The sequence below is a fragment of the Vibrio sp. Isolate34 genome, assembly GCF_022397915.1.
In the GTDB taxonomy this organism is placed as follows: Bacteria; Pseudomonadota; Gammaproteobacteria; order Enterobacterales; family Vibrionaceae; genus Vibrio.
Window position 1 is genome coordinate 173,015 of record NZ_JAKEUO010000005.1, and the last position, 57,671, is coordinate 230,685.

Below are 57,671 nucleotides of genomic sequence, written 5' to 3' on the forward strand. Positions count from 1 at the left end.
GTGTGGGTTAGCCACTGGTTCACCAAGCTCTACCAGCATCCCGTGGCTAATGTCATCTTTCACAAACAAGCGGTGAGTGACCAATACACCAAGTGACCGAATCGCACCTTGCACAGCTTGAATCGAAACATCGAACGTCAAGTTACTGTGGAAGGTAGGCATAGGGATTTGGTAATGATCACACCACACTTGCCAGTCATGCTTTCGCCTAGGGTTAAAGACACCAATGGTCGGGTTTTGTTTCACGAGTTGTTCAACGCTTAATCCCATTTGGTTTTTCAATAGTGCAGGGCTGCAGACTAGAACTAGATCATCATCGCCGAGCTTTTCGCTGTAATACTGATCCCATTCGTTCGGTTTGCCGTGCACAAGGGCAATATCCACGCCTTCCTGCTCGATATCAAAAGGGCCAGTTAAGGTGGAAATACGAATATCGAGTGAGGGAGCAAACGCTTGGAAGTCGGGGACTCGGGGAATCCACCAGTGCATCGCGAGTGAGTTCACCATGTTAAGTGTAATACGGTGATCGTTAGGTGCTTTTGCCAGTTCTTCAGTGGCTTCAATTACTTGTTCGAGTGCTGGCGCGATCTTTCGATAATATCGCTTACCTGCGGCATTTAGCACAACACGGCGACCTACACGTTGAAACAACGGCTTGTTGACCAGTTGTTCCAGTGACTTGATAGCTTGGCTTACTGCAGAGTGGCTGACATACAACACCCGAGCAGCGTCGGTCATGCTGCCAGTTTCAGCCACAGCAATGAAAGCATAAACGGATTTAAGCGGAACGAGTTTCTTCATTGGTAAGTTTTCCTTACAGTTATGGTTAATATTACTCGCTATTTTTCATCACGTCACGTCTCTAAAATAGGTGTCATAGGAGGTGATAATTATGTCTGATATTACCAAGGCAACGACTTTCATGCTGTTGTCGACGTTCAGTTTGTCTTTAAGTGGTTTAATGGCCAAGTATCTATCTGAAGCGATGCCCATTTCGTTGTTGAATTTTGTGCGTTTTTTCTTACCCAGTCTGTTTTTATTCTTATTCTTGATGTTTTACAACGTGACCAAACCATCGGGAGAGATGTGGAAGCCTTTGGTGATGCGTGCAATCTTTATGGTGGCGTGTCAGTGGTGTTTCCTCACGTCACTGCAAACCTTAACTTTGGTTGAAGGTGTGGTGTTATTCAGTACAGGGCCTTTGTTTATTCCGTTGTTAGAAAAATTAATATTCGGAACTAAGATTCATACAACGACCATCGTTTGTTTGGCGATAACCTTTGTTGGCGTTGTATTGATGGCTGGGGATTGGTCGCAGTTTGAATATGGATCAGAGTTTTTTAGACCGGCGCTGTTGCTGGGTTTAATGGCGGGCATGTTCAATTCAGGCTCACAAGTCAGCTTATATCGAGCATCCAAGACAAGCCTTTCACCAGCAGAGCTTAACGCGTGGACGTTTTTAGTCGCCGCAATCATAGTGATTCCTATGGTTGTGTTTACTTCAGTCTCAGCGGCTCCTGAGGTAATTGAAAGCACAGGCAGTTTATCGGTGTTGTTGTCTTTTGATGACTTACGTTGGATAGGGCTGGGTGCACTTGGGTTGGCGCTATTCACCATTAATACGCAGATTTTCCGTGCGAAAGCGTACAAGTTGGCAGACAGTGGATCTCAATTGGCTCCGTTAATCTTCACTAACATGCTGTTTAGCGCATTATGGCAGGGCTTGTTCTTTGATGACGTGTTTTCTACTCAACAGATGATTGGCATTAACCTCATTGTGGTTGCGAGCATTAGCAATACGTTATTGGCCAAAAGACACAGCAGAGCGAAAGCCAAGCAGGCACCGCGAGCTGCAATGACGGTAGCGAACGCTACAGCGTTGGATTCTGCCGCGAAAAGTTAAACATTGAGTTTATGACCTAAAAGCTAGAACTTAGAACCTATAACTTAAAATCTAGAACAACGAACGTATGTACTCTTTCACTCGTTCAATGTGCTGGTTCTTATCAATCTCACAGCGTTGGTTAGCTTCAAGGAATCGCTCAGCGTATTTGTCATAGATTTTGTTTTCTAAGAACAGTAGATACAGTTTTGGATCGATATGACCGCTGGTGGCCATGTCGGTCATGATGTTGAGTGATTCACTGAGCAGCTTGCCTTTTTTGTATGGGCGATCACTGGACGTGAGCGCTTCAAACACATCAGCAATCGCCATCGCTCTAGACGGCAGAGGCAGTTGGTCTTCGTTCAAGCCTCTTGGGTAGCCTTTACCATCAATGCGTTCGTGATGCCCGCTCGCGATATCTGGGATGTTTTTGAGGTAAGAAGGGTAAGGGAGTTTGTTGAGCATGGTGAAGGTTTGAATAATATGGTCGTTGATCATAAAGCGCTCTTCATCGTTTAACGTGCCACGACGTACTTTCAAATTGTGCAGTTCACCTTGATTGTATTTGACCTCTCCCGGCTTGAGCACAAACGCTTCTTGCCACAAATCTGCAGGGTTAAAGCCATTGTCCCAAGGTATTTTGTGCTCGGGTTTGTCAGCAAGTAGAGGCTCCATGATTGGCAAAGTCTGTTCTGTATTTTCTGGCTTAGTTTGACCTTTCTCTGTCGCGTCTTTTTGTGTGCGGAATCTCTCTTTTTCAGACCAAGATAAACCGAGTTGGTCGTCCAGTGTGCGCTTCCATTGGCGTTGAGCGATTTGGTCTAAGCGTTCGAGTTGCTCTTCTGTCATCGATTCTCCACCCAGGTTGCACTGTGCAACGAAGGCAAACTCTTCATCCAGCTCAGACAGGCTTTGTTCGAGTATTTTCAGTTGTTCCTCTTGAAGTCCACCGTTGGCCATCGCTTTCCAGTAGTCGGTTTCCGCTTGTTGTTTTAGCAACTCAAATCGCATGCGAACTTCGTGGATTCGGTCATAAATCGTTTCTAATTTTGTCGCTTTATCTACCACATATTCTGGTGTGGTGACCTTACCGCAATCGTGCAGCCACGCGGCTAACATCAACTCTTCCCATTGCTTACTATCGAGTGAAAACTGAGGGTAGTAACGGTCATCATCAATGGTCGCTTGGGTTAACCACTTGGTGAGCTCAGGCACTCTTTGACAATGTCCGCCAGTGTATGGAGACTTGGTATCTATCGCAGAGGCTATCAACTCAATAAACGCGTTGAGCATGTCTTTCTGTTGCTGCATTTGATCTATGTTGTCTTTAGCGATTTCGGCAAAGCTCAGCAGCTCGCGTAAAAATGCGTGCTTGTCTTCCTGCATCTTAGTAATCGGCCTTTCATAGCCTATCGCCACAATGCCCACCAACAGCTTTTCGCGGTTTAACAGCGGGAACAGATACAGGTCGGAATTGAAGATTGAATCCTGATAATAGTTGAGTACGTTATCTTCTCGATTAAGGTGGATCGTCTCTCCAGATTTGAGCTGACACAGCAGCCATGGGGTGTGGTTGATGAAGTCATTAATGTCGGCTTTAAAAGGTAAAATGGCAAGGTTAGCTGCCGTATCAAACACATCCTTTTCTTCGGATTGGGTAAACAACACGATGGTTTCTGCTTTGGTGATCAAGTAGCTTTGATGCGCAATATTCTTGGCTAAAATCGAAAACTCCTGATTACCCGCGGTGTCCCGAAGTAGTGCTATCAGATCATGAAGCGTGTGCTCCATTAGCTCAATCGAGTGGGTGAGGTTAGCCACTTCTTTGATCATACTCTTGGGATAATGGGTGCGTCTGAAATCAAACCGAGCGATGTTATCCGTCAGTTGCATCAAAGTATTCAGTGGTTTAGATAAGCGATTGGCAACCAGCCACACGATGCCGAAACAGATAAATAACATCCCAATCGCAACGGCGACTTGCTTGTCACGCATTGAGATAAGATCAGAAAGCAGTTCATTGTGTGGTGTCGCTTCGGCTAAATATAGAGTCACATTCTGTGTCAGTTTTACAGGTGTTAAGGTTAATGCCCATGTGTTTAGGTTGTACTCAACGTTCTTCAGGTTGAGATTAAACTTCTCTTCATCTGAGATTAGCGGCCCTAAAACAGAGGATTTCAATGCCTCTATCTGTTCTCGTTTTGGCACATTAAAGAAGCTTTGATCTTGTTCACTTCCTGACACTTTTCCTACGGCTTGACCATTACTGCTATCTTTACTTTCGGGACGTAGTTTTAAGTTAGATATCGATAAATCAAGTTGATGCTGACCGAGAAGATTAAAGTGTTGATCGAACAGTGCCAGTCGAGTTTGTGGGGAATAAGCGAGTTTACTGATTTGAGAAGAGAGTGATTTTAAGGTGAAGTCGGCACCTACCACATGCTTGCCATCTGCCGAGCGCCTAGAAAGCGTAATACCGTTAGTTTGCAGGAAATAGAACAGATAGGGTTCAGAGAGTTGTATAGAGCCGTCTGGTTTTGCATTACGAAACCAAGGTCGAGTGGTTGGATTGAACTTGCTCTCGGCTTGCATGGTGCTGATCACTTGGTGCGCACCGTCTAAAAAAGTGATGAAGTTTTCACCGTCTAGATTGGTACTGCTGACCATCATGGTCGCTTTGGCCGGAGCATTATTGTCGGCTCTTTGTTTGTTGGTGCTTAATGGACGAAAAATTCTGAATTCACCATCCTCGGAACCATAGAACAGTGCGACCAAGTTAGTATTTTGTTTGAAGATGATATCAACCGAAGCCAACCAAGACTCCTTTTCAACCGAAGAAGTTTGTTGAGCCACAAACGGGCTAACCGCCATTACGTTTAAGGTGGTGATGACAGGAGCAATGGCTTGTTTAAACACCGATTCCAACTTATCACGATGTTCATTACTGACCTCGCGAACTGTGCTTAACAACAACTCTTGAGAATGCCGATAGCTTATTGATATCAATACCGCACCGACAAAGGTTGTCAAAATTAAGAAAAGGCTGGTGATGTGGATACTCAGCGGATATCGTCTTCGTCTCATCAAACACTCCGACTTGTGAACTGGTTTAAGTATTGACGAACTTGAGTAGGTTGCAAAAAATTGGCTCAATTACCGGGTTTGCATGGAATACGTGCAGGAGAGGCAGTCTATCCGTTCTATCGTGCAAAGCAAACGAGTAACAATAAAGCCTCACGTTTTGGTGCTAATTGTCACTTTCAACTGATAAACTGATTAAATTGTTGCCACGAGGCACTCCTTTTCAGAAAGCGGTTCCAGGGATACCTTTTTGAAAAACGTTTAGAGACCAAGCTAGAGGGCATTGTTTCATGGAACTCAAAGTAGATACTCATACCCACACATACGCAAGTGGTCATGCTTACAGCACGCTTATCGAGAATGCTAAGTCGGCAAAACAAAATGGATTAGACATGTTTTGCACTACTGACCATTCAGAGTCGATGCCGGGCGCGCCACACTATTGGTTCTTCAGCAACCAGCGTGTGCTTCCTCGTTTTATCGAAGACGTTGCGATTATCCGCGGCGTGGAATCAAACATCATGAACACACAGGGTGAAATCGATATTCATCCGAGCGTGGATAAGAACCTAGATTGGGTGATTGCCAGCTTCCACGAGCCAGTATTTCGTCCATCGGATGTCGCCACTCATACAGAAGCGTTGCTGAATGTGATTAAGGGCGGTCGAGTCGATGCACTTGGCCACTTAGGCAATCCAAATTTTGATTTCGATTTCGAAGCTGTGATTGAATGCGCAGTTAAACATAACGTCGCAATCGAGATTAATAACACCACACTCAAAGGCAATAGCCGAGTGGGTAGTGTTGACCGCTGTTTTGAGATCGCGAGAATCGCGAAAGCGAAAGGGGCGTTCATTACTACCGGAAGTGATGCGCATTTCTGCCAAGACGTGGGCGGGCTGAATCTTGTGTCTTCACTACTTGATGAGGTAGGCGTTGATTCGAGTAAGGTGATTACCCATTCGCGAAAGCAATTCCTGTCATTTTTGGCGCTGCGTGGTCGCAATGACATCCCAGAATACTCAGTTCTTGCTTAAGAGAATGTCGGTGGGTTTGCATTTCGACACAATCAATTTTTGTGCCTGTCAGATTTTTGTATACACTAGCCGAAAATAATAAAGTCGAAGTGTCACAATCATGATGGCGCTATCTTCAAAGTCACAGTTTCACTTGGAGAAACAATGAAAACTCGCTCAATCATTTTATCTGGTTTAATCGCTGCTGCAGTAATGTCTGGCAACGCATTTGCTAACGTTGACCTCAAGAAAAACATGCAAGAAATGAAGCTTGCGTTTAAACAAGCGGCAGAAGCTCAAAACATCGAAGAGATGCAGAAACCTATCGTTCGTTTAGATACGTTAGTGGCAGAACTGAAAACGGGTGTTTACCCAGTAGAAAAAGAAGACAACTTCATGGAAGGCTTCAAAAAAATCAGTGCTTCAATTGATAGCATTGAACAGAAGCTAGACCAAGGTGACTTTGAAGCGGCACAGCAAGAGCTGCGCACGATTGACGGCCTTCGCGAAGAGTACCACGAGAAGCGTAACCCAAGCATTTGGAGCAAGATCTTCGGTTAATTCGCTTGTTCATTAGAGTGACCAGATAACAAAGTTCAACTTCTAAAACGCCGTATATATTTCCTTTTTCAGGAAAATATATGCGGCGTTTTTTATTGTCTTTTTTCTAATCAGTTTGATGCACTGAGGTGCGTAATATTTTATTAGCACTTCTGTTGTAACCAGTTTTTAACCAAATAGAGTGTGCGTTAGCTTCAATTTTTTAACCTGATGTTAATCTTTACGTTTACCTATATAGCAAGTGCCTCATAATAAGAGAAATTTATAAAGATTTGGAATAATGCGCCGAACTTCGTTCAATCTCTCCATGTTACTTGCTACAGCGTTAAGTTGGGCTTTAGTGACACTAATGCCTGTTATCAATGCTCATGGTAACAGTGCGGGAGTGTGGGCGTCGTTGTGTACGGTCAACGGTTTTGAACTGGTTCAAATTGAAGAAGGCGAACCGAATACTCATAAAGGTAAGCCGTGTCCGTTTAGCCATTTTTCCACATTTCACCAAGATGAACTTCCAACTACACTACTGACAACTCGACTGAGTTTTATTGTCTCAGACAGCTACGCTTTTTTGGCTCTAAGCGAACGCTACACGAGGCAAGCCCCGCGCGGCCCTCCCTTTGTTACTGCTTAAACCTAACCCATTAAAATAATTAAAAAATAAAGTATTAAGTAAAGTTAAACATGCCTTAGTGACTTTCTGATTTTTCAGAAGGTACGTTTGCGCGTGTCAAAGGAAATAATAATGTTGAGAAATGAATCTCAAACTACTGTGAAGGCACAAACGACTCCGCAGTCTACAAGCAGTGTAAAAACCGGTTCGAAAACTAATGTAAAAAGCAAAGAGCGCAATAAAACCCTCTACTTTTTGACCTGGCGCTGGCATTTCTATGCTGGGCTGTTCGTTATTCCATTTATGTTGATGCTGAGTATTACTGGTTTGGTGATGCTGTTTGATGACGAGATCGAACTCGCTTTTCATCAAAATGCGATCGAAATTGCAGCATCGGGCGAATCAGTCAAGGTTTCACAGCAGTTAGCCGCGGTACAGAATCAATACCCACAGGGTTCGGTGACACAGTTCGTACAAAGCAAAGCGCCTGACTTGGCGAGCCGATTTTCAGTATCACTTGAAGATGGCACATCGGTTTTCGCGACAGTGAATCAATACACTGGTGAAGTCGTCGGTGAAGTGCCACGCAGTGAAAGCCTATACGAACTCGCGAACGATATTCATGGCACGTTATTGATTGGCGATTGGGGCGATTACCTTATTGAAGTGGCAATCAGCTTATCGATTCTACTTCTTATCAGCGGTATCTACTTATGGCTACCGAGAGACAACGCAAGTCGTGCTGGTTTTCTTAAGCTGAGAATGTCATCTGGGCCACGTGTACTGATGCGTGATTTACATGCGAACATAGGTGGCACGTTATCTCTGATCCTGCTGTTGTTTATTCTCTCAGGATTGGCGTGGACGGGATTCTGGGGCGGAAAGTTGGTTCAAGCATGGAGCACTTTCCCTGCTCAAATGTGGGATGATATTCCATTGTCTGATAAGACGCATGCATCGCTTAACCATGGAGCGGAAGAAGAACTTCCATGGAACTTAGAACAAACGCTACTACCGTTGTCTCAAGATAAGCCTGCAGAGCATGTACATCACGTGGAAGAGGCATCTGAACCTCATGATCATTCTAAGATGGGCGAAGACCACTCTCAACATGTGATGTCAGCAAGCAGCTTTGGTATTGATGATGTGATCGAAAAAGCCCGCTCTCTTGGTTTCACGCAATACAAGGTGAACTTCCCACGCTCAGAAACGGGTGTCTACACAGTGACAGCCAATACCATGGGTGGTGACATCATCGATCCAACCCAAGATCGCACCACGCACCTAGATCAATATTCAGGTCGTATTCTGGGTGAGGTGACTTGGCAGGATTATAACTTGATCGCTAAGGCGCTGGCGGTCGGTATTTCTCTGCACCAAGGTGACATCAGTATCATCAATAAACTTTTAAACGCTCTGTTCTGTTTTGCCTTTATTGTTGTGTCGGTCACAGGCGGGGTTATGTGGTGGATGCGTAGACCTTCAGGCCAACGCAAGCTTGGATCGCCACCTAAGTTTGGTGATGCAGGCTTATGGAAAGCAGGCTTGGTGACCGTGGTGGTTATTTCAGTAGTGTTTCCACTAGCGGGAGCAACGATTGTGACTGCGATGCTATTGGACTGGTTACTGTTCTCACGTATTGAACGGTTCAAAACGGCATTAAGTTAATTGAATCAAAAACGGACCTTCTTTGTATGAGAGGGTCAGTTTCATGATTAAGATCATATGTTCAACTTTTATTTTTAATAAAAAATTGTAACTTAACGAAAAAATTAGTTCTAACTGATAGACGATGATAATTAATACCGTTCTCGCTGTGGTCCATCAGGAGTTGCGACAATGTTTGTGACATTATGCATTAACACATAAGAAACTGTCTTGAATTTTAAACGGTTTATTTTCTATTTAATGAAGTTAATTGATAAATTAATCTAAACCAAGGTCTCGTTTCATGTGTTCACTCAAATCAGACGTGTTTCGAACATTGATTTTATCCTTGTTGTGACGGAAATTTATTTCATCACCAAATAACGTAACAAAAACTTTTGTATAAAATTTTATAATGTTATTTATCAAGTTGTATGATTTTTTTGAAATTTGTTTTTCTTTTTTCATGGTATGTACCGTATATAGTTTATGGATTTAAATTTAGAAATATTTCTATTAATTGAATATTGTTTCTAATGCCACTTCCCCCCTTCGACTAAATGTAGTTATACTAAGGAGACATTTTAAATACAACGTGACCCAGAGTTGCAAATAGGTAACAATCATGGAATTGATGAACAATGAACTAATCTGCTTTGCAGCAGTTTGTAAGCACCTTTCCTTGACGGAGGCTTCCAAGGAACTGGGAAAGTCGAAGGCTCAAGTCAGTCGCCAACTAGCAGCCTTAGAAAAGCAAATTGGAGTGACACTCGTTCACAGAACAACAAGAAAACTCGTTCTGACTGATCACGGAGAAAGTATCAAAGAGCTTGCCATCGAAGCTTTAGATAATTTACAAGCGTTGAATTATAGAGCGAAATCACTTAGTGATTGTATTAGTGGAAAATTTAAAATAACAATGCCTAACTCAGTCGCCTCTTCTATTTTTGGTGAAATTCTTAAAGGCCTTAAAGAACGATACCCAGCCGTGAACTTTGAAGTATCATCAAATAATAATGTTGAAAATTTATTGGAAAGCAATATCGATATTGCAATTAGATTAAATAATGTTGTTGATGAAACATTGATTGCACATGAAGTTGGAAATTATAATGATATTGTAATCTCGCAACTTGATAATACTCAAAATAACACGTTATTAATTTATAAAAGACACTCTAATAAAGAGGAGATAAAGAAGAGGTATAGTGATGTAATTGAAGTTGATAATACATCTATTCTAATGAACTTTGTTTCTAAAGGCGTAGGCGTGGGTGTGATTCCGAATTATCTTATGAAAGGAAGCCAAATAAATAAGAACATTCATATTACACAGGTTTTTGACACAGAAAGATCCATGTATATTGCCTACCCTTACCAAAATCCACTGCCGAGAAAATTGGTCGAAATTTCAGCATTTATTAGAATGGAACTGGATAGGATTTTGAATTAATAATCCTTTTAGTTAGTCTGACATTGTGATCAGCAGATCTCTATCAATATTACTTTAGTTCCCCCCGAATTCAACTGCGAAGTGCGACACTCTCCAATATCAAGCAACCAATGCCATTTCTTTAAAGACAATCGCTGGTTGCTTGAAGTCTAAACATTTTTTCGGACGATAATTTATCCGTGATACAGCGAATTCAATATCGCTGTCTGTTACCGTTGTTAAGTCGGTTCCTTTCTTCACATACTGCCTTAAAAGCCCATTAGCATTCTCATTGGCTCCACGCTCCCAAGAGCTATAAGGATGGGCAAAGTACACATCCGCCTCCAACGCCTTTGCGATGGTTTCATGACCTGCAAACTCTCTTCCGTTATCAGCCGTTATGGTATGCACATGCTCCTTATAAGGCATGAGCAGCTCTATGGTTGCTTTGGTGACATCATCCGCTGACTTGGATGGCACTTTCTTTACCACGTAAAATCGTGTTTTACGCTCTAAAATAGTCACCATAGCTCCAGTGCCGTGCTTGCCTAATACGGTGTCGATTTCCCAATCACCCAATCGCTCCTTACTGTCAACGATGCTTGACCTATCATCGATAGATACAGCATTCTTGATCGCTGGCGCTTTCTCTTTTTTACCGCGACGATACCGCTTATGACCTTGCCTCAAGTGGCGATATAACTTGCCTCCTAAGCGTTTATCCTGCGCAACAAATCGGTAGATCCACTCATGGCTGACAGCGGCACCGACTCTAGTTAATACACTGGAAATCTGCTCTGGACTCCAGTCCGACTCTAAAAGGAGGCGGATAAAATCAACACGCTCCTGAGGTATTCTGTATTTACGTGCTGATGAGCGTTTTTTGATTGAGAGTGCCTGAGCTTCGCTTGGGCAATAATGACTGTCTTTGCTGCCGCGTTTAAGCTCCCGATATACCGTAGAGCGATGGCACTGAACGGTTTTAGCTATTTCAGAAACCGAAATTCCCCGTTCTAAAAGAGCAGAAATCTGGTATCTTTTGCCCTCGGTCAACTGCTGATAATTCATGGGTAGTACTGCTTGTTTCTTTGGCGAGAAGAGCGTACCACTTTCAGCAGTTGGCTTCCTCTTCTACACCTTTCCATGAATGTCGCACTTATTATCTGAAATTGGGCCTGGCTAACTTATCACCTAAGTGCTCCATCGCGTAATCAATGAATACACGCAGGCGAGCAGGCATGTACTTGGTTTGAGCAAACTGCATTGCGATAGCGCCATGGTAGTTACTCTTAATTGTCCAATCTTCTAATACTTGCATCACAGAGCCTTCAGCCAATGCATCTTGAATAACAAAGTCGTGGAAAATACCTACGCCAAGGCCTTCTTTCACACCTTTGAGTCGCATTTGAGAGTGGTTTACCGCGTAACGGCCACTGACAGATACCGTGTGGAATTCATCGTCTTTCAAGAAGTCCCAAATGTGGTCTTTATCTGTTTCTGCAAGGTATAGGCAGTCGTGCTGAGAAAGGTCAGTTGGGTGGCTAGGAACTCCTTTGGCCTTCAGATAGTCAGGGCTCGCACATAACACGAGGTTTGTCTTTCCAAGCTCTTTCAAAACCAAGCTTTCATCGGGCTTATCGGTAAGGCGAAACGCAATGTCGATGCCTTGACGCAATATATCGATGTCGCCATCAGCAGCCCTTAACTTAAGTTGGATCTCGGGATACTGGTTTAAGAATGGCACAACGAAAGGCTGTAGAACTGAGTTCAAGAAAGCTTCTGGTGCCGCCACCGTTATAGAGCCCGCAGGTTCAGTGTGATCAGAGGTAGACAGTTCAACCGCTTGCTGCGCGGCATTAATCATGACCACGCTTTGGTCATAAACCAGTTGGCCTGCTTGTGTGATGATCAAAGTACGAGTCGTGCGTTCAAACAGCTTCACTGAGAGCGCTTTTTCTAAGCGTGTGATCAGTTTACTCAACGCTGAGGGTGTCACCCCTAGATGCTTTGCTGCAGCGGTAAAGCTCCCTTCATTAACCACTAAGATGAACGAGGCGAGATCAGGAAGTAGGGCGATGAGCTTAGGATTAATCATAAGTATCCAGTTAAACAAGTTTCAACGATGAGCGTAATGGCAATTGTGAGTGATTACGTGTGATTTGTGAATCAATTTCATCAATTAAACGGCTGGATTTTCTGAGATAAACCTAAATTCATCACTATATCGTTCTGAGATGAAAAATTGATATTTGATATGACAGCGAAATTAGACCGAAATGGAGGGCGATTTGACGTTAAAAAGAACAGGTAAGACGCGTTAATGTGCCCTGTGTCACTGGGATGAACTATTATTCGTGCCTGTGATTCATTAATGTTTTTCCAACTAAAGGGATAATCGGAACGGGGATGTTCAACTAGAATATAGGCATAAGTTTTACAGTGTAAATGATCGTGTTGAGATCGTTTACATCCCTACATAAAGCGGCGCGCGATGCTGCTAAATAATAACTAGGAAGGAATGAGACAATGTCTTCTGCATTTTACCAACAGATTCAAACTCAAATCGAAGAAGTTAAAGAAGAAGGTCTTTACAAGTCTGAGCGCATTATTACTTCTGCACAAAAAGCAGCGGTTTCTATCTCGACTGGTGAAGAAGTACTAAACTTCTGTGCAAACAACTACTTAGGTCTTGCTAACCACCCAGAGCTTATCGAAGCTGCAAAAGATGGTATGGATCAGCACGGTTTTGGTATGGCTTCAGTACGTTTCATCTGTGGTACTCAAGATTCTCACAAAGAACTAGAGCAAAAGCTTTCTACGTTCCTAGGTAAAGAAGACACTATCCTTTACACATCTTGTTTTGATGCAAACGCTGGTTTGTTCGAAACAATTCTAGGTAAAGAAGACGCAATCATCTCTGACGCACTAAACCACGCATCTATCATCGATGGCGTTCGTCTGTGTAAAGCAATGCGTTTCCGTTACTCGAACAACAACATGGAAGAGCTAGAGCAGCAACTTATCGCAGCTAAAGAAGCGGGCGCTCGTCACACACTAATCGTAACTGACGGTGTGTTCTCAATGGACGGCGTAGTGGCTAACCTTCCTGCTATCTGTGACCTTGCAGACAAGTACGACGCACTAGTAATGGTTGATGACTCTCACGCAGTGGGCTTCATGGGCGAAAACGGCGCAGGTACTCACGAGTTCCACAACGTTGTTGACCGTATCGACATCATCACTGGTACTCTTGGTAAAGCAATGGGTGGCGCTTCAGGCGGTTACACTTCTGGTAAGAAAGAAGTGATCGACTGGCTACGTCAGCGTTCTCGTCCATACCTATTCTCGAACTCTGTTGCACCTGCAATCGTATCTGCGTCTATCCGCGTTCTAGATCTTCTAGCTGAATCTGGCGACCTACGTACTCAACTATGGGAAAACTCTGCTCACTTCCGTACTCGCATGGAAGAAGCTGGCTTCACTATGGGCGGCGCCGACCATGCAATCATCCCAATCATGCTTGGTGATGCAAAAGTAGCGGCTGAATTCGCAGAGCGCGCTCTAGAGAAAGGTATCTACGTTGTAGGTTTCTCTTTCCCTGTAGTACCAAAAGGTCAAGCTCGTATCCGTACGCAAATGTCTGCAGCACATTCTCGTGAGCAACTAGACCGCGCAATCGATGCGTTCATCCAAGTTGGTAAAGACATGGGCATCATCTAATTTTAAAGGGGTGCCACGAGCATCCTTTAATTAGATAGAACACCACCCAGTCGAACATATAGATTTTTGATTCTCGCCTTACAGTTAGGCGAGATGAACTAGGTAACATTATGAAAATTAAAGCACTTTCTAAACTTAAGCCTGAAGAAGGCATTTGGATGACCGAGGTTGAAAAACCTGAAATGGGTCATAATGATCTTCTTATCCGTATTAAGAAAACCGCAATCTGTGGTACAGACGTACACATCTACAACTGGGATGAGTGGTCACAAAACACAATCCCAGTGCCTATGGTTGTAGGTCACGAATACGTGGGTGAAGTTGTTGGCATTGGCCAAGAAGTTCGTGGTTTTGAAATCGGCGACCGTGTATCTGGCGAAGGTCACATCACATGTGGTCACTGTCGTAACTGTCGTGGTGGCCGTACTCACCTTTGTCGTAACACAACAGGCGTTGGTGTTAACCGCACTGGTGCGTTCTCTGAGTTCCTTGTGATCCCTGCGTTCAACGCATTTAAGATCCCTGCAGAAATCTCTGACGATCTAGCATCAATCTTTGACCCATTTGGTAACGCAGTACACACAGCGCTTTCTTTCGACCTAGTAGGCGAAGACGTGCTAATCACTGGTGCTGGCCCAATCGGTATCATGGCTGCAGCGGTTGCTAAGCACGTTGGTGCTCGTCACGTTGTAATTACTGACGTAAACGAATACCGCCTAGATCTTGCTAAGAAAATGGGTGTGACTCGCGCAGTAAACGTGATGGAAGAGAAGCTTGAAGACGTAATGTCTGACCTTGGCATGACGGAAGGCTTCGATGTAGGCCTAGAAATGTCTGGTAACCCATCTGCGTTCAACAGCATGCTGACTAACATGAACCACGGCGGTAAGATCTCTCTACTAGGTATTCCACCATCAGACATGGCAGTAGACTGGAACCAAGTTATCTTTAAAGGCTTGGTTATCAAAGGTATCTACGGTCGTGAGATGTTCGAAACTTGGTACAAGATGGCTTCTTTGATCCAATCAGGCCTAGATCTAACACCAATTATCACTCACCACTACAAAGTGGACGACTTCCAGAAAGGCTTCGACATGATGCGTTCTGGTATGTCAGGTAAAGTAATCCTAGATTGGGAATAAGCTTTAGCTGAATAATAAAAACGCTCCGAAAGGGGCGTTTTTTGTATTTGCGAATCGATTAATTCTCGATGTCGCTGAATGGCCATTTTGTCTCTCGTTAGTCTTTAAAATACGCGCAATACACTGCGTTTAATTTTTAAAGAGGGCTTCAATAGCTTGTAAACCACTTGCACTGATAATAACTGGAATATTATTAACGCCGAATTTTGTGGCCGCGAATACCACTATCTCGAAAGGCAATAGCGACCAAGCAGCAGAAAAGGCAGCAAAGGAACTTGCAAACCCCAATACGGCTTACGCGAGCCTTAACTTAAAGCTCCAATACTCTGGTGGTTATGAAGGAGGAGGGGACATCTTCGCCACAGTGTTACAACCAACTCTCCCTTTCCCTATGGATAATGGCGACAAAGTCATCTTCCGTCCCGCTATCTCTTATATTCAGAATGATTTCAACGTGGATACGCCGACAAGTTCCCAATATATGGATCAGTCAGGAGTGAGCGATATTTCTTTTGATCTAGCCTACGCGCCCAAAATGGAAGGCGGGACTATTGCTGCTTTTGGTTTGTTTGCTTCTTTACCAACGGGCAGCAGCGAGCTCACGGCAGATCTATTCGCTGTTGGCCCTGAGTTTATGTACGGCAAAGTGAGTGCTGAACGCGTTGTCGGTGTGTTCCCAAGCCATCTTTATGGCGTATCGGGCAAAGGGGCGGATCACTCTGATACTCGTATTAACAAGACGTCTACGCAGTTATTTTGGGTGGAGTTATTGGTAGGTGGGTGGACGGTAGGTTCAGCACCGACACTCTCCTACGATTGGAATAAAGATCAGGCGGAGATTCCGCTGAATATTAGCGTAAGTAAAACAACGGTGTTCAAAGGTCGTCCTTGGAAGTTTGGTATTGAAGCCAATTACTATATCAAGAAAGACGAAAAGACACGCCCGGACTTCATGCTGAGCTTTAATATCAGCCCAGTAGTGGAAAATAAACTGGCGTCTTTGTTTGATTAATCTCAGTGTGGAAGAGTAGAAATGAAAAAGGCTGAACGGTGGTCGTTTAGCCTTTTGTGTTACTGCATTGAAGCGCTTCTATTAACCCGCAGCAGCCTGCATGATGAGGCCACAGATGTAAGCTCCGTATGTACCTAGAGCGTAACCCAATACTGCCATTAGGATACCTACTGGTGCCAATGCTGGGTGGAATGCCGCCGCTACGATAGGAGCCGATGCCGCGCCACCTACGTTAGCTTGGCTACCTACTGCCATGAAGAACAGTGGAGCACGGATTAGTTTCGCCATCGCAATCATAAGTAGAGCGTGGATAGTTAGCCATGTGATACCAATGAAGAAGTAACCTGGGTTGTCCAAGATAGCGGTAACGTCCATTTGCATACCGATAGTCGCGACTAGGATGTAGATGAACGCAGAACCTACTTTAGACGCGCCACTGTGCTCAAGGCTGCGTGTCGATTTAAAGCATGAAGCGATGAGAGCGAACGTCGTTACCATAACGATTAACCAGAAGAAGCCTGATGTCAGGCTGTATTTCGCAAGTTCTGGAGCGTTGGTTGAGATCCAAGGTGCGATAAGGTCACTGAATAAGTGAGCGAGGCCAGTTAAGCCGAAGGCAATCGCAGTGATCTTCATTAGATCGGTTGTTGTCGTTGGACGAGCGTTCTCTTCTTGGTATTTAGATACCGTCTCTTTTAGCTCTTCGATTGATGAAGTGTCGGCTTTAAGCCAAGCATCAATCTTCTTCTGACGACCCGCCATGATAAGCAACACGGCCATCCAAATGTTTGCACAGATAACGTCTACCGTAATCATTGCTGAGAACAGTTGGTCATCAACCTCAAACACTTCTTTCATTGCCGCTTGGTTAGCACCGCCACCGATCCAAGAACCAGCAACAGTCGTTAGGCCGCGCCATACGTCGCCCGAAACAAGGTCTGGGTTAACTTGATCGATAATCAGAATCGCTAATGGGCCACCAATGATAATACCAGCTGTACCCGTTAAGAACATGATGACGGCTTTAGAGCCAAGACCAAAGATCTTACGAAGGTCTGCTGAGATGATCAGAAGAACCAATGCACTTGGAAGTAGGTAACGGCTTGCTACGAAATACAGTTTAGAGTTTGACGCATCGATGATGCCGAAGCTGTTCAATAGCGAAGGAACAAAGTAACAGAGCAATAGACCCGGAACGAACGAGTAGAATTTTTTCAGTGCGCTATTTTGGCTACTTTCCGTGATAAATACACCGCCAAGAATAACAGCTAACATGCCCATTATTACAGCATCATTAGTAATCATTATTATATCTCCTTTAAGGTGAGCGCAAAGGTCTCACTTTTTTGATTGCAGGACTATACCGACAACTTCAATTCGTTACAAATTGTAACGAGAGACATATTTTGAAACATTTATGTTAATTCAAATGATCTGAATTTGTGAGTTTAACGGTTAATTTATTGGTTTTGCGAATGTTTCTGCTAGGGCTGGCAAGCTTGGTTTTAATATATGCAATACTGTTCAAACCCCTAAAACTGGTGAATATAATTTTAGTCAAGAATTGCATGACTAAAATGACTGCATATATAGCCATGTTTAAGGTGTGGTTTATGCAAGGTGGGAATGTTTCAAAAATGTAAAAAATGAATCCATTTTTGTAAGGTGGACTGAGATTAAAAATTGTAACTGGATCACATAAATCATGTGGTTCATCTGGTTTAGAGCCAGTGCTTGGGCTTCATTACGCAATTTGATTGCCTATAAATAAAGAAAAAGCGGCTCAAGGGCCGCTTATCAGTGGTTAGTTAGAGTTCTTGATTAGGATTCTTCTTCCTCAAAGCCATCCGCATAGCCTTTCGGTGGTGGTGTCCAACCACGTTCAGAGCGAGAATGTTTGTCTGAACGGTCTTTTTTCATGTCTTCTTTCATCGCTTCTTCTAGATCAATAAAGATCTGCCTAAAGTTGTTGTCATAACGAGGGTTGTCTTGAGCTTCTGACCAAGCACGATATAGGTTTTCAGATTTACGACTTTCAACACGTTGATAAGTCGACTTTTGTTGTTCAACAAAGAAAGGGTGATGACCTAAGGCACGTAAGGCTTCAGATCCCATTTCGAGGGCTGAGTGGTATGTTTCTAATTCCACAAAATCGGCGCCGGCTTCTCTTAAGCGGTAACTATGGCCACGGTCGAACGCACGCGCTAGGACTTTCACTTTAGGGTAAGTGTGTTTAACGTACTTCACTAACTCGACGCTCGAGTCTTGGTTGTCGATAGCCACAACAAGCATAGCCGCTTCGTCAATACCTGCGGTATGCAATAGGTCGTGACGAGTTGCATCACCAAAGTAAGATTTGATGTTAATAGAGCGCAGAACGTCTACTTGGTTAGCTTGATGATCCAGAACCACAGTTTTGACATCATTCGATACCAGTAAGCGGTTAACGATCTGACCGAATCGACCAATACCCGCAATGATAACCGTGCCTTTCTCTTCGATGGTGTCTTCTTCGCGGTCGTTAGATTTTTGCTCATAACGAGGCAGAATCACTTTATCGAATAGGATAAATAGGCCAGGAGTTAAGAACATCGACAGAGCAACCACTAGCGACAGTGTTTGAACAAGGTCGGCAGGTAATACGTGGTTTTGTGCCGAGAAGCTCAATAACACGAATCCGAATTCACCGGCTTGTGCCAAGCTCAAAGTAAATAACCAACGGTCACTGTTTTTGATCTTAAAGATCAGCGCCAATGTAAATAGCACTAGTGCTTTAAGCGCCATGACACCAATAGTTAACCCGATGATGAGTGCGAAGTCGTTGAATAGAACACCAAAGTCGATGCCTGCACCAACCGTAATAAAGAACAAGCCTAGCAATAACCCTTTGAATGGGTCGATGTTCGATTCAAGCTCGTGTCTGAACTCACTGTTTGCTAGAACAACACCCGCAAGGAAAGTGCCAAGCGCTGGAGACAGACCTACAAGGCTCATTAATGCTGCAATACCGATAACAAGCATTAGTGCGGTCGCCGTGAAGATTTCACGGAGGCCAGAGCTCGCAACAAAGCGGAACAGTGGGCGGCTTAGGAAGTGCCCGCCGACCACCACGATGGCGATTGAAGCGGTAATAACAAGACCGTATGCCCAGCTAGGAAGGCCTGCTACCAAACTTAGCTCATCGTGGTGCGCTGCGGTTTCTGCTGCACTCTCAGCCAAGGCGACCAGTTCAGGAAGCGCAAGTAAAGGAATGAACGCCAACATTGGAATAACGGCAATATCTTGGAACAGCAGAACCGAGAAAGCGTTCTTGCCGCCTTCTGTCTTAGATAGCCCTTTTTCATTGAACGTTTGCAGAACAATCGCTGTCGATGAAAGCGCGAAGATCAAACCGATAGTTAAAGCAATCGTCCAAGGTTGACCAAAGAACTGTGCAATGCCCATCACAATCGCAGTAGTACCACCAACTTGCAGCCCCCCCAATCCCACTAGGCGGTTTCTCATTGCCCAAAGCATCTTAGGTTCAAGCTCAAGGCCCACTACGAACAGCATCATCACCACACCAAATTCAGCAAAGTGTTGAATGGTTGTGGTCTCTTCACCCACTAAGCCAATGATTGGGCCAATTACAACACCGGCGATTAAGTAACCCAGTACAGAACCGAGCCCGAGACGCTTAGCAATAGGCACTGCGATGACAGCAGCAACTAAGTAGATAAATGCTTGTAGAAAATATCCCGTCATTATTTAACCTCTGCCATTAGTTCTTCTACGTAGTGGTTTAGCTTTTCTGCTTTGCTGGCTTTTTTGATATTAATGTCGCCAGCAACCAGTGCCTCTAACAGCACTTTATAGCTATTGACGTGCTCTTGAATGCGGTTTTCTTCCAAAGCGGTACGTGAACCAAACAGAGCAAATGGTGCGAGGTAGGTCATCCCACATAAAGACGCGGTTTGTTCTATTGGGTGAAGCAGTTCTCGAATAGTGAAATGGTTGTAGCCATCACTTTGATAGGCGTCTTTTTTACCACCGGCAGTGATGCTGCATAACAAGTTTTTACCCTGTAGCTCATTGCCATCAGTGCCGTAAGCGAAACCATATTCAAGAACCAGATCTTGCCACTCTTTTAGAATTGCCGGTGTTGAGTACCAATATAGTGGGAACTGAAAAATGATGATGTCATGGTCCAACAGGCGTTTCTGTTCACGATCGATGTTGATTTTGAAGGTCGGATACTCAGCATAGAGATCGACACAGGTTACCCCATCAATGCGCTTGGCTTGCTCAAATAAGGGTTTGTTCGCTTCAGAGCGATGCTGAGAAGGGTGGGCGAATAGCACCAAGACTCGATTTTTCGACATATAGCCCTCTTTGTCCATTAACGAATAATGCTTATTGGAATTATAGATATACAATAATAGATGAATGATTGAAGAACAATGAATTAGCCCATACTTATCTACTTAGATGTACGTTTTTAGGAGTGTCGTATTTGCTATCTGAAACCGGGTATAAAACACTCGTCAGTTTGGGTATTTATGGCGCATCCAGACTATGACTAAGTAAAACTAATTATTCGCGAATAATAACAGCGAACGGGTGCATTTTATGTCACCGTTGACATCTAACGTAAATAATTCAATCACCCTACATAGAACGACAATGAATAAAGGAAAAGATATGAGCACGGACTTGCGTCAACAATGTAATTTGTTGCTATCTGGTCACTTTGAACCGACTCCGGCACAAACATTTGCTCAGATGGCTGAATGGTGTGAAACGAACAATGTGCGTCATGACAGCTATGGCGACGGTGAATTCATCGAAGGCTTTGAAGCCAAAGTTGCAGAGCTGCTGGGCTATGAAGCGGCTGTGTTTGTTATTACTGGCACAATGAACCAACCGACGGCGTTAGAGATTGCGTGCCAAGAGAAAAGAAACCCTCTCGTTGCGATGCATGAATCGAGTCATATTATGCGGCATGAACGCCAAGGGTATCAGCTCCAAAACCGCTTCAACGTGCTTCCGGTTGGTAATGTATTTCGCACTTGGAATGTCGACGACTTAAAGGCTTGGCCTGATGAGATTGCCGCGGCATTGTATGAACTACCGATGCGAGAGATTGGTGGTCAGCTGCCTGAGTGGGAAGAGCTTGAAGCAATTAAGCAGTACTGCCAAGAGCAGTCTATTCATCTTCATATGGATGGTGCTCGTTTATGGGAGTGTGGCGCCTATTACCAAAAGCCTTACAGCGAGATTGCGAAGGGTTTCGATACGGCTTATGTTTCGCTCTACAAAGGGCTAAATGGCCTGGGTGGTTCACTGTTATTAGGTGATAAAGACTTCGTAGCGAAAGCGTCGGCATGGATGAAGCGACAAGGCGGTAATGTGTACCATCGAACGCCTTATGTGGTTTCGGCGGCCATGCAGTTTGACCAAAGACTCGAACTAATGCCGGCTTTGTATGAGCGTACTAAGCAGCTTTACCAAATCTTATTGGACTACCCTCAATTCAAAGTGAACCCGCAGCAACCGCAAGTAAACATGCTTCATCTTTATTTACCTGTGAGCTATAAAGAGGGCATCATAGCGCGAGACAATATCGCCAAGAAGCATAAGGTTTGGATAGGAAACCCAGCAATCAGCGAGCTACCGAATCAATGTAAGATTGAGTGGTATGTGGGTGATAACTTATTGAACTTACCTGATCATGAGCTGATCGACATCTTGGATTTTATTAGCGAAGAGCTGATTTAATTAACGAAGAGCTGGTTTGATTACAGAAGCATTGAATTGATCGCAGCAGAAGTGAGTTAATCGAGGTGAATACAGGGCATGTTCCCTGTATTCATTTAAATAGTAACGACGGTATGCGTGTTACATATATTGGTTGATGTACACGTCGACTAAAAACATGAATACAGGCACGGTGCTGAGAAGTCCGAAGAAGACGATTGGCACCCAGTTTTGCATTTTCTTTTTAGGTTGCTCAGTGTTGTTCATAAATTCGGCCTTAAATTCGTTGTTGAGTCTGTTTAGCTTTGTTGTACTAAATAATCTGAGAGCATGGTATCAAATAAACTCGATGAGCCCTATGCGGATTTGGCGTTTCGTGGTGTGCATCAAACACATAAAATCTCGTTGATTCATAAGCGGTTCATAAAGGCTCAATAATAATGAACCTATCAGAACAAGTATTGCCTTACTCGGCATATGAAAAAACAGCATTCAAAGATTTGGAGAATACAGAATGAAAACAATAGGAAACATCATTTGGTTTCTGTTCGGTGGCGTATTTATGGGACTGGCTTGGTGGTTCTTCGGGCTGATCGCGTTCCTTACCATCGTAGGTATTCCATGGGGACGAGCGTGTTTTGTCATGGGTGATTTCTCATTCTTCCCATTCGGCCAAGAAGCAATTTCTCGTGATGAATTGACTAACGAAATGGACATCGGCACCAGCCCGCTAGGCGTGATTGGTAACGTGATTTGGTTCTTATTTGCAGGTATCTGGCTTGCGATTGGTCACATCATGTCAGCTGTAGCGTGTTTTATTACCATCATCGGTATTCCATTTGCGATTCAGCACCTTAAGTTAGCGCTCATCTCATTAGCGCCAATCGGAAAAACAGTTGTTGATAAGCGTGAAGCAGAAGCGGCACGAGTAAGAAATTACAAAGGTTAAGATGTCAGTTTAAGTCTTGATTGAACAGATAAAAGAAAACGGGCTCAGAAGATGAGCCCGTTTGTATTGATTGGTTTCTAGAACCTAGATTACATTGCCGCTTCGAAGATCGCTGAGATTTCTTCATGAGTCGCTTGTTTAGGGTTAGTGAAACCACAAGCGTCTTTTAGTGCGTTGTCAGACAGAGTCGGGATGTCTTCAAGCTTAGCACCAAGCTGCGCGATGCCTGTTGGGATGTTCACGTCGTTTGCTAGTTGAACAATCGCGTTGATAGCCGCTTCTGCGCCTTGCTCTGGTGTCATGCCTTCAATATTCACGCCCATTGCTTTTGCAACATCACATAGACGCTCAGGGCAAACTTGCGCGTTGTAGCGTTGAACGTGCGGCAGAAGGATAGCGTTACATACACCGTGTGGAAGGTCGTAGAAACCACCCAGTTGGTGCGCCATTGCGTGAACATAGCCAAGAGAAGCGTTGTTGAATGCCATGCCTGCCATGAACTGTGCGTAAGCCATTTGCTCACGAGCTTCAATGTCTTCACCGTGCGATACTGCTGTTCTTAGGTGCGCTTGCACTAGTTCAATCGCCTTAATCGCAACTGCATCTGTGATTGGCGTAGCTGCGATAGAAACGTAAGCTTCGATTGCGTGTGTTAGCGCGTCCATACCCGTTGCTGCAGTCAGTGATGCAGGTTTAGCAAGCATCAACTCAGGATCGTTCACAGAGATTAGAGGTGTTGTGTGCTTATCAACGATAGCCATCTTAATGTGACGCTCTTCATCAGTGATGATGCAGAAACGTGTCATTTCAGATGCTGTACCTGCTGTTGTGTTGATAGCAATAAGAGGCATCATTGGTTTTTCAGACTGATCGACACCTTCGTAGTCTGCAATTTTGCCACCGTTAGAAGCAACTAGTGCGATACCTTTTGCACAGTCGTGTGGAGAACCACCACCTAGAGAAACAACGAAATCACAATCGTTGTCAGTCAGCAATTCAAGGCCATCGTTAACGTTAGTGATGGTTGGGTTTGGTTGAGTGCCATCGAATACAACTGCGTCTACGCCGCGCTGGCTAAGAAGGTCTTGTACCTGCTTAACTACGCCAATTTGGTTAAGGATCTTATCTGTCACGATCAGACCTTTTTTAAAGCCTTGAGACTGAATGCTATCAGCAGCATCCTTCAGACAGCCAGTACCCATGAAGTTGATTGTAGGGATGTAAAATGCAGTAGACATTGGAAAACTCCGTTAATTATGATTTTTAATTTCCTACATGGTGTCGGCAATCAACTGGTCGACCATTGATCTGGAACAACTTTGATTCCGAACTACCACTTTGTGGCTATGCGTTGTGATAGGGCTCATATAGCAATCGTTTTTATGGTAATCAGTTATGTTTATTGTCAGTAATGGGTAGTAAGTAAGTGATTGATTTAAGTGCAGAATGGCGCTCTATAACCATGAAAAATAACGGCTATTCAGTCAAATTTGCTTCAGTTCATCTTTTTCCGATATATCCATTGAGTCATCGCTGCATGTAACTTGAGGCTTATCGGAATCTAAAGAATCAGAGGTGTCTTGTGTTTCTTCATCATAATATTTAACAAGAAATGGGGTGAGCATGACGGATGACGGTAAGAAGTGCTTCATAATACCTCCCGGTACTTAAATGTATTTCTTGTATGGTATTGGTTTAATATGTGGCAAAATTTGCGATACATCATGACTTGTTGCTTGTTTTCTATAAATTCTTAGAACTATATTCAGGCTCACAAAAATGGTAGTAGAATGCACACTTAACCGTTGAGGTTAGGAAAGAACAAAATATAAATACGGCTCAACAGCGCGAATAACAGGACAGAATATGAAGTACGATTGGATATTCTTTGATGCGGATGAAACCTTGTTCCACTTTGATGCTTTTCAAGGAATGAAGCTGATGTTCTCCCGTTTTGGTGTGGACTTTAGTGAACAGGATTATTCAGTTTACCAAGAGGTGAATTTACCACTTTGGGTAGACTACCAAGATGGCCGCATTACAGCAGAACAACTAAAGCACGCGCGTTTTGAAAGCTGGGCAACAAAGTTAGAGACAACCACAGCAGAATTAAACAGTGCATTTTTGACCGCAATGGCGGATATCTGTTCTCTGCTCCCAGGTGCAAAAGAGTTGATGGAGTCTTTAAAAGGCAAAGTTAACATGGGCATCATCACCAATGGTTTCACCGAGCTGCAATCTATCCGTTTAGAACGCACTGGAATGACAGATTACTTTGATCATGTGATCATTTCTGAAGAAGTGGGTGTTGCTAAACCAGACGCTGAGATCTTTGAACATGCACATAAGCTTGTTGGCTTACCAGCAAAACAACGCGTATTGATGGTCGGAGATAACCCGCATTCAGATATTCTAGGCGGCTTGGATTTTGGTATTGAGACGTGTTGGTTGAATAGCCAAGAGAAAGCGGCACCAGCGGGAATTAACCCTCATTATCAGGTTAAGTCTTTAGCTGACCTGCAAACTCTGTTATTGGCATAATTGTTTTTAGATTTTTGAGTGAATGATTGATAGCCGAGTGCAGTTATGTGCTCGGCTACTTATTTTTACCTACTGCAAGTTATCGATAGTGGTGCTAAAGCCTATCTTTGCTTTAAGCTCGCTTTGATTACACCATTACAATAAAGAAAAGGAAGAGGCGTGCTGAAATCTCATCGCCATAGTTGCTACGGCATTGCTGCCATTTTACTTTGGAGCTGCTTAATCGCGCTATCTCGTAGCGTATCAGAACAACTGGGCCCAATCGGTGGCGCTGCCAGCCTTTATACAGTGAGTTCGCTGTTGTTGGTCTGTGTTATGGGGTTACCTAAGTTGTCGCGCTTCTCTAAGTCGTATCTGTTGATTGGTGGTGCTCTGTTCGTTTGTTATGAGATCTTCTTGGCTTTGGCTTTAGGAATGGCAAACAACCGACATCAAGCCTTGGAAATGGCCGTCATCAACTACTTATGGCCAGCATTGACGGTGTTGTTCGCAGTCCTGCTCAGCGACAAAAAGATTAACTGGTTGGTTTACCCAAGTATCTTCTTAGCCTTCTTTGGCGTGGCTTGGAGTATCAGCGGCGATCAGGGGCTTTCTGTTGACCAAATTGCTGCCAATATTGCTACTAACCCTAAAACCTATTCAATGGCGTTTTTCGGCGCGATTATTTGGGCGGTCTACTGTAATTACACTCAGAAAGTGGCGAAAGGGCAGAATGCGATCGTGTTGTTCTTTATCGCGACGGCAATCACCTTGTGGATCAAATACGCATTGAGTAACGAAACCGGCATGGTGATGACAACCAGCGCCGCGATTGACTTAGTGTTGGCAGGTGTGTGTATGGGCGCAGGCTACGCGCTTTGGAATACAGCGATACTTGGCGGCAATATGGTCTTCTTGGCGACCATGTCGTATTTCACGCCTATTTTTGCGACCTTACTGTCTTCTATGATTTTGGGTTTGTCATTGAGCATGACGTTTTGGCAGGGTGTTTGTATGGTGACGATTGGCTCTCTAGCTTGTTGGTGGGTAACCAGAGACAAAAAGCCGACGGTTACGGCGTCGGCTTCTAAAAAGGTTCAATCAGAGTCTTAGTTAGTAAGAGGTTTTCTTGACTCTTAACTCGCGATATTGAGATTCAATTGAAGCTCATAAGGCATCTTCGATAAGCGTCGTTTAAGTTGGCGGCGCGTACGTTCAATATCATCAACCGCAATCGCATCTTGGTCATTGGTATGAATATCAACGTTGATTCTTAGCTCAGGGCCAACCTTAGTCACGCCCATTAGTTCCAAATCTTGATCCGCTTCTTTGTCTACCGCGACCACGTTTTTATCTACCGCATCACAAATGTCTTTGGTTGCCGACATCATCAGCAGTTCACGCATCGCTTCGCGTAACATGTCGAATGGCACTTTGATGAAGTAGAAAGACATCAGCAACATCATCATTGGATCGGCATATACTGAGTATGACACAAGAGGTGAGAATGTCATTGCCCACGCAACAACGAAACCAGCCGTTACCGCGACACTCAATAGTGTATCCATCTGCCACTGTTTAGATTCCGCTTGAATCAAACCCGAAGAGATACGTTTGCTCTTGTTAGCGATGTACCACCAAGCGTAACCACAACCCAATACGTTGAAAATACCAAACAGAGTTGCGATAGAAGCATCGACCTCACGACCACCTGTCATCAAGGCACCAATCGCAGAGTAAAGCGAATAACCAACCACAAGTAGAATCACAACGGCTTTAATCGCAATCACAATCGGTTCGATGATAGCTCGACCGAACGGGAACTCTCTATCTGAAGGACGGTTAATGTATTTTGAAGCAGCTAGTGACAATAAAGTTAACAGTAAGCTGATAAGAGAATAGACACCGTCAAATACTATGACCAGAGAGCCAACGATAAGACCCAACACCAATCCGCCAATCGCGAAGCCTGATGCTAAAAGGGCTGAGAACAATAGTACTCGATTTTCGTTTTGGCTTTTCCTGTCACACATAATATTTTCCAGATGTTTTTGATAACTTCATTGTTCTAATAATGAGCTAACTTTACAAACCTTATCTGATGATATTGATGTGTACTATTTAAGTGGTTCATTTAAATCATTGTAATTCAGTGGCTTAAGTTAAATTTGAGGTGTCAATAAAGTTGACGATGACTGTTTTCTAGGGGATTTGTGCAACTGAGAATAGATGGTTTATGATTAATGAAATATATCAGTCATCAGTGTCGTATAGCTTCGTGAGCTCAATGTTTACATAAACTTAAGCATATCGATAAAGGCAACGTTAGCGTTCGAATACGTTGCGTAAATGGTTCAGTCTTAGATCGCAAAAGGCGGCACAGGCAATAGCTCGCGCCGATCTTAAATTGGGAAGCTAAAATTAGAAATCGAACAAGTAGTCGCTGAGCTGATCCGCGAGCCAGTTCATACCTGGGTGTTCTGCCATACCTGCTGCGGTAAACATGCAGTAGTCTTCTTGGGTAAGGCCGTATGTGTGTTTGATCACCGCTAACTCTTGTTCACGTAGCAAGTGACGAATCAGTGGCTCTGGCATTACGCCCCAGGCTTCTTCACGTAAAATTGTATCCAGCATAAAATCAAAGCTAGAGAAGCCGATGTAACGACGCGAAAAGGGTTCAAGCTCTGGGTTATCCTTTTCATTGAGATAAACCATGGTCGCTTGCATCGAATTTCTTAATACCTCATCAGAAACACGTCGCATCGCACTCAGGTCATGTCCTTTCTTACACACCGACATCATTCGAATCTTGCCAAGTGGGTTGTAGATAATCCGTGGGTCATCGACACGTTCATAATCGACACCAAAAGCGAAATCCACTTGTTGGGTTTCAACCAAGTTGGCTAAGTCGCCACTCGAAGCAAGAACAAAGTTGAATGAGGTCGAAGGGTACTTGTTATTGAGGGCGTGCGATAAATCCTGCCACATATCATCGGGTAATGAGTCGTCACGGGCAATCCATATCTCGGCGTTGAACTCGCCAGATACATGCAAGCACGTTTGTTTAATGCGTGCTGCCGTCACTAACATGCCTTCACAATCTTTGTAGATGGCTTTGCCAGCTTCAGACAGTTCGACGTGATTTCCGCTACGCACGAACAGTTCTACATCTAACTCTTTCTCCAAGGCTTTAATCGACATACTTAGCTTGGTTCGGTTGCATTCGAGCTGGCGTGCAGCTTCAGAGACTGATCCTAAATCAGCAACAGAACAAAAGGCTTGGACTTGAGAAAGGTTCATTTCATTTCCATATTGAGCGGGTGTCGGTGCATATTATCTGAATATTGTGCTGACTATCTTAGAAATAGTCCATCTTTGCATGATAACTCTATGACGAATTGACTAATTTGGTTTACTCTGGGGAAGTTCCGAACCTACAAGAAGTAAAGATGGAGGCCATGATGGCGAAACAATGGGACGAGTACGCCGTTGATTGGGATAAAGATCCCGCGACCGCAGTATTCGCACAGTCCGTATTTGACCAGTTGACACAGCTCGTTGATCTGAACGGAACCCGTGTCCTTGATTTTGGTTGTGGTACAGGACTACTCAGCCAGAAAATATCTCCTTTAGCAAAAGAGATCATCGCACTCGACATCTCCGAAGGGATGATTGAAGAGTTAGATAAGAAAGAGCTACCAAACGTTGAACCGGTTGTTGATATTTTATCGCGCGGACTAGCAGCGCAGCATCCAGCATTCAGAAACCAGTTTGATCTAGTGGTTGCTTCTTCGGTGTGTGGTTTTATCCCGAACCTACAAGACACAGTCAGTCTGATTTACACATTGCTTGAAAACGACGGCACGTTTGTCCACTGGGATTGGTGCCTAGAAAACGACAGTAAAGATTATGGCGTAAGCCAGCAGCGCTCGCAGAATGTGTTGAGTGCGGCAGGTTTCTCTGTTGTTGAAGTGTCGACACCGTTCTCGGTTGATACACCACAAGGTGAGTTAAAAGTACTGATGGGTGTTGGACGCAAACAAGTGCTTCCTCATCTGTAATTGCTTCCCTTATTTGTAAAGAGTATTGCTTTTAGCCAACTCTGACAGAGCAAACCTAAATAACGAAACCCACATCAACGGCCTTAAAGCCAGTTATGTGGGTTTTTCTATTTTTACGGCTTGGTGTTTTAAACGGACTATTCCTATTCCTAGAGCTAGTGTCTTGATGACGGCTAATTCCAAATACAAAATTTCCATTTTGGAAAAATAGTCTTGCATACATTTCATTAGTGGAAATGTAACGGTGAGAGATAAAATAAGCCCATAACAATTTTAAGGGTTTAACCATGAGCCACCAATCTGCTTCTCCACAACTTTCAGAGCAACAACAACGCTTTAGCAATATCATTTCAGATGCCAATCTGTCGCCAAAACAGAAATCGAGCTATCTTGCTTTAGAAGCTGAAGCGAGCCTGCCGTATATGCCGGTAAGCAATGAAGTAGAGCAAGCCTTACAACAAGGTGTGCTATGTGACATGTTTGAAGGTCACGCCCCATTTAAGCCGCGCTATGTGCTTCCCGATTATTCTAAATACTTACATCAAGGCTCAAAGTATTTAGAGCTTAGCGCGGCAACTAATTTCGACGAAGCATTGAACATGCTGACCATCCTTTATCACCACGTTCCGTCAGTGACTTCCATTCCGGTTTACCTAGGTCAACTGGACGATGTGTTGATACCTTTCGTTGGCGACTTAACGGAAGAGCAGGTTTATCAAAAGCTTAAGCTGTTCTGGATTATGTTGGACCGCACGTTGCCAGATGCCTTCATGCATGTGAATATCGGCCCTACCGACAACATCATCTGCCGTACTATTTTACGTGTCGATGCTGAGCTCAAGCAGATCGCACCTAACTTAACTTTTATGTACGACCCTGCAGTGACGCCGGATGATCTGTTGCGTCATGCAGCGAGCAACATTTGCGAATGCAGCAAGCCACACATCGCCAACTATCCTGCACATGCCGCAGCGTATGGTGATAAGCGTTTTGGTATCGTGAGTTGCTACAACTCGCTACCTTTAGCGGGAGGTTCAAACACGTTAGTTCGCATGAACCTGAAGCAAGTGGCGTTGAAGTCTGATGACAGTGCCGATTTCTTACAACAAATGCTACCAAACTACAGCGGTATCATGATCGAGCTAATGAACGCGCGTAGCCGTTTCTTGCATGAAGAGTCTAATTTCTTCGAAGGCTTTTTAACCAAAGAAGGTTTGATTGAAGAAGACCGTTTTGCGCCAATGTTTGGTATTTACGGTATGGCTGAAGCAGTCAACATCTTGATGGAAAAAGAGGGCAAAGTAGGGCGTTATGGTCATGACGAACAAGCAAACCAACTTGGGCATCGTATCTCAGAAAAACTGGCTGAGATCGTTGAAAACTCTGAAGTGAAGTATGGGGTGGAAGGCAAGGCTCTATTACACGCTCAAGGTGGTATCAGCTTAGATGAAGATGTAACGCCAGGCGTGCGTATTCCTTATGGTACGGAGCCGGATCCTGTCTCTTACGTTCGCGCAACTGCGGGTCACCATAAGTTCTATACCTCAGGTATCAGCGACATTTTGACCATCGACGAAACAGTGAAGTCTAACCCTGAAGCGATGTTTAACTTGTGCAAAGGCGCAATCCAAGCGGGTTACCGTGAGTTTACTGCCAACGTGGCATCGAACGATTTGGTTCGTGTGACGGGTTACATGATTAAGCTTTCAGACATTGCTAAATATGACGAGCAAGGTTCGCGTACTAACACGACTTTCTTGGGAGCCGAGGCTGCGAAGAACACGGGCATTTTAGAACGTAAACCACGCGTCGCGAGCTTAGATATGTCGCCAACGTACGAATAGCGTTGCAATCGAATCACATTAATTATGAAAATTTCTGATCTAACAACTCAAATGGCTAGGGTTAATAACAATAAGACAGAAAAACAAGCGAAGGTCAGCCGTGTGCTGACCTTTTCTTGTGTTGATGGACCGGGAAATCGCCTAGTGCTGTTCCTACAGGGGTGCAATTTCGATTGTATAACCTGTCACAACCCACACACCATTAATCACTGTAACCATTGCGGAGACTGCGTCAGCGGGTGTCCAAGCGGTGCGTTGAGCACCGTTGATGGCAAAGTGAAGTGGGATCCGGTGGCTTGCACCCACTGCGATCAGTGCATAGACATCTGTAATCATAAATCGAGCCCAAAAATCACATCGATGACGGTCTTGGAGGTACTTGAACTCGTTAGGCATAACCAATTCTTCTTGAGCGGTATTACCGTCTCGGGTGGCGAAGCGACCATGCAACTGCCGTTTATCATTGATTTATTTAAAGCGATTAAAAGCGAGCCGCAGCTAGCACATTTAACGTGTTTTATTGACAGCAATGGTTCGTTGTCGCAACAAGGGTGGGAGCGAGTATTGCCTTACCTTGATGGTGCGATGATCGACCTTAAATCTTGGCAATCAGAAACACACCAATGGTTGGTCGGCAGAGGAAACCATCGTGTGTTTGAAACCATCAATTACTTGGCGCGACAAGGTAAGTTGCATGAAGTTCGGTTGCTGCATATTCCGGACAAAAGTGACCTTGAGGACGAGATAGAGCAAGTTGGCTACTACTTAAATGGATTGCCAAGTGATGTCCGGATTCGGCTCAATGCGTTTCAACATCACGGCGTGATCGACGAAGCGCTAGAATGGCCTAAGTGTACAGAGCAACAAATGCAGAGCTTTCACGACAAACTCTACGCGATAGTTCAAAGACCGATGCAAACGCCAGAGGTTTATACCTAGCTTCTAAATTGTTTAGATGCTCAGTCAGGCTTCAAAGAACGTTAAGTCTTTAAAAGGATTAAGCTTCTAAGAACAAGTCACATAGCCATTTGATGGCTTGGTCATTCATGTTTGGTTTGTTCCATACTAGGCTGTACGCCACTTTACCGTAATCGAAGGGAAGTGGCTTACTCACCAAACCTTGTGCTTGTTTTGCATGCTCAGCCCATTGCTTTGAACAGGTGAACAAGAAAGGCGTGTGATGACAAAGTACGGCTGCAGCACCAAAGTCCGCTACAGATATCGCCATTTCTCGCGGTTGGTGGCATTGAACTAAGTTTTGCTCAAAGTAAGGTTGAGACAGTTCGTTATCTAAAATACCAATGTGCTTGTAATCTAAATAGCCCTCGACCGTCAGTTCTTGTTGAGCGAGCGGGTGGTGGGCACCCATCAAACACACCATCTCATCGGGCAGAATCGTTTCCCAAACCAGCTCTTTGTTATCGGTTGGCGGCTGAGAGATATCATGGGGCAACAAGATCAGATTCACTTTACCACTAAGCAAAGCATCGAAGCCAAGTTGCTGTTTCGAATAGATATTGAGTTTCGCTTTAGGCGCTAGTTCAGTGGTGATTTTGCTGATCTTTGAGGCGAACACTTCAAAGGTGCTTTCACGCATAGAGAGCGAAAAGCTGCCTTGATACTCCTCTGGAGTAAAACTCTTCTGATGAAGGAGTCCATTCATACTAGAAAGAATGGCATGAACGGTTGGAGCTATCTTTAAGGCGAAAGGTGTTGGGATTAGCTTGGTGCCGTCTCGATAGAAGAGTTCATCGTTAAGGATGTCACGCAATTGCGAGAGTGTTTTACTTACACTCGAAGGGCTCACACAAAGTTGCTCAGACGTTTGAGTCACACTGTGGGTGTTCAGCATAATATGCAGCGCAGTGAGGTGCTTAAGACTCACTCTCGATAAGTGTAAGTAATCCATGTGTAACTCACGTATTCAGATTGGCTTGTGATTTTGCATGAACGACAAAACCGAACAAGCCAAATTGGATAAAGGTTATTTACGAGCCAGCTTATGGTGAGCTCGTGAAAAGTGGCCTGCGCAAAATGCACCTACGATGGAAAGCTCACCGGCTAAACACAGTGCAGCACAGACTTCGGCTAAGGCTTGTGATTTACCGTTACCGTGCAGTCCTAACAAATCGAGACATGCTTTTTGGCTTGGCAACCCAGTACCACCACCGACAGTTCCCAACATCAAGTTAGGTAGGGTCACGCTCGCGTATAAGCCGCCTTCTTTGTTCAGTTCCATGCGAGTCATACCAATCGCAGACTCAGCCACACACGCCGCGTCTTGGCCGCAAGCAATGTAAAGTGCAGCAAGTGCATTTGCGTAGTGGGCATTGATACCAATCGTGCCACTCAAAGCGCCGCCCACAGTGGTCATTTGACCAAACTGAACCATCTTCTCTGGCGTGGTATGTAGATACTTAGCAACAAGCTCAGCAGGAATGTTTACTTCGGCAGTGACCTTTTTACCACGAACACTGCGTAAGGTTTGGGTATTAGCTTTTTTGTCGCCCGATAAGTTGCCATCAAGGAAAGCATGGTCAGGCTTAACTGGTGTGTTTTCGATGATGTATTCAAACACGGCATTGGTCGCGATGGTCACCATATTCTGACCAGAAGCGTCTCCAGTTAGAAATTCAAACACCAAGTAGACATGGTTGCCTTCGATGTTGATATTGATGTCGGTAAGCTTGCCGTGTGATGTGGTTGATTCAGCTAAGGTTTTAAATTGCTCATATTGGGTGACAGCCCAAGCCACAAACTGTCCTGCTTCTACTAAACCTTGGAATGCAAAACCGGGAGTACGTGTTACGCCTTCATTGAGCAACATCGCACTTGCGCCACCACAAGCTGTAATCAGCTTTGAACCACGGTTGTAAGACGCGACAAGCGCTGCCTCAGTAGTTGCGAGTGGTACCAAGTAATCTCCCTCAGCAAACAGGCCATTGACTCTTAGCGGTCCAGAGACACCAACAGGCACTTTCACTGTTCCAATGAAGTGTTCGATGTTTTTCTCATAAGCTTGAATCTGACTTTCAGTATGGGAGTCGAGTAGCTCTTTTTGCGATTCTGCGTTATCGAGAGCAGCCCAACGGCGTGTGAGATTTTTTTCTGTCAGATAGGGGCTAGGTGTCAGCTTGTTTACTGGTTTTTCAAAGTGAGGTTGAAGCTTTTTTTCTAATTCGTCTGCGGAGATGTCGCCTCCTAAAATAGAAACATAGTCACGGCGATGCAGATTTAGTTTTGGCATAAATAGTATGAAGTAAAGTTTGTGCAGCAAATTGGTTTGCGCTGATTCTACCGAGTAATAAACCAGAAACAAGCGTCAGATATAATGAGTTACAGTTTGTGTGCTTATTGCGTCAAAAAGCGTCCAAAGTGGTTGAATCAAGTCGATTTAGAACATTGAAAATAAGTGCGAACGATAAGTATCGCTTAGATGTGGATGTCTAGAAGACTACCGATCGCTTCGTTTTGACGATCAACCACACTCGCACCCACACGGTTATAACTGGCACTTTGGGTTAGTTTCAATAGTGAATCGGTTGAGGATGAAACAGGTTCTGGGTCTTTGTCTTTAAACGAAATGGATTGTTCAGGCTCTACTTGGTTGAAGCTGAGATCACTGCCTTTGAAAGCATCATCGGATTCAGGAGTGTGTTGTGAGGCTTGATTGAGTTCGAGCGCGGCTTCTTCAGCCATGTTGTTTGACTGCTGAATAATGGCGTAACCAGATTGAATACCAGATATCGACATAGCAGAACCTTTAATTGACGTGTTGAATAAGTCTAGGTGGACGATATTTTGAGCGCAATGGTGAAGGGGTAAAATTTACAGTGAAACAGTGTACTTAAGCTAAAATAGTGACGTCTGTCTATTAACTGAACAGATCGTTCAATGCATTTAGCTCCTCATCAGTAAGAAGAGTTTGTTGTTCCGTTTCAAGATTACCGTCAATCTCGCCCTGCAACGCTTTTAATTGCTGTGGGCTAAGAAGCTGAATCTGTTGTTTGAATGCTTCAAATTGTTGTGTATTCATAATGTGACCTTGCTTCAAATCCATATGCTCAATTGAGCATAGACTACTGGTGCAGGAAATCAAACAAGATTAAGTGAATATCAAACGAAATTTGTAATTTCCTAGAACTAAGACAACTATAAATTCCTCTGGTCGTTTTTTGTCCGAGAAATGTTAGGTAAAGTTAAGGCTTGGTCAATCAAAGTCAGAAAATTCCTACAATGTAAAAATCGTCTTAACCCTTATGTGGTAAGCGTAGGTAAGCAGTTGCTCTACTCAATTAAAGGTATTGGTAGAGCAACATATAACTGTAACAAATGTTCAAAAGGTGTACAATTAATGCTATCTTTTTGTTTTTACAGTATTTTGTTTGTCAATTAAGAATCCGCTTTATCGAGCGGTTTATCAATCTTCACCTTGACCGCAAACTTGGTCGCTAGGGTATGCAGTTCTGGAAGCATTCGATAAATTAAATGAAGCTGTTGTAAGACCATTCTGACAGAGCTTTCATCTTCTTCTCGCCACTCACTTAGACGTTTATCAAGTTCAGGGTCGTATACATTTTTAACCTCACACTGTTCACGATGTGAATAGAGTTGGTCATTCAGAGCATCAAGGTGCTCGTGTATCACACGGTGTGCATCGAGAACGAGCTTGTGTGTAGATTCGTCGTCAATACGCGTTCTGTGTGCGCCCAGTGCTGAAATATAGCTGAGTAGGGCGTGATTCAGCGTCAGAAAGCGAAAGCTCTCATCTTCAGAAGTACGATATTTGCCCGGCTCAACCAACATGCTACTGATAGCACCAGTCAGATTCGCATCGTTATTGTGTGCGCTGCGGCGGGCGATACGGTAATTCAGCGTGTCTTTCTTACCTACACGATATTGGCCAATGATCTGCGCAAGGTAGTTCTTGTTGGAATCAAGAGCATCAGCCATTACTTTATGCAGTCGTTTTGATTGCCAGTCAGGCAACACATAAACGACCGCCAATACAGCGAGGGCACAGCCGATGAAGGTATCTGCCAGTCTTGGCAGCACCACGGCGTAGCCTTCTCCAAGTTGGTTAAAGCAGAACAGTACCAACAGGGTGATAAAGCCAGTTGCGAATCCGTAGTTGTTGATACGGAAAGCGAAGAACATCACGCCACTGATCACAATGAACACCAACTGGCTCTCTTGAGAAGGGAAGAAGGTCAGTAGCGGAACGCCAATTAATAAGCCTGCAACGGTGCCAATGACACGCGCAGTCAGCTTTTGGCGAGTAGCGCTGTAGTTTGGCTGACACACAAATAGCGTTGTCAGTAGAATCCAGTAGCCGCGTTCAATATCAAAACCTTGAATAATGCCGTAACCGAAAGTTAGCGTAATGGCCATACGAATCGCGTGACGAAACAGCATCGAATCTGTATGCAGGTTGGCTTTTATCTTTTGCCACATCGCAGTCAAGGTGTGCGGATTGGTATCGTCTAAGACATCTTCTTCTAACTTCTCTGCATCTGGGTTACTGATGTTCGATAGCTGCTTTTCGACCGTAGCAAGGTTATTGAATAGATAATCCAATTGGCTCAGCAATGGCTTCCATTCTGGTTTGTTTTGCTGATGTAGATGATTAAGTGAAGACATCAGTTCATCAAGCGCCAATACCGATTTATCGCCATGTTGGTATTCTGCGCCAATCTTTAGTGAGCTCGCCACTTCTTTACACGCGGTTGCTTGTGCTTCCAGCAGATACTTAAAACGAAACAGTACATCAGAGCGCTCAAAGTGTTTGGCTAGTTCTTGATAACGGTAGTGGGTTGAACTCACACGCTCGTGAATATCTTGTGCGATGAAGTAAGTATTTAAGAATCGATCACTGGGTCCGTCAATGTGTCCGCGTTTAGAGCGATTAAGCAGGGTTGCTTTACACATATTGAGTGCATTGACGGTACTCGCATTTAATTTGGCTTCAATAATGCGGTGCGGCTGAGGGATAAGATCAGATACTGGGTAGAACAGTTCTGCCTTAGATCCCATGTAGGTGCCAATCTGATCAAACACGTTAGCAAGGTTTTGCTGCACAGGTTGCATTGGCCACACAATCTGCCAGATCATCGACATGAAGTAGTACCATGCCGCGCCTGTTAAGAGCAATAACGGTTGGAACCATAAGTTGATGCTCTCATGAGCGCCGAGCATGGTGTAGATAGCAACCAGCAGAGAACCAAAGGCGATACTGGCGTATTTAGGCCCAATGGCGCCGAGCATAATGAACGAGAATGTGGATGCGAAAAGACCTAGCGAGAATAACCAAGGTGTGTCGAACAGCAGTTCTATAGAAAAGGCGGCGATCGCAAAACAGATAAAGGTCAGGGTGAGCGCTTTCAAGCGTCCCGTGAAGCTGTCATCACTTTCTGCTAGTGCAGCGGCGATGACACCTAAGATCAATGGAGTGATGAGTGTGTTTTGCCCATAATACCAAGCAGGAACGACAACACCGAGCAGAGTGATGAGAATTAATACGCTGTAATTTATGGTTTTATTCGCCCAATAGAGGCGTAATTTGGCTGAAAAGTCCACAGTCGCTCACTTGACACACTAAAAACCATAATCCTAACAGAAATCAAGCACAAGAATTTGATACTTATCCATAATTGCCCGTAGGTGGTCATGAAAGCGTCGATAAGATATGAGATATTATTAATTCTCATTGCATCATGATATAAATTCAATATTCCTAATTAAGAGCACACTCCAATGCAGCTAAGCGCTAACAAGACTGCACAGTTTTTTATTCAAAATGAATATCATCAGGTTGAACTTGATGGTTCACGTCTGCTGTTATCTTCAGTGGGCAGTGAGGAACGCATCCCGTTTACTATTTGGAGTGGCAAGATAGCGATAAAGCGCGGATTGTTTTGGGGATCGTTACAGTTTTTTGCTAACCAACAAGACGGTAAACAGCGCAGTTGGTTAGTTCAAGGTTTGCCATGGGATCAATGTCGTCAGTTTGCACGTACATCGGTTGCAGCTTATCAAAAATGGCACGACACACAGTGTGAACAATTGGCTGAGCACGTTCCTAAATGGGAAGCCGAATTAACACGTCTGGAGCAGCTTCCAGCCTTCTTACCTCATTCTAAAGTCAACACTTGGGTCGACATGGTCAACGCTGGTTTAGAAAGCATGACAATGACTTTAGACGAAGCCGCACAGCGCATGCCAAACCGTATTGCGCGAATGCAGCCTTGGCTATCTGAAACCGAGATCAAGCAAGCAGAACGAAACCAGCAATGGCTAGAGACAGAAAGGAAGAACTGGGAAGTGTTGTTTGCTCAGTGTGAGTCGTCTCCTTTGAACTTGTCGCAGCAATACGCAGTTTTGATGAACGATAACCATAACCTGATTCTTGCAGGTGCTGGCTCGGGTAAAACCAGTGTGTTGACTGCTCGCGTCGCTTATCTATTGCAAAGTCATCAGGCGCAAGCTGAAGAGCTTCTACTGCTCGCATTTGGGCGTGAAGCCGCGGAAGAGATGAAGCAGCGTTTGGATAGCAAAATCGGCTTATCCGCCGAGAAGGTACAAGTGAGCACTTTCCACCAGTTAGGTTTGAAGATCCTGAATCAGGTTGAAACCGAGCGTGTTGTGATTTCTCCATTAGCCTTGGATGATAATCAGCGCCAAGCTTGGTGTATTGATTGGTTGAAGAAGCACTGGATGACACCGACCAACTTCAAGCGTTGGCAAAAGCACTTGTCTAAATGGCCAATTGCCTATCTAACGGGTGATGATGAACTTGGGAGCCATGTTTCAAACCTCAAATTGATTGGCTGGCTCGAGAAGCAACTTGAACAGCTGAATGCGTCAGGCCTAACTAAAAAAGAAGTACAACAGCAGCTTATTGATCACCGAGATTACACGCGCCTTAACAGTGAACTCTCCCTGTGTTGGCCTTGTGTGACGGCATGGCAGAAAGCACTGAAAGAAGAGAACCATATCGACTTCTCGACCATGATAAGCCGCGCGACCCAATACGTCGAAAAGGGTAAGTTTATCTCGCCTTGGAAGTTCATCATGATCGATGAGTATCAAGATATCTCACCTGATCGTCTTGCTTTGGTTGAAGCGCTGTGTAATCAGTCGAAAGCTCAGCACCAAGCTTCTATTTTTGCAGTGGGTGATGACTGGCAGTCAATCTACCAATTTGCAGGCGCCGATGTGGATCTCACGACTGGATTTAAAGACCGTTTCGAGAGTTCGACGATTCACCACCTAGATACCACTTATCGATTTAACAATCAGTTAGGTGCGGTTGCCAATCGCTTCGTACAAGAAAACCCGATTCAATTGCCGAAAGAATTGAACAGCTTCAAACAACAGAAGCAGAAGTCGGTGTACAGTGCGCCAAGTAAAGAAGTTGAGAAGATCCTCGACCAATTGAATCGTCAATCTAAGGGCAAAACTAATAAGTCTGTCCTGTTGCTTGGTCGTAATCATTACCACAAACCAGAGTTGTTGGAAGACTGGAAGAAGATCTTTACCTCCATAGACATCAGCTTCATGACTTGTCACGCCAGTAAGGGTAAAGAAGCCGATTTCGTCATTATCCTTTGTGTCGATGAAGGGCAGTTCCCAGCGAAGAAAAAACAGCTGCATATTGATGGTGCGTTAACAGAATCGTCAGACGTGTTCCCTTATGCTGAAGAGCGTCGCCTTTTCTACGTGGCAATGACTCGTGCGAAAGAGAAAGTATGGATCACGCATAGCGGAGATGGGTCTGGTTTCGTTCAAGAGCTGCATGGTTCGGATTACCCGGTAGTTCGTAAAAAGTGATGCCATTTGAGGTGATCGTCTAAGATTAGATTTTAAGCCACTTTGACTTGTCTCATTAGGTTGAAGTTCGAAAGTAAAAGGAAGCAGATATGGAACATGGCTCAATCAACTATATTGAATTTGCAGCGCGCGACATCGCGACAACCAAGGCGTTTTTCAGCCAAGTGTTTGCTTGGAAATTTGAAGATCATGGGCCTGAATATTCTGCTTTTGAAGGTAAAGGCTTAATGGGCGGGTTTTACTCGGCGGATCTGGTGTCTAATGCAGACAAAGGTGCAGCGTTGATGGTTTTCTATAGCGAAGACCTTGAGCAGACCGAACGTGACGTGATTGAGGCTGGTGGGGAAGTAAACCGCGAGATATTCAGTTTTCCTGGTGGTCGACGCTTCCACTTTCGAGAGCCAAGTGGCAACGAGATGGCGGTGTGGAGTGATAAGTAGTTATCTCTTTGAAGTTCTTAAATTTCGGACAAATAAAGAGACCATCACTATGCTGTAATGTTGATCAATTAAGTGACAATAATCGGTTGAACGATACATCAAGGATGTCAAAATCCGAGTGTTATTTTAACACTCGGATTTTTTTATGTTTATCATATCAGTCTCGTCAGCGATTTGACTCTGATGTTATCAAAACGGTCTTCAATCGTCAGTTTGATGTCACTCGAAGATCTAACTTAAATTTCTAACAAACAATTGTCATTTTCATGTTGAGTGGTACGAAAAGCCATCTACACTATGGTTATAACTGTTTGATTTTTATATGAGGCATCAATGAGTCGTAAACCAATAGTGTTAGTAGTAGATGACACGCCAAGTAACTTGGATGTGTTAACTGCAATACTCAAAGATACCTACCAAGTAAAGGTAGCCATTAACGGTACCATTGGCATCAAGATAGCGAAGATGGTGCCACAGCCTGACTTAATTCTCCTCGATATTATGATGCCTGATATCGATGGCTATGAGGTATGCAGTCAGCTAAAATCTCAGCCTAATACCGCGCATATCCCGATTATATTTGTGACCGCCAAAATTGACCCTGAAGCCGAAGTGAAAGGGCTGTCTTTAGGCGCTGTTGATTATTTAACGAAACCTATTACCCCTGAAATTGCTCTACAGCGTGTGAAGACCCATATTGCGTTGTATGACCAACAACGCGCCTTGTTCAGCCAAGTTAAAGAGAAAACCCAAGAGATCAATCTTGGCAAGCTAGAGACTTTGAATATCTTGGGTAGGGCAGCTGAATTCAAAGACAATGAAACGGGCATGCACGTTATGCGCATGAGTCATTATTGCGAAATATTAGCCAAAGCTTTAGGCATGACAGACGAAGACGCGGAAACCTTGCGTGATGCTGCTCCGATGCATGACATTGGCAAGATTGGTATTCCTGATAACGTGTTACTTAAGCCAGGTCAGTTGGATGCAGACGAATGGGCGACTATGCAGAAACATGTTGAGTTCGGTGTCGAGATACTTGGCAAGCAGGGTGATTCCAAATTAATGCAAATGGCCATTCAAGTTGCGCAATATCACCATGAAAAGTGGGACGGCAGTGGTTACCCAAACCAGATAGCAGGTGAAGATATTCCTTTAGTTGGGCGTATCGCTGCGGTTGCGGATGTATTTGATGCTCTGACCGCAGAAAGACCCTACAAAAAGGCGTGGAGTGTCGATGAAGCGTTGAGTTTGTTTGAAGATCAGAAAGGCAAACACTTTGATCCGAGAATCGTAGAATTGTTGTTTGAAAACTTACCTCAAATTTTAGCCATTAAAGAAAAATTCAAAGATGATTAATCTCTTCACTAAATGTTGTGCATTCGTGTTGGAGTTAAAAAACAGAGTCGTCCTATTCACGATGTGGTTATTGGCGGGGCTATGCTTCAACGCGAGTGTCAGCGCCGCCGAAGTGACAGACGCGCAGTTAAACCGCTGGCTCGACAATAAACCCACGGTTACTTTTATCGCCCTTACCAATCATTATCCCTATTCATTTCTTGACGATAACGGACAGGTTTCTGGAATTATCAAGGATTGGACACTCGATCTTGAAGAGAGATTCGGGGTCAATGCTCGTTTCATCAGTGTTAATTCACGTGTAGAAGCGAAAGCCGCACTGCTCGATGGGCGAGGTGATGTGTTCCCTTTTCAGCAGTTTGACCTGAGTGGGGATAAGCGTGTTCTAGTGAGTGAGCCCTATGTGCCTTATCAAGTCGCGATAATCGTTCCGGCCGATAGCACAATTGATACCAACCTAGATCAAACCCCTAAGCGTCGCATCGCCATGGTTAATGAAGATATTGACTTAGAGCGTGCTGGCGTTCAATTGACCTCTATTGAGCGTGTTGATTTTGATAGTGTTATTGATGCTGTGCGTGCGCTAGGTGAAGGTGATGTTGAAGGCGTTGTCGGGGAACCTATCACCATCATGGATCTTGCGAATAAGATAGGAGTTGATGATTTAACGGTCAATTATCTGCTTGATCATTGGAAGTGGTTTGAAGCATCGATAGTGGTCCGAGCTGGTGAAAAGGAGCTGCTGGCATTAGTTAACAAGCAGATTGAAAGCATCGATGTTAATGATAAAAACCGGATTTTATCAAAGTGGTTAGACACCTCCCCTTATCGAGTGCCACTTAAGGGGGTATTTGGTTTTAGCAATCCTCCTTATATGTATCCCGATAGTACTGCGGTAGGTCTGGAGCATGAAATTATTCAACGAGCCCTTAATGATATGGGTTACAAGTTAGATGACGTTGTCACCCTTCCACCTAGCGCAGCGCGAAAAGCCATTGATAGCAATAACGCAATAGCTTTTGTGTCTGGCGTTCAATTTGGTGATCCCGATACTCACTTCTTGAGTGACAATGTACTCGACATTGAGTTTATCCCCGTTTCACTGACTCGACGAAAGCTCAACCTCCAATCTCAGAGTAATCTTTCATTAGGGGCGCTACTATTTGATGAAACTTCGCGAATCAAAAATTCTATTGAGGCTCTGAAGGGTAAGGTAGACATTGAACGTGTCGAGGATTACGAAGGGCTTGAATCGGCATTTTCACAGTTAAGAGCGCAAAATGTTGATTTGTTGATGGTAGAAAGACGAGTGCTTGAATGGTTTATCACCAATACTCGTTTTATTGAAATGGCAGAGCTCACGCTGCATGATGAGTATAAGATTGCGTATTCGAACTATGTCGATTTTAGGAGTGAAGAAATCAGAGACAGCTTTAACGCTGCGATAAAAAAGCTCAAGCAAGCGGATGACGGCTTAAGTGAAATCATAGAGTTACAGGTCCAGAATGACTTTAGCCAAATCCTTAAAAAAGCGAATGTGATCGCACAAATATCCGCATATTTTATCGTTAATGACCGTTTTGAAGAGTTGCCTAGGTTGTTTGAAACTTTCGATACCGCCAGCTCGTTTCAGGTGATCACCGCTCAAGCGGATAGTGATAGTCGTCCTATCAAATCTTGGAACATCGGCAACTTAGTGGATGATTACGGGGAGAAGAAGAATACTTCCCACTTTTCGTCGGTAACCAAAGTGGCCAATTACCGAACCAAGGGCGGAAGCACGAATGCTGGCTCTATGACTTTTTATTTTGATACTAAGACGCTAGAGCGGAATCATGTTTACTTCCCATCTGTTGAGCAATTCGATTCATTTGGTGATGCGGCAAAACGTTATATCGCTGATGTTTATCAAGTAAATAATTTGACTGGAGAGATCTTAGATCTCAGTCAAGAAGAGAGAGAGTGGATTAAAAACAATCCGGATGTACGGATAGGCATCGATCCAAACTCTCTTCCTTATGAGGCGGTATCAAATACTGGTGAATACATCGGTATGATTGATGATTATCTAACACTCATTGAGCAAAAAACAGGACTAAGTATCCTGCATGTAGATGTTGCCAATTGGTCTGAAACACGCCGTTTGGTTGACCACCATGAAGTCGAGTTAGTTTCTGCGGCTAAAGAGAATCTGTCGTTAAGCGATAATGTCAAAGCTGCAAAGAGTTTGTTCTCGAGCCGTTTAGCGCTAGCGTCGAGGCGAGATGTTAGTAGCTTAGTGTTGGAAGAAGCGACGGGGTGGAAAATAGGTATTCTGAAAAATGCAGCCAACACCGATGCGATTGTAGATAAATACCCGAATGTTGATTGGGTGCTGGTCGACTCCACCGCCACAGGACTTACCATGCTGGATGATAAGAGCCTGGATGGCATGATTGATACCGTCGATGTACTCAATTATCTTATTGATTCATATGGTCACCGAGAGGTGGGGATTATCGGGCGATTGGACTTTTTCCTTTCTCCGACCTTACATGTGACCAAGTCAGAACCTTTGCTTTATTCAATTTTGGATAAGGCAATTGCCAACATTTCCGCAGAAGAACATCAGAAGATCTCAGCAAAGTGGGCGGCACCTAAAGCGATAGAAAGGGTCGACTACAAGTTGGTTTACACCATTTCGGTTTTCTCGCTGGTTATCCTTCTGCTTATTATTTTCTGGAACCGTAAATTAGCGAAGCAGATCAGTATTGCTAATGAAGCGACTGAAGCCCTCAAAAAGGCGCAGAACCAGCTCTACAATATGCTCAATAGCTCTCCGATTGCGGCTTGTGTGGTGTTTGAGGAAAAGGTTCGTTACGCCAATGATACAGCGAAGCGCCTATTTGGTTTTGAAAATCAGCCACTTTCGTCTATCGACGTGGTGGCTATTCACGATTCTTTGGCCGTTCGTGATGAAGTGCATCAAGAGCTTGCTCTCAATGGCAAGGTTGAGAATAGAGAGTTGGTACTCAAGCGATCGGATGGCACTCGATTTGTCGCCTTGGTGAGTTACTATTTGTTCGAATTGGATGGTGAGTTAGCTACGCTATTTTGGGCATTCGATATTTCTGAAATGAAGCATCTTAACGAGCAACTGGAAGAAGAGAAAGAGAGGGCGGATCTTGCGAGCCAAGCGAAATCGGAATTCTTAGCCAATATGAGCCATGAGATAAGAACACCAATGAACGCAATTATTGGTTTGTCTTATCTAGCGATTGGCGAAATATCTAACCCAGTAGCTCGAAATTATATCGAAAAAGTACACCGTTCTGGCCATTCGTTACTCAGTATTATCAATGACATCCTTGATTTTTCAAAGATAGAAGCAGGGCAACTTGTTATTGATAACATCCCGTTTGATCCTGTGACGACCTTTAGAGATGTGATTGAGTTGATGGAGTCTAAAGCGGCTGAGAAGCAACTCAATTTGTCGATGGTCATCGGCCCAGAGTTAGACACACCATTGCAAGGCGATCCATTGAGGCTGTTCCAGGTCATACTCAACCTTGTTGGTAATGCGATTAAGTTTACGGAAAAAGGCAGCGTAGCCTTAACTGTGGAGCATGTTGACTCTAATGATGACAGCCTGACCATGAAGGTGATGGTGGCCGATACTGGCATAGGAGTTTCTGATGAAAATCTACACAAGCTCTTTGAAGCATTTAGCCAAGCGGATAGTACAACTACGCGTAGGTTCGGTGGCACAGGGTTAGGACTCAATATTAGCCAGAAGTTGGTTCATGCGATGGGAAGCAAGATAACGGTTGAGAGTGTGCTAGGACAAGGCAGTGAGTTTTCTTTCGAATTGACATTACCAAGAGCGACTCATGAAGAGTTAGCGAAGTTTAAATCCCAAGAGCTGCAATTGGATTATCAGATAGAGTTCAAAGGTCAAAGGGTATTGCTCGTTGAAGATAATGAGTTGAATCAAGATCTAGCTTTGGCATTCTTCACTCGCTCTAAACTGAATGCTGACTTGGCTAAGAATGGTAAAGAGGCGGTAGAGTTAGCTCAAATCAATGATTACGAAATGATTTTTATGGATCTTCAAATGCCTATTATGGATGGCTTTGAAGCGACAAGATTGATTCGTGAGTTTAATAAAGAAGTGCCTATTATTGCGATGTCGGCCAATGTGTTTGCCGATGCGAAACAGCGAGCGAGGAAAGCGGGTGTAACCGACTTCTTGGATAAGCCAATTGTTATTGATAAAGCGATGTCTTTGATTACGAGGTACATTGTTCCTGAGGTGCTAGTAGAAGGTCGAGCGCCATCTGACTCGTCTTCACATATGAAACAGACTGTTGATTCTAATGAGAGTGCGGTATTAAGCTCTGATGCCTCAATTGAGCCACCTACTTTCTCTCAGTCGAGATTTGAGCAACTGACTTATCATGATGTGAGACTGCAGGCCAAGATGCTTAATAGGTTCTGCCAAGTCGCGCCAGATACGATGTCGGAAGCTTCTGATAATTTAGTACAAGGCGATTGGGAAACGTTAGAGCGTAATCTTCATACTTTAAAAAGTATGGCGGCTTCGATTGGTGGATTACGATTAGCTGAACGACTCAGTGATTTAGAACACAAGGCTCATAATAAGGCGTGTAATGAGCAGGATCTTAAACAAGGTGAACTTGAGCTAGTTGAGCTGATTAAAGAGCTCGAGAGCAGCTTTGATATGCCTTGCGCTGAAGACGCTGATGCGGCATGTACTCAGGAAACCGAGCTAAGTAGTGATGAAGCATTGGATTCACCTCTTATCACGCAAGAGCAGCGCACTAAATTGTTATCACTGCTCGAGGCTTATGATAACGATGCAACTCAATATGTGACTGAGTTACAGGCACAGTATCCGCATTCTGTTGTTCTTAAAGATGTTCGAAGTGCGTTAGATAACTACGACTTTGAAGGAGCTAAAGAGGGGCTTGGCGCTTCTGAGTAGCGGTCTTTTATAAATATCACTTCAACATTAAAGCCTTTAGCTCTTACAGCGAAATAACCAACTAGCTAAAGGCTTTAAGTCTATTTGTACCGAACTAATTACTGACGTTTTGTTTGATTAGCTCGATCACTGTGTTGTATCTGTGTGGTAGTTTTCGGTTCCGCTTTTGAACCAAATATAAGGTTTCTTCAACTTCTACCTTCGGCCGTACGACGTGCAGCTTATCCTTTTCAGCAAAGTGCTCAACGGCTCCGGCCGGTAATACAGTGAACCCCAGCCCCTTAGATACAGGTAATAGAATCTGGTGAAGCTGATTGATATAACCAGATGTCGGTATTTCGTTGATGTTAATGTTCGCTAAATCTTTATCCCCGCAGAGATCGAAGTACAAAGACAGATAGTGAGCAGAATCGGGGTGAGCAATCAGGCCAATCTCGTGAAGAACTTGTGGGGTAATTTCTAGATCGGCAAGGCTGTGATGGACAATAAGACACAAGGCTTCTTTGCCTATCACTTGGCTTTGGTAATAACTGTCGTTAGGTGAGTGCCTTACAATACCGATATCCGTTGTGCCTTGCAGCAGGTCGTTCAATATCTTCTGGTTCGGTGCTGCTTCGAGGTGAATGTTTAACTCTCGATGTTGCTGCTGAAGTTCAAGAAACTCTGGATAAAGGCGCAAAGAGAGTGAGCCAGAACATGAGACATTACATTGCCCTGAATATGGGTTATCGAAACTTAACGACTCAAAAAGATCTTCTTGGTCTTTCTCTAGCTTAAGCGCATAGCGATACATAATCCGACCCTGTTCGGTCAGCTCGAAGCTTTTATTTTCCCGAGATAGCAGGTCACAATTGCAAGCTTGTTCAAGCTTCTTGATGTGCTGGCTCACTCCTGGTTGTGTCATGTACAACTTTTCTGCGGTTTGGGTGAAATGTCCAACTTCAACCAGAGTCTTAAATGTATTGAGCCAAAGTGGATTAATCATACTCACCTTTAAATTCCGTAGCTCATAAATCAAAGAGCTTCTAAGTAGCAAAGCTCATGAACAATAAAGCTTATGAATAACAAAAAATTATTATTATCTTAAGTCATGATAATTTCAACGTTCAGAACGTCAAGCCGAGAAGAACACGGTATCTTTGGTGGAATATTGTTCGAGTTATCAAGAGAATGGCCATTTACTTGAATTCATCACACGTAACAAAGTGTTGCGACTTTGTTGTATTTTTGGTCTATTGACCAACTGTACTCATATTTAGGAACGAAGATGAATAGAAATGTTTGGCTGCTCTCACTGTGTCAGGCCTTATTGATGACAGGTAACATCTTACTGATTTCGGTGATTGGTTTGATAGGTAAGCAGATTGCACCCAGTGTCAGCATGATTACTCTGCCTGTTGCCTTACAGTTTTTGGGCTTAATGGCAGCCACCATTCCTGCATCTTTAATTTCAGGTAAGTTAGGACGAAAACGAGGGTTTAGTATCGGTAATGTGGTTGGAATTACCGGAGCAAGCCTTGCGACTTACGCGTTATCTCAACAACATTTCTATCTGTTTTGCTTCGCCACATTTTTACTCGGGATAGGTATTGGTTTTGGTACGCTTTATCGCTTCGCTGCTATTGAAGTGTGTGATGAAAATGCAAGACATCGCGCAATTTCTATCTCTATGGCTGGTGGCGTTCTTGCCGCTGTATTGGGGCCAAACTTAGCGATCATGTCTCAGCAGTGGTCGCAAGATGGCCTTTATATTGGTGCCTTTGCCTCTTTGATTGGTTTGAACATTCTTGCGTTACTCATCTTACAAACCATTCGATTTCCAAAAGTCTCTTTTAATCGTCAGGCGCCGAAAGCCGAGCCTCTCAGTGTGATTGTGAAAGCGCCTAACTTTATCGGTGCTGTGTTCGCAGCTATGGTCGCTTATGCCGTGATGAATATTCTAATGACGGCAACACCATTGGCGATGATCGGTTGTGGATTCGACTTCACTAAGGCCGCCGGTGTAATCGAGTGGCACGTATTGGGTATGTTTGTACCGGCATTCTTTACTGGCTCACTTATCGAGAAGTTTGGTTCGCGAATGATGATTTTGGCGGGTGGGGTATTATTTGTTGTTTGTATTGCTATCAATATTCATGGCGAATCTATCTGGCACTTCCGAGCGGCTTTGGTGGTACTTGGTGTAGGTTGGAATTTTATGTTCATCGCTGCAACAGGCTTGTTTAGTCAGTCTTACCAATCGCAAAACAAAGCTAAGGCGCAAGCATTTAATGAATTCGTTGTGTTTGGTTGTGTGACCGTTACTGCATTACTCTCTGGTTGGCTAGAATCGACCGCAGGGTGGCAGAACTTAAATATCTACGTATTACCATTCGTGTTAGCGGTTATCTTATTGTTCGCGTTCAACGCACGTAAATCACGTATTCAAAAGCAGCCTGTATAACGAGTATCGAGTTTGAATCAGTAAATCTATTGCTCAGAGCAAATTACGATTCCTTGGAATACAGACAAATAAAAAGCCCTTCACATGTCGGTAGGGCTTTTGCTTACGGCTTAAATAATAACAATTTCTTAAAACTGCTGTCTTGGCTTAGATCCAATGACAACAGTACTTAAGCTTTGCTTATTAGTACGCACGTTATTGGCGAGGTACTTGTTTCAATGACTTGAGGTTGGAGCGACTTACAGGTCGACCATAATGGTCTTCGTCGTAATCCCACCTTGGTCATCGATTATCTTCAAGGTCACTTCATGTTTCCCGTATGAAGGGAAGATAGAAGTGTATGTGCGACCTCGTTTTACCTTTCCATTGGGAAGTGTCCATTCAGTATCAACAATACGGCCATCACTGTCAGAGCTTGTTGTCCACATGGTGACCCAGCGTCCCAAGTGGATGTACTTCGCACTTGCTTCCGGTAGATCGTTTGGAGATTCAACACTCACTACAGAGCTGAACGAATCAGTGGCGCCTTTGTCGTCGACAACCGTCAAGTTCACCGTGTAATCACCGGCTTGCTCGTAAGACCAAGTTGGTGCCATTTCGTTGCTTGTTGCACCGTTACCAAAGTCCCATAGATAACTGGTGATCTCACCGTCTTGATCAGAACTGAAGTTACGTGAAGAAAGGTTCAGGCCAGTAACATTGAGCTCGAAGTTCGCAGTAGGGGCGACGTTATGTTGGCTTACTTTAGATAAGCGCACCACACCGTATTCGTTGTCGTTACTCTGATTCAAAATATCAACGGCTAAGCCAAACTCCGTCAGGATACGTCCTGAATCAGGCGCTTGAGGAGAAGTGTAGTCTTGGCCGTCAGAGAAGCTAGCGTTACCAAGCAAACTGGTATCTTCAAGTACATCATTGTCGCTGTTTACAAGTCGCATTGGCGTGTGATCTTTAAGTGAGAACGCAGCATCTCGAACTTGGTAGCGTGTTTGAGCAATTTCGCCTGAGTTTTCCCATACCATGGCGTTTTGGTCTGCGTCTACAACACCTAACCAACCTTCACCTGGGTGCTTGCCAACCCAGTTATCGGTAAGTGATTCGTCGATATACCAAATGATCAGACCCGGATCGAATGACATCAATTGACCCATGCGTTTGATGTTAGCTAGGCCTTCATCAACGTCCATGTGGCTGCGCCATTGCAATAGGTAGTAGTGCTGGGCTTGATGGAATCCATTACTCAGCTTGTAGCCATTAAGGGCGAAGGTGGAGTTGCTTTCACCATCGTCTATCTCAGTCACTTCACCATCGACAACCACAGTAAGGTTATCCAGATACAAACCTTCCATTGCCAAGCCACCGTCTGTGATGTACTCAAACGAAAGCTCTACTTCTTGGCCTGTCCATTGTGAAACGTCAAACTCAGCATCAATCCAACCGCCAGACTCACCACCAATCGCAGGGACTAGACCCGTGTTGTATGGGTCATCCATTGAGGTGATGTTGCCTGCGATGGCATGTCCATTCACGAGCACGCGTGCAAAGTCGTAATCTTTCTCGATTTCGTACCAAGTTTTAAACGAAAGCAGCGCTGAATCACCCACTGGAATCACCAACTTACGAGTCATGCTGTTTTTCAGGTCATCGCCTTTTTGTGAGTGGAAAGAGTACCCACCAGCAAACGGTTTCAAACCCTCGATCTGCTTCTCCGGAAGATCCACTTTAATCATGTTCGGACGGCTGTTATCTGTGGTTTGGAACAGTGTATAAACCTGTGGATGGTCTTCTAGGTCGTCAATTGAGATTTGATCATCGTTAATCCAACGACCACCAATCGACTTCTGTAGGAAGTGTTTTGCCCAAGAACTGAATGCGGTTGGTTGAGTACCACCAATTTGACCGGCCCAACTGCCAGAAGACATGATAGACCAGTATGAAACGGGCTCACCTTTACCTGTGTACTGCGTGTCGTACTCGTCAGGCAGACCTAAATCGTGACCATATTCGTGAGCACAAACACCCGCTGCCGCATCAATCGGCTGAATGGTGTAATCAAATGCGGCGTATTGGCCGTTAAAGCGTTCTGGAAGCGAGCTAGAGGTGCCTTCTAGCACATGAGTGCGACCAAGGTTGAATCGGTGAGACCAGATTGCATCAGGGCCTAAAACACCACCACCGGCTTCTTCGCCTACGGATGCGTGAAATACCATTAGGTGATCAATCACGCCATCGGGTTCACGGAAATTTCCGTCGCCATCATAATCGTAACGATCTTCGATGTCATAATCCGCGAGGTTGATGCTCGGATCTTGAGCCAATTGATTGAGCGCTTCGCGAACCAGTTCTTGTGCGTTCAAGTCATTGTCGGTGGTCGGGGAGTTGCCACCATAGAAAGACGCAGGCTTCGAGGCGCGATACCAACCGGCAGCTTGGCCCGCAACGCTATAACTGTCTCCCGATTCACTTTGATAATATTGGCGCATCGAGATTAGGTTTTCACCATTCGGCCCTGTGTAACCCGAATTTGAAAACAACAATTCTTGATAATGTTCTGGGTTGTAGCTCTCGTAGAGCATTTGCGTGTGCTCTTCGGTTAGCCTGTTGTCATCCCAGTTCAAATCAGGAAAATCGACTAAAAGAGCGAGCACCTTGTCGGTACGCTTGGTGCCGACTTCCAAAGCAAAGACGCTCGCTTTTTTAACGCCAGACCCTTTTTCGATGGCTTTGAGTATTTTCGCTCGTTGTTCTAACGCTTTTTTACCGAATTGAGCATCGCCTTTAAAGCCAGAGTTGATCTTGTTCTTTAAATAACGATCAAGAGCATCGTATTTTGCAATATCGCTTGCGTCTTGTTCGACTAAGCCTTGTCTTACTAGCATTTCAATCAGTTTGTCTTCGTTTACAACACCCAAATCAATCGGTGTTTTAGCATAACTACTGACGCTAAATAGAGTAAGTATTGCTGAAGCTAGCAATGTTTTTCTCATTATCTTCATTACATTTCCTTTTTGTATTTCCATGTCGATATCAGAATCAACAAGCCTTATTCAGAATGGTTGTCCGAGCTTGGCTTAATACACTCTTTTGGTGTTTTAGGTATCTGACGTTTATTAGTTAACTTGTTTTTACTTTCTATCTCGTTTGTATTACCAGGCTCATTTTCATTACCTACATCATTGGTACTTTCTATTTCTTGCTTATTTTTCAAATCAAACTGACTGCCTTTCACATGCTTTGCGTTGAGATAGATACGTAAAGCTTCGCGGTTGCCCTCGTAGGTTAAGCCGGGACAAATAACGCCTCTTTCAATCAATGACTTGAGCAACAGTTCATCATTCTCAATGGTGGAAGCCTGTGACAGTGAGGAGAAAAGTAGAACCATTAAAGCCATTGTTTTGTGTGACATTTTTATATCAAGCCATCAGTTTTGATTGTGTAACAAAATATATTTATAAAATTAATCAATCAAACTGATAGTTATCACAAATCATTATCCGTTCAGGTTTCAACATTAAGAGTTAATATCAAATAAGATCTATTGTTTATTTTATTGTCAGCTATTTAGTGAATTTTGATGCATTAATAGTTGATAGTCTTAATAATTAATAACAATGTTAGGCTTATGGTTACTATGCTGGAGAGTGCTTTATATAAGGTATCGGAGATTAATTAACTAACGAGATGCTCTATTTTTTATTTTTAATAAATACACGTAATAATTGAGTGTTTGGTAAATAATCATTCTCAAATTATTTTCACGAGAAATACAATCAATTAGTTGTTCAAGCATGATTTAAAGTGCTTCACGAAGGGGGATTTCCCTGGTACGGTCAAAGACATTCAAGCCTATGAAGATTTTGTGGAGCGGGTGCTGCGTAAAGACTTAAACATTCGAAAGTTCCACACCTCTGTATCAATGAGAACGGTGAAGTTTAGTACCGCAGTGAACTTAGATGAGTCATAAACGTTAGCTAGAAGATATGTGATGTATTGAGCTTTGTGAGGTCACTGGCTTATTTTTGTTTAAATAGCAGGCATTTACACAAAATGTGATGTTCACATTTTGTCATAACTTTAATAATTGTATATATTCCTCGCCTAAAATAATAATTAACAAAAGTTAATATAATGACTGTCAGCTCATCTTCTCAATCTCGTGAAACGCTTCTCAGCGAAAATGAACAACTTGTCTCGACCACCGACCTTAAAGGCGTGATTACTTACAGTAATGATGCTTTTTGTCGTATCGCAGAATACAGCCAGCAAGAATTGCTAGGGCAACACCACAATATTGTGAGGCATGGTGATATGCCTAAGGCGGCGTTTGCCGACATGTGGGTAAATCTTAAGCAAGGTAAGGCGTGGCGCGGGATCGTAAAAAATAAGACTAAATCTGGTGGGTATTACTGGGTTGATGCTTACGTTACCCCAATCTACGAGAGTGGCAAGGTGAGTGGTTATCAGTCTGTTCGTGTTAAACCGAAGAACGAGTGGGTGCAGATTGCAGATAAGGCTTACCAAGGTTTATTGAAGGCTGAGAAGTCTGGTCGCCAATGGTCATTACAGATCAGTGACAGTGTTCGCTATGCCGTGTTATTGGGCTCTCTGGCTGCGCCTTTGGTTTCAAATCTTGTCGAAGTAGGACAAGTCTCTCAATGGCTTCTTAGCTTGTTACCTGTTTCTGCATTAGCTCTGCTGTTCCGACAAGAGTTGATTGATACTCCCTTGCAGCTGAAAAAACTGCAGTCGAAATTCGACAGTGTGAGCCGCCTGGTTTATTCAGGTAACAGCAAATTCTCAGTAGCTGATTTTCACTTGAAGTTGTTGTCTGCTCGAATTCGCACGGTATTAGGCCGTATGACCGATTCTGCGAAACCACTGCAAGACTTAGCCGATAATCTGAATGCTACTTCGTTTGAAGTATCAGAAGCGTTAGATCAACAAACCAAAGACATTCTACAAGTGCGTGAAGCAACGGAAGAGGTTGAAGTCACGGCGAATGAGGTCTCTTCTCGTACTGAAGAAGCGCATCAGATTGTTGATGTGACTCTGCAAACCTGTGCGGGTGCTAAAGAGAGTATTAACCAAACTCACCGCAACCTTGAAAACCTAGCTTCACAGGCCGAGAAAGCCACACACACGACGTACCAGCTGAGCGACCAAGCACAAAGCGTCAGTAAGATCATGGAAGAGATCGGTGGCATTGCCGAGCAAACCAACCTGTTGGCATTGAACGCAGCGATAGAAGCAGCGAGAGCGGGTGAGCAAGGTCGAGGTTTCGCAGTGGTTGCCGATGAAGTGCGGGCGTTATCCGGTCGAACATCTAAGGCGACGGTTCAAATCAAAGAGAGCATTGATACCATGCTCGCAACGATTGAGGGCTGGCAAAAAGATATTCTGGCAAACAGAGAACAGACAGACGCGTGTGGCGATGTGGCTAAGGTAAGCTCACAACGTTTATCGGAAGTTGAGAACCTGATGCAATCGATGAACGAGTTGATGCAGTCGGTAGAAAGTTCTGCGCATAAACAGCGTCAGCTATCGAGTGATGTTAACCTTCATATGCAGTCTATCGCTTCAACGGCCGAGCAGAACTTGGTTGCGACGCATTCCGTTAAAGACCACTCTACAGAGTTGAAAGAGCAAGTGAATGAATTCTATCAATTGGCGAAGCGTTTCGAAGAGAAATAGCGGTTAGATTTACGCCGAGTGAGAAATAAGAGAAAGCCTTGCGAAATTAGCAGGGCTTTTTTGTAGCTCAACGCTTTGCTTTGTTTTGAAAATCTTTGAAACACAAATAAAACACCGTTCAATTGTGATTGGGTTACAATTCTACTATTCCAATCAAATTTTGAGTTACTGAGATGCGCTCCCTTATTTTTACCGTTTTTTGTTTCAGTCTTATGAGTTTCCCAAGCTTAGCTTCAAAGGGTTCTCACTATCTTTATACGGGATATCAGAACACACGAGTCAGTGATGATGGCTTTCAGGATTACTTTGAAGGCTCTTACAACAACTCAGGCAGTAAGCAGCTTTACGGCGGATATTTCGGCGGCAATTATGCTGTAACGGATTCTCTGTTTGTTGGCTTCGACTCTTCAAAGACGACACGATCTTCAACGACTTTATCCGATCTGTCTATTCAATTGGGTTGGTACCATTCGGTCACTCAGCAGGTTGAACTGTACGCATCTGGAGGCGTTAACTGGGTGAAACCTAAGAGACGCTCTTCGTGTCGCAATGACAGTATTCTTGACCCATGCAACAGGGAAACCAACAAAAACTACGATGAAGGGTTTATCGGTGAAGCAGGTGCTGTGGTTTCGATTAACGAACGTTGGTCGCTGCAACCGTTTTACAGTTATACAGATACCTATGAACATGGTTTAAATAGTTTGGGGGTTGTGAGCTCGGTTAAGATTATCTCATGGCTTGCCGTTGATGCAGGTTATGACTACACATATAGCAAAAACCTAAAGCAAAACACCGTTCGAGTCGGCGCGCGGTTTAGCTTCTAGTCTTTAATCTCTAACTGACAACAGATACAAAAAGCCCCGCATTTTCATGCGGGGCTTTCGTTATGCATCAACCTATTTTAAGGCGAGACAATTGAATCAAGATTAAGCTAGAAGCTCTTTTGCTGTGTTTACTACGTTTTCAGTAGTGAAACCGAACATCTTGAATAGCTCGCCTGCCGGTGCAGATTCGCCGAACGTTGTCATACCGATGATCTTGCCACCGAAACCAACGTATTTGTACCAGAAGTCAGCGATACCAGCTTCTACTGCGATACGCGCTGTAACGTCAGATGGAAGTACAGACTCACGGTATTCAGCGTCTTGCTTGTCGAACGCGTCAGTTGCAGGCATAGATACTACGCGTACTTTCTTGCCTTCAGCTGTTAGTTCTGCAGCAGCGCTAACCGCTAGCTCAACTTCAGAACCTGTTGCGATAATGATAAGCTCTGGCTTGCCTTCACAATCTTTCAGGATGTAACCACCCTTAGCGATGTTAGCGACTTGTGCAGCGTCACGATCTTGTTGTGCAAGGTTTTGACGAGAGAAGATTAAAGATGTAGGGCCATCTTTACGCTCAATAGCCAGTTTCCAAGCAACTGCAGATTCAACTTGGTCACATGGACGCCATGTGCTCATGTTTGGAGTCAGACGTAGAGAAGCGATCTGCTCAACCGGTTGGTGAGTAGGGCCATCTTCGCCTAGGCCGATAGAATCGTGCGTGTAAACTTGGATGTTCTGAACTTTCATCAGAGCAGCCATACGCATAGCGTTACGAGCGTATTCCATGAACATTAGGAACGTTGCGCCGTATGGTACGAAACCACCGTGCAGAGCGATACCGTTCATGATAGCCGTCATGCCGAATTCACGTACACCGTAGTGGATGTAGTTACCAGAGAAGTCCGTTGCTTCAAGAGACTTAGAACCAGACCACATAGTTAGGTTAGAAGGCGCAAGGTCAGCAGAGCCGCCCATGAATTCTGGTAGCATAGCACCGAACGCTTCTAGTGCGTTTTGAGATGCTTTACGTGAAGCGATGTTTGCTGGGTTAGCTTGAAGATCAGCAATGATTTGGTTTGCTTTCTCTTCCCACTCAGCAGGTAGGTCACCGTTTACGCGGCGTTTGAATTCAGCTGCCAGCTCAGGGTATGCTGCTTCATAAGCTGCAAGTTTCTCGTTCCACGCTGCTTCCTTAGCTGCGCCTGCTTCTTTCGCATCCCACTCTGAGTAAACTTCCGACGGAATTTCAAAAGGACCGTGCTCCCAACCTAATTCTTTACGTGTTGCTGCAATTTCTTCAGCGCCTAGTGGTGCACCGTGACAGTCGTGCGTACCCGCTTTGTTTGGAGAACCAAAGCCGATAACTGTTTTAGTACAGATTAGAGTAGGGCGAGGATCCGCTTTAGCTGCTTCGATAGCGGCGTTAATAGCGTCAGCATCGTGGCCATCTACTGCTGGGATTACATGCCAGCCGTAAGCTTCGAAACGCTTAGGCGTATCGTCAGAGAACCAACCTTCAACTTCACCATCGATAGAGATGCCGTTGTCATCCCAGAAAGCAACCAGCTTACCAAGACCTAGCGTACCCGCTAGAGAACATGCTTCGTGAGAGATACCTTCCATCAGACAGCCATCACCCATGAATGCATACGTGTAGTGGTCTACGATGTCGTGGCCTTCTTTGTTGAACTGTGCCGCAAGCGCTTTCTCAGCCATTGCCATACCAACAGCGTTAGTGATGCCTTGACCTAGAGGACCAGTCGTTGTCTCGATACCTGGTGCGTAACCGTACTCTGGGTGACCTGGAGTCTTAGAGTGCAGTTGACGGAAGTTTTTAAGATCTTCAATTGAAAGCTCGTAACCTGCTAGGTGAAGCAGAGAG

The 57,671-nt window shown here is 44.1% G+C and carries 44 protein-coding genes and 1 pseudogene (2 of these 45 running past the window's edge); 24 read left to right on the plus strand and 21 right to left on the minus strand.

The genetic code is table 11. From position 1 onward, the window contains the following. A protein-coding gene (locus L1D22_RS07865) for a LysR substrate-binding domain-containing protein (protein ID WP_239829308.1) crosses the window boundary here: on the minus strand, window positions 1-801 show its 5' portion. The gene continues 126 nt to the left of window position 1, outside the view; the window shows 801 of its 927 coding nt (coding positions 1-801); the start codon lies at window positions 799-801; its stop codon lies off the left edge, out of view. A 91-nt stretch (window positions 802-892) separates the two neighbouring features. Here L1D22_RS07865 and L1D22_RS07870 point away from each other — a divergent pair, with 91 nt between their 5' ends. Further along, entirely contained in the window at window positions 893-1,903 is a 1,011-nt protein-coding gene (locus L1D22_RS07870; RefSeq protein ID WP_239829309.1) for a DMT family transporter, read from the plus strand. A gap of 51 nt (window positions 1,904-1,954) precedes the next feature. Here L1D22_RS07870 and L1D22_RS07875 read toward each other — a convergent pair whose 3' ends face one another. Next, on the minus strand, window positions 1,955-4,969 hold the full coding sequence (locus L1D22_RS07875) for an HD domain-containing phosphohydrolase (protein ID WP_239829310.1): 3,015 nt from the start codon (window positions 4,967-4,969) through the stop codon (window positions 1,955-1,957). A gap of 287 nt (window positions 4,970-5,256) precedes the next feature. On the opposite strand from L1D22_RS07875, the gene L1D22_RS07880 reads away from it, so the two are divergent. From L1D22_RS07880 to L1D22_RS07895, 4 genes are all read left to right on the plus strand, one after another. Next, window positions 5,257-6,003: a phosphatase gene (locus L1D22_RS07880; RefSeq protein WP_239829311.1), complete on the plus strand. Its 747-nt coding sequence runs from the start codon at window positions 5,257-5,259 to the stop codon at window positions 6,001-6,003. Between the two features lie 144 nt (window positions 6,004-6,147). Further along, entirely contained in the window at window positions 6,148-6,543 is a 396-nt protein-coding gene (locus L1D22_RS07885) for a cytochrome b562 (RefSeq protein ID WP_239829312.1), read from the plus strand. 280 nt (window positions 6,544-6,823) lie between these two features. Beyond that, a complete protein-coding gene (locus L1D22_RS07890) occupies window positions 6,824-7,174 on the plus strand; it encodes a hypothetical protein (protein WP_048657751.1) in 351 nt (116 codons plus the stop codon). Between the two features lie 111 nt (window positions 7,175-7,285). Continuing rightward, on the plus strand, window positions 7,286-8,821 hold the full coding sequence (locus tag L1D22_RS07895) for a PepSY domain-containing protein (protein ID WP_239829313.1): 1,536 nt from the start codon (window positions 7,286-7,288) through the stop codon (window positions 8,819-8,821). A gap of 258 nt (window positions 8,822-9,079) precedes the next feature. On the opposite strand, the gene L1D22_RS07900 is transcribed toward L1D22_RS07895, so the two are convergent. Further along, window positions 9,080-9,268: a hypothetical protein gene (locus L1D22_RS07900; protein WP_132762427.1), complete on the minus strand. Its 189-nt coding sequence runs from the start codon at window positions 9,266-9,268 to the stop codon at window positions 9,080-9,082. A 157-nt stretch (window positions 9,269-9,425) separates the two neighbouring features. On the opposite strand from L1D22_RS07900, the gene L1D22_RS07905 reads away from it, so the two are divergent. Next, window positions 9,426-10,253 carry a LysR family transcriptional regulator gene (locus L1D22_RS07905; protein ID WP_239829314.1) on the plus strand — a complete coding sequence of 276 codons (828 nt, stop codon included), beginning with the start codon at window positions 9,426-9,428 and terminating at the stop codon, window positions 10,251-10,253. Window positions 10,254-10,352: 99 nt separating this feature from the next. Here the strand turns inward: L1D22_RS07905 and L1D22_RS07910 are convergent, their stop codons facing one another. After that, the gene (locus tag L1D22_RS07910) at window positions 10,353-11,300 is read right to left on the minus strand and encodes an IS30 family transposase (RefSeq protein ID WP_239829315.1); all 948 of its coding nucleotides are present in this window, start codon (window positions 11,298-11,300) and stop codon (window positions 10,353-10,355) included. Between the two features lie 91 nt (window positions 11,301-11,391). Beyond that, window positions 11,392-12,327, minus strand: coding sequence for a LysR family transcriptional regulator (locus tag L1D22_RS07915; RefSeq protein WP_239829316.1), 936 nt, complete (start codon window positions 12,325-12,327; stop codon window positions 11,392-11,394). Window positions 12,328-12,758: 431 nt separating this feature from the next. Here L1D22_RS07915 and L1D22_RS07920 point away from each other — a divergent pair, with 431 nt between their 5' ends. The 3 genes from L1D22_RS07920 (at window position 12,759) to L1D22_RS07930 (ending at window position 16,106) form a co-directional block, all read left to right on the plus strand. Beyond that, entirely contained in the window at window positions 12,759-13,952 is a 1,194-nt protein-coding gene (locus tag L1D22_RS07920; protein ID WP_239829317.1) for a glycine C-acetyltransferase, read from the plus strand. Window positions 13,953-14,062: 110 nt separating this feature from the next. Beyond that, window positions 14,063-15,094 (plus strand): L-threonine 3-dehydrogenase, encoded by a 1,032-nt coding sequence (gene tdh / locus L1D22_RS07925; RefSeq protein ID WP_017059546.1) that lies wholly within the window; start codon window positions 14,063-14,065, stop codon window positions 15,092-15,094. A 151-nt stretch (window positions 15,095-15,245) separates the two neighbouring features. Then, window positions 15,246-16,106 carry a hypothetical protein gene (locus L1D22_RS07930; protein WP_345772803.1) on the plus strand — a complete coding sequence of 287 codons (861 nt, stop codon included), beginning with the start codon at window positions 15,246-15,248 and terminating at the stop codon, window positions 16,104-16,106. An 81-nt stretch (window positions 16,107-16,187) separates the two neighbouring features. On the opposite strand, the gene L1D22_RS07935 is transcribed toward L1D22_RS07930, so the two are convergent. The 3 genes from L1D22_RS07935 to L1D22_RS07945 form a co-directional block, all read right to left on the minus strand. Beyond that, window positions 16,188-17,411, minus strand: a complete 1,224-nt coding sequence (locus L1D22_RS07935; RefSeq protein WP_176679897.1) for a DUF819 family protein — start codon at window positions 17,409-17,411, stop codon at window positions 16,188-16,190. Between the two features lie 516 nt (window positions 17,412-17,927). Further along, window positions 17,928-19,850, minus strand: a complete 1,923-nt coding sequence (locus L1D22_RS07940; protein WP_239829319.1) for a monovalent cation:proton antiporter-2 (CPA2) family protein — start codon at window positions 19,848-19,850, stop codon at window positions 17,928-17,930. After that, window positions 19,850-20,467, minus strand: a complete 618-nt coding sequence (locus L1D22_RS07945; RefSeq protein WP_239829320.1) for an NAD(P)H-dependent oxidoreductase — start codon at window positions 20,465-20,467, stop codon at window positions 19,850-19,852. Before L1D22_RS07945 ends, L1D22_RS07940 begins: the two co-directional genes overlap by 1 nt. Window positions 20,468-20,786: 319 nt before the next feature. On the opposite strand from L1D22_RS07945, the gene L1D22_RS07950 reads away from it, so the two are divergent. Beyond that, on the plus strand, window positions 20,787-21,863 hold the full coding sequence (locus tag L1D22_RS07950) for a beta-eliminating lyase-related protein (RefSeq protein WP_239829321.1): 1,077 nt from the start codon (window positions 20,787-20,789) through the stop codon (window positions 21,861-21,863). 120 nt (window positions 21,864-21,983) lie between these two features. On the opposite strand, the gene L1D22_RS22295 is transcribed toward L1D22_RS07950, so the two are convergent. Next, window positions 21,984-22,109: a hypothetical protein gene (locus tag L1D22_RS22295; RefSeq protein WP_275665023.1), complete on the minus strand. Its 126-nt coding sequence runs from the start codon at window positions 22,107-22,109 to the stop codon at window positions 21,984-21,986. 247 nt (window positions 22,110-22,356) lie between these two features. Here L1D22_RS22295 and L1D22_RS07955 point away from each other — a divergent pair, with 247 nt between their 5' ends. Beyond that, window positions 22,357-22,791 (plus strand): YccF domain-containing protein, encoded by a 435-nt coding sequence (locus L1D22_RS07955; RefSeq protein ID WP_239829322.1) that lies wholly within the window; start codon window positions 22,357-22,359, stop codon window positions 22,789-22,791. An 89-nt stretch (window positions 22,792-22,880) separates the two neighbouring features. Here the strand turns inward: L1D22_RS07955 and yiaY are convergent, their stop codons facing one another. Beyond that, entirely contained in the window at window positions 22,881-24,029 is a 1,149-nt protein-coding gene (gene yiaY, locus L1D22_RS07960; RefSeq protein ID WP_239829323.1) for an L-threonine dehydrogenase, read from the minus strand. Window positions 24,030-24,657: 628 nt separating this feature from the next. Between yiaY and yjjG the strand changes: the two genes are divergently transcribed. After that, window positions 24,658-25,332, plus strand: coding sequence for a pyrimidine 5'-nucleotidase (gene yjjG / locus L1D22_RS07965; protein WP_239829324.1), 675 nt, complete (start codon window positions 24,658-24,660; stop codon window positions 25,330-25,332). A gap of 159 nt (window positions 25,333-25,491) precedes the next feature. Further along, complete coding sequence (yddG, locus tag L1D22_RS07970; RefSeq protein WP_017060901.1) at window positions 25,492-26,424, plus strand: aromatic amino acid DMT transporter YddG; 933 nt, start codon at window positions 25,492-25,494, stop codon at window positions 26,422-26,424. A 23-nt stretch (window positions 26,425-26,447) separates the two neighbouring features. Here yddG and L1D22_RS07975 read toward each other — a convergent pair whose 3' ends face one another. Then, on the minus strand, window positions 26,448-27,344 hold the full coding sequence (locus L1D22_RS07975) for a cation diffusion facilitator family transporter (protein ID WP_239829325.1): 897 nt from the start codon (window positions 27,342-27,344) through the stop codon (window positions 26,448-26,450). A 388-nt stretch (window positions 27,345-27,732) separates the two neighbouring features. Next, complete coding sequence (locus tag L1D22_RS07980) at window positions 27,733-28,611, minus strand: LysR family transcriptional regulator (protein WP_239829326.1); 879 nt, start codon at window positions 28,609-28,611, stop codon at window positions 27,733-27,735. 161 nt (window positions 28,612-28,772) lie between these two features. On the opposite strand from L1D22_RS07980, the gene L1D22_RS07985 reads away from it, so the two are divergent. From L1D22_RS07985 to L1D22_RS07995, 3 genes are all read left to right on the plus strand, one after another. Continuing rightward, on the plus strand, window positions 28,773-29,372 hold the full coding sequence (locus L1D22_RS07985; RefSeq protein ID WP_239829327.1) for a methyltransferase: 600 nt from the start codon (window positions 28,773-28,775) through the stop codon (window positions 29,370-29,372). A 287-nt stretch (window positions 29,373-29,659) separates the two neighbouring features. Continuing rightward, on the plus strand, window positions 29,660-31,216 hold the full coding sequence (locus L1D22_RS07990) for a YjjI family glycine radical enzyme (protein ID WP_239829328.1): 1,557 nt from the start codon (window positions 29,660-29,662) through the stop codon (window positions 31,214-31,216). Between the two features lie 24 nt (window positions 31,217-31,240). After that, a complete protein-coding gene (locus L1D22_RS07995; protein WP_239829329.1) occupies window positions 31,241-32,155 on the plus strand; it encodes a YjjW family glycine radical enzyme activase in 915 nt (304 codons plus the stop codon). A gap of 58 nt (window positions 32,156-32,213) precedes the next feature. Here L1D22_RS07995 and L1D22_RS08000 read toward each other — a convergent pair whose 3' ends face one another. The 5 genes from L1D22_RS08000 to yccS form a co-directional block, all read right to left on the minus strand. Then, complete coding sequence (locus L1D22_RS08000) at window positions 32,214-33,125, minus strand: LysR family transcriptional regulator (RefSeq protein WP_176679885.1); 912 nt, start codon at window positions 33,123-33,125, stop codon at window positions 32,214-32,216. A gap of 75 nt (window positions 33,126-33,200) precedes the next feature. Next, on the minus strand, window positions 33,201-34,463 hold the full coding sequence (locus tag L1D22_RS08005) for a hydroxymethylglutaryl-CoA reductase (protein WP_239829330.1): 1,263 nt from the start codon (window positions 34,461-34,463) through the stop codon (window positions 33,201-33,203). 185 nt (window positions 34,464-34,648) lie between these two features. Continuing rightward, on the minus strand, window positions 34,649-34,969 hold the full coding sequence (locus L1D22_RS08010; protein WP_239829331.1) for a hypothetical protein: 321 nt from the start codon (window positions 34,967-34,969) through the stop codon (window positions 34,649-34,651). 121 nt (window positions 34,970-35,090) lie between these two features. Next, complete coding sequence (locus L1D22_RS08015; RefSeq protein ID WP_239829332.1) at window positions 35,091-35,276, minus strand: hypothetical protein; 186 nt, start codon at window positions 35,274-35,276, stop codon at window positions 35,091-35,093. Window positions 35,277-35,608: 332 nt separating this feature from the next. Continuing rightward, window positions 35,609-37,792: a YccS family putative transporter gene (yccS, locus tag L1D22_RS08020; protein ID WP_239829333.1), complete on the minus strand. Its 2,184-nt coding sequence runs from the start codon at window positions 37,790-37,792 to the stop codon at window positions 35,609-35,611. A gap of 177 nt (window positions 37,793-37,969) precedes the next feature. Here yccS and helD point away from each other — a divergent pair, with 177 nt between their 5' ends. The 4 genes from helD (at window position 37,970) to L1D22_RS08040 (ending at window position 46,828) form a co-directional block, all read left to right on the plus strand. Next, complete coding sequence (gene helD / locus L1D22_RS08025) at window positions 37,970-40,045, plus strand: DNA helicase IV (protein ID WP_239829334.1); 2,076 nt, start codon at window positions 37,970-37,972, stop codon at window positions 40,043-40,045. An 89-nt stretch (window positions 40,046-40,134) separates the two neighbouring features. After that, window positions 40,135-40,485 carry a VOC family protein gene (locus tag L1D22_RS08030; protein ID WP_239829335.1) on the plus strand — a complete coding sequence of 117 codons (351 nt, stop codon included), beginning with the start codon at window positions 40,135-40,137 and terminating at the stop codon, window positions 40,483-40,485. Window positions 40,486-40,818: 333 nt separating this feature from the next. Continuing rightward, the gene (locus L1D22_RS08035) at window positions 40,819-41,844 is read left to right on the plus strand and encodes a two-component system response regulator (RefSeq protein WP_239829336.1); all 1,026 of its coding nucleotides are present in this window, start codon (window positions 40,819-40,821) and stop codon (window positions 41,842-41,844) included. 61 nt (window positions 41,845-41,905) lie between these two features. Then, entirely contained in the window at window positions 41,906-46,828 is a 4,923-nt protein-coding gene (locus L1D22_RS08040) for a transporter substrate-binding domain-containing protein (RefSeq protein WP_239829368.1), read from the plus strand. A gap of 94 nt (window positions 46,829-46,922) precedes the next feature. Here the strand turns inward: L1D22_RS08040 and L1D22_RS08045 are convergent, their stop codons facing one another. Further along, a complete protein-coding gene (locus L1D22_RS08045; RefSeq protein ID WP_239829337.1) occupies window positions 46,923-47,813 on the minus strand; it encodes a LysR family transcriptional regulator in 891 nt (296 codons plus the stop codon). Between the two features lie 282 nt (window positions 47,814-48,095). Between L1D22_RS08045 and L1D22_RS08050 the strand changes: the two genes are divergently transcribed. After that, entirely contained in the window at window positions 48,096-49,271 is a 1,176-nt protein-coding gene (locus L1D22_RS08050; protein WP_239829338.1) for an MFS transporter, read from the plus strand. Between the two features lie 239 nt (window positions 49,272-49,510). Here L1D22_RS08050 and L1D22_RS08055 read toward each other — a convergent pair whose 3' ends face one another. Next, window positions 49,511-52,267 (minus strand): immune inhibitor A domain-containing protein, encoded by a 2,757-nt coding sequence (locus L1D22_RS08055; protein WP_239829339.1) that lies wholly within the window; start codon window positions 52,265-52,267, stop codon window positions 49,511-49,513. A 47-nt stretch (window positions 52,268-52,314) separates the two neighbouring features. Continuing rightward, the gene (locus tag L1D22_RS08060) at window positions 52,315-52,677 is read right to left on the minus strand and encodes a hypothetical protein (protein ID WP_239829340.1); all 363 of its coding nucleotides are present in this window, start codon (window positions 52,675-52,677) and stop codon (window positions 52,315-52,317) included. Window positions 52,678-53,097: 420 nt separating this feature from the next. Between L1D22_RS08060 and L1D22_RS08065 the strand changes: the two are divergent. The 3 genes and pseudogenes from L1D22_RS08065 to L1D22_RS08075 all read left to right on the plus strand — a co-directional run. Beyond that, window positions 53,098-53,235, plus strand: a pseudogene (locus tag L1D22_RS08065) (Lrp/AsnC family transcriptional regulator); the annotation flags it as partial. Window positions 53,236-53,399: 164 nt separating this feature from the next. After that, window positions 53,400-54,962 carry a PAS domain-containing methyl-accepting chemotaxis protein gene (locus L1D22_RS08070; protein WP_239829341.1) on the plus strand — a complete coding sequence of 521 codons (1,563 nt, stop codon included), beginning with the start codon at window positions 53,400-53,402 and terminating at the stop codon, window positions 54,960-54,962. Window positions 54,963-55,174: 212 nt separating this feature from the next. Beyond that, window positions 55,175-55,789 (plus strand): hypothetical protein, encoded by a 615-nt coding sequence (locus tag L1D22_RS08075; RefSeq protein ID WP_239829342.1) that lies wholly within the window; start codon window positions 55,175-55,177, stop codon window positions 55,787-55,789. Between the two features lie 102 nt (window positions 55,790-55,891). Here the strand turns inward: L1D22_RS08075 and tkt are convergent, their stop codons facing one another. Further along, on the minus strand, window positions 55,892-57,671 hold the 3' portion of the coding sequence (gene tkt / locus L1D22_RS08080) for a transketolase (protein WP_239829343.1). The gene runs 212 nt beyond the window's last position; 1,780 of the gene's 1,992 nt are visible here — the last part of the coding sequence; its start codon lies off the right edge, out of view — the gene reads right to left on this strand; its stop codon occupies window positions 55,892-55,894.

What these genes read in the sequence shown, in the direction of transcription:
- L1D22_RS07870 (WP_239829309.1), top strand. Translation starts at nt 893, where the DNA reads ATGTCTGATATTACCAAGGCAACGACTTTCATGCTGTTGTCGACGTTC.
- L1D22_RS07875 (WP_239829310.1), bottom strand. Translation starts at nt 4,969, where the DNA reads ATGAGACGAAGACGATATCCGCTGAGTATCCACATCACCAGCCTTTTC.
- L1D22_RS07880 (WP_239829311.1), top strand. Translation starts at nt 5,257, where the DNA reads ATGGAACTCAAAGTAGATACTCATACCCACACATACGCAAGTGGTCAT.
- L1D22_RS07885 (WP_239829312.1), top strand. Translation starts at nt 6,148, where the DNA reads ATGAAAACTCGCTCAATCATTTTATCTGGTTTAATCGCTGCTGCAGTA.
- L1D22_RS07890 (WP_048657751.1), top strand. Translation starts at nt 6,824, where the DNA reads ATGCGCCGAACTTCGTTCAATCTCTCCATGTTACTTGCTACAGCGTTA.
- L1D22_RS07895 (WP_239829313.1), top strand. Translation starts at nt 7,286, where the DNA reads ATGTTGAGAAATGAATCTCAAACTACTGTGAAGGCACAAACGACTCCG.
- L1D22_RS07900 (WP_132762427.1), bottom strand. Translation starts at nt 9,268, where the DNA reads ATGAAAAAAGAAAAACAAATTTCAAAAAAATCATACAACTTGATAAAT.
- L1D22_RS07905 (WP_239829314.1), top strand. Translation starts at nt 9,426, where the DNA reads ATGGAATTGATGAACAATGAACTAATCTGCTTTGCAGCAGTTTGTAAG.
- L1D22_RS07910 (WP_239829315.1), bottom strand. Translation starts at nt 11,300, where the DNA reads ATGAATTATCAGCAGTTGACCGAGGGCAAAAGATACCAGATTTCTGCT.
- L1D22_RS07915 (WP_239829316.1), bottom strand. Translation starts at nt 12,327, where the DNA reads ATGATTAATCCTAAGCTCATCGCCCTACTTCCTGATCTCGCCTCGTTC.
- L1D22_RS07920 (WP_239829317.1), top strand. Translation starts at nt 12,759, where the DNA reads ATGTCTTCTGCATTTTACCAACAGATTCAAACTCAAATCGAAGAAGTT.
- tdh (WP_017059546.1), top strand. Translation starts at nt 14,063, where the DNA reads ATGAAAATTAAAGCACTTTCTAAACTTAAGCCTGAAGAAGGCATTTGG.
- L1D22_RS07935 (WP_176679897.1), bottom strand. Translation starts at nt 17,411, where the DNA reads ATGATTACTAATGATGCTGTAATAATGGGCATGTTAGCTGTTATTCTT.
- L1D22_RS07940 (WP_239829319.1), bottom strand. Translation starts at nt 19,850, where the DNA reads ATGACGGGATATTTTCTACAAGCATTTATCTACTTAGTTGCTGCTGTC.
- L1D22_RS07945 (WP_239829320.1), bottom strand. Translation starts at nt 20,467, where the DNA reads ATGTCGAAAAATCGAGTCTTGGTGCTATTCGCCCACCCTTCTCAGCAT.
- L1D22_RS07950 (WP_239829321.1), top strand. Translation starts at nt 20,787, where the DNA reads ATGAGCACGGACTTGCGTCAACAATGTAATTTGTTGCTATCTGGTCAC.
- L1D22_RS22295 (WP_275665023.1), bottom strand. Translation starts at nt 22,109, where the DNA reads ATGAACAACACTGAGCAACCTAAAAAGAAAATGCAAAACTGGGTGCCA.
- L1D22_RS07955 (WP_239829322.1), top strand. Translation starts at nt 22,357, where the DNA reads ATGAAAACAATAGGAAACATCATTTGGTTTCTGTTCGGTGGCGTATTT.
- yiaY (WP_239829323.1), bottom strand. Translation starts at nt 24,029, where the DNA reads ATGTCTACTGCATTTTACATCCCTACAATCAACTTCATGGGTACTGGC.
- yjjG (WP_239829324.1), top strand. Translation starts at nt 24,658, where the DNA reads ATGAAGTACGATTGGATATTCTTTGATGCGGATGAAACCTTGTTCCAC.
- L1D22_RS07975 (WP_239829325.1), bottom strand. Translation starts at nt 27,344, where the DNA reads ATGTGTGACAGGAAAAGCCAAAACGAAAATCGAGTACTATTGTTCTCA.
- L1D22_RS07980 (WP_239829326.1), bottom strand. Translation starts at nt 28,611, where the DNA reads ATGAACCTTTCTCAAGTCCAAGCCTTTTGTTCTGTTGCTGATTTAGGA.
- L1D22_RS07985 (WP_239829327.1), top strand. Translation starts at nt 28,773, where the DNA reads ATGGCGAAACAATGGGACGAGTACGCCGTTGATTGGGATAAAGATCCC.
- L1D22_RS07990 (WP_239829328.1), top strand. Translation starts at nt 29,660, where the DNA reads ATGAGCCACCAATCTGCTTCTCCACAACTTTCAGAGCAACAACAACGC.
- L1D22_RS07995 (WP_239829329.1), top strand. Translation starts at nt 31,241, where the DNA reads ATGAAAATTTCTGATCTAACAACTCAAATGGCTAGGGTTAATAACAAT.
- L1D22_RS08000 (WP_176679885.1), bottom strand. Translation starts at nt 33,125, where the DNA reads ATGGATTACTTACACTTATCGAGAGTGAGTCTTAAGCACCTCACTGCG.
- L1D22_RS08005 (WP_239829330.1), bottom strand. Translation starts at nt 34,463, where the DNA reads ATGCCAAAACTAAATCTGCATCGCCGTGACTATGTTTCTATTTTAGGA.
- L1D22_RS08010 (WP_239829331.1), bottom strand. Translation starts at nt 34,969, where the DNA reads ATGTCGATATCTGGTATTCAATCTGGTTACGCCATTATTCAGCAGTCA.
- L1D22_RS08015 (WP_239829332.1), bottom strand. Translation starts at nt 35,276, where the DNA reads ATGGATTTGAAGCAAGGTCACATTATGAATACACAACAATTTGAAGCA.
- helD (WP_239829334.1), top strand. Translation starts at nt 37,970, where the DNA reads ATGCAGCTAAGCGCTAACAAGACTGCACAGTTTTTTATTCAAAATGAA.
- L1D22_RS08030 (WP_239829335.1), top strand. Translation starts at nt 40,135, where the DNA reads ATGGAACATGGCTCAATCAACTATATTGAATTTGCAGCGCGCGACATC.
- L1D22_RS08035 (WP_239829336.1), top strand. Translation starts at nt 40,819, where the DNA reads ATGAGTCGTAAACCAATAGTGTTAGTAGTAGATGACACGCCAAGTAAC.
- L1D22_RS08040 (WP_239829368.1), top strand. Translation starts at nt 41,906, where the DNA reads ATGTGGTTATTGGCGGGGCTATGCTTCAACGCGAGTGTCAGCGCCGCC.
- L1D22_RS08045 (WP_239829337.1), bottom strand. Translation starts at nt 47,813, where the DNA reads ATGATTAATCCACTTTGGCTCAATACATTTAAGACTCTGGTTGAAGTT.
- L1D22_RS08050 (WP_239829338.1), top strand. Translation starts at nt 48,096, where the DNA reads ATGAATAGAAATGTTTGGCTGCTCTCACTGTGTCAGGCCTTATTGATG.
- L1D22_RS08055 (WP_239829339.1), bottom strand. Translation starts at nt 52,267, where the DNA reads ATGAAGATAATGAGAAAAACATTGCTAGCTTCAGCAATACTTACTCTA.
- L1D22_RS08060 (WP_239829340.1), bottom strand. Translation starts at nt 52,677, where the DNA reads ATGTCACACAAAACAATGGCTTTAATGGTTCTACTTTTCTCCTCACTG.
- L1D22_RS08070 (WP_239829341.1), top strand. Translation starts at nt 53,400, where the DNA reads ATGACTGTCAGCTCATCTTCTCAATCTCGTGAAACGCTTCTCAGCGAA.
- L1D22_RS08075 (WP_239829342.1), top strand. Translation starts at nt 55,175, where the DNA reads ATGAGTTTCCCAAGCTTAGCTTCAAAGGGTTCTCACTATCTTTATACG.